The sequence below is a fragment of the uncultured Winogradskyella sp. genome (genome assembly GCF_947496485.1).
In the GTDB taxonomy this organism is placed as follows: Bacteria; Bacteroidota; Bacteroidia; order Flavobacteriales; family Flavobacteriaceae; genus Winogradskyella.
The window spans coordinates 1-57,671 of the sequence record NZ_CANMCZ010000002.1 but is presented as its reverse complement, the minus strand read 5'-3'; the positions used below and the strand labels follow the sequence as shown (position 1 = coordinate 57,671).

Genomic DNA, 57,671 nt, shown 5'->3' with positions numbered 1-57,671 from the left:
TGCAATCTAATGAGTTTTCAGAGTTAGAAAATATAAAAATTGTTGGCGTTATGGGAATGGCAACGTTTACAGATAATATGAACCAAGTAGAAAATGAATTTCAATATCTTAAATCTTGTTATGAAAACCTCAAAGCCCTGAATTCTGACCTCATAACCATAAGCATGGGAATGAGCGGAGATTACCAACTAGCCATCGATTGCGGCAGCACTATGGTTAGGGTTGGTAGTAGCATTTTTGGTGCTAGAAATTATCACTAGTTTTATAATGTAAGCGCTCATACTTTCTTAACTTTGCCTTTCAAATTTAACTTTTAATTTTCGCATTATATACGCAATACTAGACATAGAAACTACAGGTGGTAAATACAATGAAGAAGGCATAACGGAGATTGCAATTTATCAGTTTGATGGTCATAAGGTCACAGATCAGTTTATTTCTTTAGTAAATCCTGAGCGCGAGATTCAACCTTTTGTAGTTAATCTTACTGGTATTAATTCTAACATGCTAAAAAATGCACCAAAATTTTATGAGGTTGCTAAACGTATCGTAGAGATAACAGAAGACTGCATTATTGTGGCTCACAACTCATCTTTCGATTATAGAATTCTTAAAACGGAATTTAAACGTTTAGGCTTTCCATTTAAACGCAAAACGCTATGCACTGTAGAACTTTCTAAACAGTTGATTCCAGATATGGAATCTTATAGTTTAGGCAAATTAGCGCGTGCTCTTGGTATTCCTATGAGTGATCGTCATCGTGCTAATGGAGATGCAATGGCTACGGTGAAACTTTTCAAAATGTTATTGTATAAAGATTTAGAAAAAACAATAATAAAAGATGCTGTAAAAGTGGAACAAAGATCTAGACTTGCGCCTAATCTTAAAAATATTATTGAAGAATTACCTTCAGTAACCGGAGTTTACTATATGCATAATGATAATGGTGACATCATATATATTGGAAAGAGTAACAATATTAAAAAACGAATTACGCAACACTTTACAAACAAAAGCTCTAAATCTAAAAAAATCCAAAAATTAGTAAGAACTGTCACTTACGAAAAAACAGGTAGTGAATTAGCCGCACTTTTAAAGGAAAGTGAAGAAATAAAAAAGAACAAACCTTTACTAAATCGCGCCTTAAGAGGTAGCATTTTTACATATGCGCTTTACAGCTATATAGATGAAAATGGCTATATAAATCTTAAAATAGATATAGCAGACCATGAAATATCATCAATAACCACATTTACCACTAAATCTAATGGAAAGCATTTTATGCTTAAAGCTACAGATCATTATAATCTATGCCAAAAACTAACAGGCTTATCTACCACAAAAACAAGTTGTTTTAAATATGATGTTAAAGAATGTCTTGGAGCTTGTATCACCGAAGAACCATCGGAAGTTTATAATGAGCGTGTAAACGCTCTAATAAATAAACATAGCTATGAAAATAAGAACATGCTTATTATAGATCGAGGTAGAGAAATAGAGGAAAAATCTGTTTTTTTGATAGAGAATGGCATCTTTAAAGGCATGGGGTTTTTCGATTTAAACTATCAAATACATAATAAAGATATATTACCATCTCTAATTACTCCAATGGAAAATAACAGAGATACACAACATATCATTCAGAGCTATTTGCGCCGAAACAAACGATTAAAAATTATTGAATTAAATTAACTAGTTTTACTTTTCGTACTTTTAAAACATGGGAAATAAGAATAAACGCAGTTGGAAAGCCAAACTTCATGAAATTATTTATGAGGCAGATACACCTACTGGAAAGTTATTCGATGTTGTCCTTCTGATAGCCATTCTGGCTAGTATTATTTTAGTAATGCTAGAAAGCATCAGTAGCTTTGATGCAAAATATCACACGTTTTTAAATATATCTGAATGGATTATAACTATACTATTTACTATTGAATACATTTTAAGAATCATTACTGTAAACAAGCCTTTTAAGTATATCACAAGTTTTTACGGAATTATTGATTTATTATCTACTATACCAAAATATATTTCTTTATTCTTAGGAGGCACTCAAGCGCTCATAGCGTTACGTGCACTAAGATTATTAAGAGTCTTTAGAATTTTAAAATTAGCTCGTTATTTGGGGGCTTCTAACCAATTAACAAGTGCTATAAAGGCAAGTAGAGCGAAAATTGCTGTTTTCCTATTTGCTGTGGTCATAGCAGCAACAATATTCGGAACCATTATGTACTTGGTTGAAGGTGAAGAAAATGGGTTTACAAATATTCCTAAAAGCGTGTATTGGTGCATTGTAACTCTAACCACTGTTGGTTTTGGAGATATCGCACCACAAACTCCACTTGGACAGTTTATCGCAACCTTAATAATGATTTTAGGTTACGGTATAATTGCTGTACCAACTGGTATTGTTTCTGCCGAATACACAAAAGCATCAGATACTAAAAACAAACTCTCTGACGAAGAACACGAGCAGTTAAAAACGGTTGTACTAAACACACAATGCTGTGTTAATTGTTTGGCTGAAAAGCATCAAGACAATGCAGAATTCTGTCACAAATGTGGTTGTAAATTACATCATGACTAAAACTCTCATATCTATTGTTGGACCAACGGCTATTGGTAAAACTGCTTTGAGTATAAAGTTAGCTCAACATTTTAATACCGAAATTATCTCAGCTGATTCTCGTCAGTTTTATAAAGAAATGAATATTGGTACTGCTGCACCTTCCCTAGAAGAGCTTAATACTGCAAAACATCATTTTATTCAGCATAAATCTATAAAAGATGATTATTCAGTAGGTGATTTTGAACGTGAAGCTATTTCTAAAATAGAAGAAATTCATCAAGAACATTCAACGGCAATTATGGTTGGTGGTTCTGGTCTATATGTAAAGGCAATTACAAAAGGTTTAGATTATTTTCCAGAAGTAGACAGTAGCATAAGAGAAGGACTTAACAATGAACTAAAAACTAATGGATTAAATGATTTACAAGAACAGCTAAAACTCTTAGACCCAATAGCCTATAAAACGATAGCCATTGATAATCCGCAACGCGTAATTAGAGCACTAGAAATTTGTATTGGCACTCATAAACCTTATTCGTCTTTTTTAACCAATCCTGAAAAAATACGGAATTTTAAAACTATTTCTATAGGGCTAGATGCTGAACGTTCGATTATTTACGACAGAATTAATCAGCGTGTAGATATTATGATTGCTAATGGATTACTTGAAGAAGCCAAAGCTTTAGTTCCCTTTAAACATCTCAATGCTTTAAACACTGTTGGCTACAAAGAATTGTTTAACTATTTCGAAGGAAATTCTACCTTAGAAGTCGCTATTTCAGAAATAAAGAAGAATACCAGGCGCTTTGCAAAACGACAACTCACTTGGTTTAGAAAAGATAAATCAATTAAGTGGTTTGATTTTGAAACTGAAGTTGCAAATATTATTAAGTTCATTGAAGAAAAAATATAACGCTCAGTTCTAGAAGGCACAAATATTTAATAAGTAGCCAAATTGTGTATCGACCATACTCAATATGAAAGCACCTTTTATACGATATAAAAAATCCAGCTCAATAGGCTGGATTCTTAATATAAATTTATACTTATTACTCTGATTTGTTATTTATTACTAACCTAAAGCCTTCACCATGAATATTTAAAATTTCAACATTAGGATCTGGTTTTAAATATTTACGCAATTTAGCAATGTAAACATCCATACTACGAGAGGTAAAATAGTTATCGTCTCTCCATATTTTTGTTAAAGCTAATTCTCTTGGCATTAAATCATTTTCGTGCAATGCTAATAAACGTAACAACTCATTTTCTTTTGGTGACAATTTTGATGGATCACCACCATCAAATTTTAAGAAACGAAGTTTAGAGTTAAGGTCAAAGCGCCCAATCTTAAATTCAAACTGTTTGCTATCTGCAACTGAGTCTGTTGCTTTACGTTGCATAATAGCTTTAATTTTCATTAATAGCACTTCGCTATCAAACGGTTTATTGAGATAGTCATCTGCACCTACTTTGTAGCCTTTAAGAACATCTTCTTTCATCGCTTTTGCTGTTAAAAAGATAATAGGCACATCAGTATTCTTTTCTCTTATTTCTTTTGCTAGAGTAAATCCATCCTTGTAAGGCATCATTACATCTAAAATACAAAGATCGTAATCGTCTTTTTTGAACTTCTCGAAACCTTCCATTCCATTTTTAGCATGGACAACGTCGTAATCGTTCATCATTAAATAATCTTTTAAAACAGTTCCAAAATTTGGATCGTCTTCTACCAAAAGTATTTTTTTGTTTTGTTCTTCCATAATTTGCTTTTATGATATTAACGGCAACTTTATAATAAAAGTGCTGCCTTTTCCTTTTTCACTTTCTACTGATATATAACCTTGGTGGTCATCTATTATTCGTTTTACATAGGCCAAACCTAACCCATGCCCTTTTACATTGTGCACATTACCTGTATGTTCTCTATAAAATTTCTCAAATACTCGCTTAGCTACTGCTTTTGTCATTCCGTTACCTTGGTCTACTATTTTTAGAATAATATTATTTCCAATATTTTCGGAATATATATCGATTTTTGGTGCATCATCTGAATATTTAATAGCATTATCTAATATATTTACAATCACGTTAGTAAAATGTGTTTCATTTGCCAAAACTGATGACTTGGCAGCATCTAAATGAGTTTTCACATACCCTTTTCTATCTTCTATCATTAACTCTACGTGAGTTATCGCATCTTCAACTAAATCGTGTAACTTTAAACGTTCCTTACTTATATTGAGTTCATTTTTCTCTAACTTAGAAATACGTAAAACATTTTCTACTTGAGCGTGCATACGCTTATTTTCTTCTTTTATCATCCCTAAATAACGTTTAACCTTTTCTTGGTCATTAATTATTTTTGGATTTTTTATCGAGTCTAATGCCAAATTTATAGTTGCTATTGGTGTTTTAAACTCATGTGTCATATTATTAATAAAATCGGTCTTTATCTGTGATATTTGTCTTTGCTTTATTAATTGATAAATAGCACTAGAATAAGCTATAATTATTATACCTGTAAATATTATTGATAAAAGTATCATCCATAAAATAGAAGATAATAAGTATTTTTTTCTATCAGGAAAGTCTACCCATAGGTTATAACTACCTTCGTTATTATTATCTAAAAAAATAGGTACACCATAGTTATCTTTAGATTTTTCAAAACTTTCTGTCTGTACCTTCGTTGCCAGATCATCATCATAAATAGAAAATTCGAAATCTAGATTAATACCTTCACTCTGCAGTTCTCGCCTTAACAAGGTCTTAACTTGTAAAGCGGTAACTCTTTTATATATCGGTATATCTTTTTCCTTAAGTAAAGTCTTGAAGGTCTGTTCATACAATTGCTTACTTAATTCGGATAAGGAAGAGTACTCTACCAAAGTTTTTTCAGGCTTTATACTTTTATTACCATCTATACTAGAATTATTATAAATTTCTGTAACCCTCTCATTAGTGAGATTGCTTAATGTTATACTATCTGCATCAATTTCAAAGAACAAAGAAGGCACTTTAAAACGCTCTTCTAAAATGGTGTTACGGTGTACAATGGTTTTATCATTTATATCATCTGTAGCTGTAACATAAAGCTGCTGTATTACAGTTGAGTCTGGTTCTTTACCTTGCGCAATTAATGGCTGAATCTTTATATAGTAGTTCCTTAATTCTCTATCCTCTATGTCTTTAGAAACAAAAGTTAAAGCATGTTTTACACTTCGTGTAAAATTCTTTTCCTCATTCTCTAAGCTATTATTAATAAAAAATGATTGAACAAAGATGATACCAATGAGCGACAAACTCATTAACACAACTAATAAGACGAATAGCTTTTTACCCATCGGTCAAATTTAACATTTTAACATTTAGTATAAATTAGGTTTAACCATACATTAACAAAAGAATTGTTAATTCTTACAGCCAGTTAGTTGAAGTAATTGCTGATGAATTGAAATAGCTTGTTCTTTAGCAGAATTCAAATCATTGTTTGTGATTACAAAATCGGACTTTTCTATCTTATCAGCATCAGACAATTGATTACCTATAATAGATTGTATTTTTTCTCTTGTAGTATCATCTCTTTTCATAACACGCTTTATTCTTAAATCCTCATCGGCAACGACAGTAATGATGTAATCGTATTGATGTTCGAGATTGTTTTCAAAAATAATAGCAACTTCCTTTATGATATAAGGTGCGTTTTGCTTTTTTAACCAACGTTCAAAATGTGATGCAACTTTTGGGTGAACGATAGCATTCATTTTAGAGAGTAAGTCTTTATCATTGAATATTTTTGAAGCTAAATAAGGTCTATTCAATTTGTCCCCTTTGTAAGCAGATTTACCAAACAATTGTATGAGTTTTTTTTTAATGATCTTTGAGCGATTCATTAAAGCTTTTGCTTCATCATCGGCAATATAAACAGGTATTCCTAGCGATTCAAAACATTTTAAAATAGTTGTTTTACCACTTCCTATACCACCTGTAAGTCCTACTACTACCATTTATAATTTTATAAAATCTATACGCTTTTGTTTTATACTAATCCGCTTTACAGACTCTGGTTTCTTTGTAATTACTGGCATAAAATATGTTTGATTATCATCTATATTTGCATAATTACACTCTACCATAAAGTCTTTAGTTGTTATAGAATTATATTTATCTAAATCCACATAATAAGCGATAGTCACTGTTTTTGGAAAGTAGTTGATATCAACGTTATTTGGTTTATTTGTAATTATAATTGGTATTTCGATAGTTCCTTCAGTAAATTTAGTTACCTCACCGCTTATATTAACTGTTTTTGGAAAAATTTCAATATTGTCATACTCAGATATATTTAGTCCTATCTCCTCACTAATATCTTTCTTTACATTTTTCAGTTCTAAATTTTCAGTTTCTAAAGTTTCTATTTTATCAATTTCTGAAGAAGGTCCAACAACTTTCACGCTATCTACACTTAAATTAAGATCCTCTTTTACATCATAGCCTAACGCATATTCAATAGAATGTATCAAGCTAATAGGAACAACCTTTGAAGCACTTTTAGAATAAGATATTAACAGTGTATCTGGTTTTAATGAAATTACTTTATACGATTTTCCTAATTGTCCTTCTATAAGATATTGATGCTTTTGTACATCGAAAATAAACTGATTAGGTCTAGATATCACATCTGTTTTTCCGTCTAAGACAATATCCGTAGAACCTTTAAACATAAATGGAATTAGAGAAAAACCTTTAGCTTCAATGTATGCATTAATGGTATTTACCGAATCTCCTTGTAATACAATCTCATCTTGAATATTAACCACATTAACTTTCAATTTTATAGTTTGCTTGTAGTCATTTGACAATTTAGAGAAAATTAAAAATATAAATGCTATTACAACAAAAAGTGAAAATCGCTTTACATTCTTCTTTTTTAGAAAACCAGATATGTTATTTTTTTTATTAGAGTTCATGCTAATTTAGAAAAAAAGTTGAGGAAATGTTTCCTCAGGATTCTTACCTAATACCACTAAATTGAAAGTTGACTTTAAAAACCCGTAACCATAGCCAAAAAACTGGATGATAATAGCCAATAAAGCCTGAAAAGCAACTAAAAAATTCTTATTTGATATAAATGCTAAAACAAAGGCTAGAGCAAAATAGAAAAGATACAAATAAATCGGTAGTGTAAGATTGAATACCAACAAAATAATAGATGTTATTAAACCTAAACTAAATATAGTAGGAAACCAATATACTAAACTCTTAGAGCTAGGATGCCATTGATTTAGAATCGGTCTTACCATACCAAATTTATAAACTTGTTTGTAGAATTTGAACCAAGACACACGACGCTTATGATATACATAAGCATTTTCAATAAACGTAGTTTTATAACCTAATTTATGAAGTCGTAATGATAAGTCAGGATCTTCACCAGGATGAATTTTCCCAAAACCTCCAGAAGCTATAAATGCTTTTTTAGACAAACCCATATTAAAACTTCGAGGTTGAAAATCTTCAACTTGTTGTTTGCCTCCCCTAATACCACCTGTCGTAATAAATGAAGTCATAGCAAAGTTAATAGCTTTCTGTAAATTAGTAAATGAGCTGTGCGCAGCATCTGGTCCTCCAAAACATTCGTAGTATGAATTTTTTAAAAACGTTTTTACTTCAGCTAAATAATTTGGTGGTAGTATAACATCTGAATCTAAAATGATAAAATAATTTCCTTTTGCTTTATTCATCCCATAATTTCTTGAATCACCTGGGCCAGAATTAGGTTTATAATAGTAAGAAATGTCTAACTTATCTCTAAAGAAATCTACGACATTTTTAGAAGTATTATCAGATCCATCTTCAACAATAACTATTTCGTAAATCTCTTTGTCTTCAAATTTTGAAAAACTCTCTAACAGTTCTTCAATCTCATCTGGTCTATTATAAACTGGAATAATAAAAGAAAAAATAATACCCTCCATAAGGTACAAAGGTAAATAAACAAAAAGCAAAAGCCACCATATAGGTGGCTTTTGAATTTATTATTAGTTAATAATTTACTGCTTAATAACTCTCACTGTTTTAGTAACATTAGCAATAGTTACTTTAACAAAGTAAGCACCAGCTTGCAAATTAGACATATCTAATTCACTATCAACTGCATTAGGAACAGCTCTCAATACTTCTTGACCTAGCACATTAAATACAGTAACATTCTCAATAGTATTTTGAGCATTTAGTGTTAATGTATTTTCAACTGGGTTAGGATAATATGTAAATGCTGATTCGTTCTCTAAATCAGTAGTACTTAATACTTGATTAGTAGAAACATCCAAACAGAAAGTACCAGCGTTAGCATTATAACCAGCAACTTGTACATAATATGTTTCGCCAACTGTTACCGCTAAATCAGTGATTAAAGAATTCCAAGAAAAACCATTTGATAATATAGTCGTTCCTTCATCTTGGCTACATCCTAGTTCAACTAAACTACCTGAAGTACCTGAATAAACTGCTATTTCAGAATCAAGTAAAGTACCACCTGTAAAGTCTGTAGAAACGTCCACAGTCGCTGTACCACTAGGAACCGTAAACGTAAACCAAACATCATCATCTGCAACTCCTCCATTGAAACATGAACCAGCTCCTTCGCCAGAGTCACTTGTGTATAAATTAGTACCATTAGTATTCGTACCGTCACAGAAACCTTCATCTACAGTAATTGCGATTGCAGCAGCTATGTCATCATTTGCTGGTGGGCAGTCTAATACAAAAGGTCCTAATACGACATCACAGTCAGTGTTAGATTCATGAGCTATTGTTATAGACCAGCTTGTTTGTGGCACTGGTACATTTGTTATTGTAAATATTCCAGTAGCAGAAACAGCACCACCTGTACCAGCAGGATTACCCATATCATCTTCTGCAGAAATAGTTAAAGTTCCTGAATCACCTAAATCATCAATTGATATAGATACATCTACAGTCGTAGGACAATTTGTAAAATCAATTGGATCTGCAGGAATAGTAACAGTTGCGCCAGTACATAAATTTTCTGTTATATCTAATGTGTAAGTTGTACTCTGTGGTGCAGGCCATGTTGAGATGACAATATAATAGGTTGTTCCACTTAGTACATCAACATCAAGTGCGTAATCCGCAGTACTACTGCCATTACCCATTCCTGCAACACATTCTGTCCCAATATTTGCACAATCTGTATAAACAAACATACCTGACCATGCACCACCTAATGCGGACAAAGCAATATTAATTGATGTATCTGCTGTAGCTGTGTAAGCATAAACTACATCATCACCATTTAAATAGTTACTTGTTGTACCACAACCAGTAGCGCCAGCAGAACCCGAATAATCATCTCCGTAGTTAGCGGTATCATCAGATGTATTATAAGGCAAAGCACCAACAGTAATTGCAGCTTCACAAGTTGCCCCAGAAATAGGTTGTGTCCAAGACAGAGTAGCATATACACTATCTGACCCTCCACAATTTGATTGAATGTAAATATCATAAGTCTCGCCTTCAGTTAAACCTGACAAACTAAGAGAAGGAGTAGTCATTACAGTTCCAGAAGTACCTCCACCACCTTGTGCGTATGGTGATACACCATATTCATAAGTCCAATCGGTTTCAGTATCGCCTGGTGTCCAAGAAATATCAACGTCAGTAATTGACGTAGTTGCAGCCATTAAACCTGTAGGTTCAGCACAAGAAGGAATTTCTCTTACTCTAAATTTACCAACATGAAAATCGTAATCTTCTGAATCATCAATTGCGCCATCAGTTGCTAAAACTGCAAATTGTACATTACCTGTAATCGCAGTTAAATCTTCTACATATTCTATTCCACCTACTGGTGGTTCATTTGCAGCATTCCAAGTTGTAACATTCGTCCAAGTTGTTCCGCCATCAGTGCTCATTAATAATTGTACTTCATCATCACTACCCATTGAGTCTGGTGTTGTTCCTCCATTCCAATTTGTTACTGCTACGTTGATTTCTAATTGATATGGTCCACCAGTTGACAAATCAAAAGTTGGTGATAATAACCACTCACTATCATTATTAAAATAAAGGTTTATAGCATTACTACTACCTAAAGCATAAGATGTTCCATCTCTCCAATCAGAAGATCCTAAATCCATAGGGCCAGAAGTTGCATCTCCAGAACCAGCTTCGTCCCAACAAGAATCTGGCACATTCACTGACATATCTGCAACGTATTCTGGTGTTATTACTGAACATAATGTTCTAAAAGCAAAAGGACCAGCCCAAGCTGATGTTCCGCTTGCACCACAATCTGCCTGTACATAAAATTCATAAGCATTATCTGATGTTAAGCCAGTAGCCATATATGGGTTTGCAACTCCTGTAGCTGTTGGATTACCCGTTTGAGTTCCCATAGCTGTAATATCTACCAATTCAATATTCCATAAAGTAGAACTACCATTTTCTGTCCAACCCAAATCAGCTGAGTCAGTAAGAATGTTAGTTGCTGTTAGCATTGAAGGATCAAAACAAGAAGGTGCCTCGTCAAATGTTACATCATCAATTGCAATATCATCATAGAAAGATCCTGAATCTGCAACTAAGAATCTTGCTTGTGCGTCACCTGTAAACGTTAAACCACTTAAGTCAATAACTTTTAACTCCCATCCTGCAGTATTTGTATTATAAGTTCCCATAACATTCCATGCTGCACCATCCCAAACTTCTACAGTCAAAGTAGCATTAGGATTAGCGCCTTCATTATTACTTACTTCGTAAAATGATAATGCTGGTGTTGTTAAACCTGTAACATCAACAAAAGGAGATATTAAAGACGCATTTGTAGCAGTTGGGTCAGAATCATCTAACCATGCAAAAAATCCATCTGAAGCAGTATTACCTGTTAATGTCCCTGCATCACCAATATGTTCTGCGCCTGTATCAGTAAATTCCCAAACGTCATCTCCTCCTAAGGTCCAACAGCTTGGTAGTGCACCTGCACTTTCAAAATCTTCTGTATATGGTGCAGTAAATGTAGTACATGCAGTAGTAAATGTAAGAGGTCCTATCCAAGCACTTTGAGAAGTGCCACAATCTGATTGTATATAAAAATCATAAGCTGTGTTTTCTGTAAGTCCCATAGCTGGATAAGGATTTGTAGCTGAAGTTGCAGTAGCAACGCCAGTTGGCACAAAACCAGCTGTACCCAATTCTATATTCCATGATGATGCACCTGCATTCTCCGTCCAACCTAAGTCAGCACTAGTAGTTGTTATTGCGGAAACAGTTAAGTCACTAGGATCTGCACATAATATTTCAGTAATATCTAAGGTATATGCAACAGAATTAGGTGCAGCCCAAGTAGAAATAACAATAAAATATGTTGTTCCATTTACTACAGAAACATCAATACTTCGGTCTGTGGAAGCAGAATTACCTGCAAAACCAACACAGTTAGCACCAACATCTGTTGGACAACTATCTAATACGTGAATTCCAGAATATGTTGCTGATAAACCAGATAAATCCAATTTAATATTCATATCAGCAGAAGGTGTGTAAGTATAAACTACATCGTTTCCACTTAAATAAAAACTAGAACAAGAACTATCTCCATTACCGTATTCATTTGAATAATTTGCTGTATCATCTGAAGTATTATAAGGTAAAGACATTACAACAATAGGATTAGCACAATTATCGCCAGGATTTGCTACTGGAGCAGTAACAGTTAATACACCTGAAATATTAGTTGTACCATCCCAAGTACCACCATTACTACCATCAGCTAAAATACCGCCATATCCAAAAGGTCCACCATTTAATCTGAAACGACTAGCATAATAGTATGTCGCTTCTGCTAAACCAATATTTTGCATAGCTACAGCGTATTCATCATTGTTTCCAACTTCTGTATTAAATGTAGCAACTTCCCAAGTCCAACCAGCACCAGAAGGATCTGTATCAGTACTGCTGTAACCAATCCACGCTTCTATACCAGGAGATTGCCCTGCAGTAACATCTGTTAAGCCAGCTTCATAAGCTTGAGCATAAACAAATTGATCTGCCATTTCATTTTCAGCAAAGGTTAATGTAGGAGGCCATTGTAAATTCAAATAGTCTAAAGTATCTGTTGGAGCTGCATCTACCGAAAATTCATCTACAGCGAGATAAAATCTGTCAGTATCTGTAGCGACAATAGCTACATAAATAGCACTCCCATCGTATGCAGATAAATCATAAGAATAAAGTGTATAATTACCAGCTGAAGCATTAGTAGCAGCTGTTTCACTTGCTATTAAATCTGTGAAATCAGCCGCAGCTGTACCAGTGGTTGATACTCTTACTTCAAATGTTTCGGTAAAAGTTGTACCATCAATACCTGCATAAAAATTCACACGATCACTCGTACCAATTGTAGCCGTAAACTGAGGTGATATTAAATAGTCTTGATGAGCTGCTGATTCCCAATGAATTCTAGCATGTCCAGCACCAGCTTGAGGGTAATTAGTTACGTACTCCCAAGTGTAAGTACCGCCATCTTCATTTAACACTGTCCATGTCGCTGGAATTTCCGTATCGAAACTCTCAGTGAATTGCGCATTAGAATGCCAACAAAAAGCAAGCATTACTAATAACGCTAAAGTAATTTTTTTCATAAAATGGATTATTAAGTTAGTAATGCTTTAAAAATATGTTAATTATTTACTAATATTTAGGGAATTATGAGCAAATCGTTGAAATCCTTAAAATCTCGGTAAAGAACAAATCATCTAAACTATTTCTGACATAGTAAATTGAGAAAATAAGCAGCAATTAATTATGAGAGAATTCACGAATAAACTCGACTAAAGAATCATGAATTTAAGAGTTCTAAATTGATTAGAATTAAATTTTAATTTGCAGAAATAGATGCCAGATGGTAAATAACTTAAATCGAGTTTTAATCGTTTTTTCAACACAGGGTTTTTAGTAATATGCTTACCAAGATTATTAAAAAGAACATAATTTTCTATTATATCTGAAGTCTCAATTTCAATAAAATCATTTACAGGATTTTGATATTTTAAAGTAATATTTTCTTCAAAGTTATTTACAGATAAAGTACTGCCTTCAACGAGAGTAATTGACTGATTAGAATCAACATTATACATTATGTCTTCAGTACCACTAAGCCAAGTTACCTTTATGTAATCTATATTGATGTTTTCACCAACGCCAAATGTTTGTACCAATGAATTTTGACTTAAGTAACCTTCACCACACATTATGTAACGAAATTGAGAATTATCATTAATAGAAATCTCAATTTTTGAGCCAATCGCATCACGATTAGAAAGTGTTCCGACTAATTTTAACTTGATATAATTATTGTTAGTTATCGTTAAATTATTCCAAACTAATGGCGCGTGATTGTTGTTATTTACAATAACATCAACCAAGCCATCATTGTTTGTATCTCCGATTGCGGTAGAATAACTACTAATGCTATTATCAAAACCAGCAGTTTCAGAGTTTTGAAAAATTTCAAACCCCAAATTTTCATAAAAGCCATATGAAGGAAATCCACCACTACCATCATAAGAGCAACTTACATATAAATCAAGATCTCCATCATTTTCAGAATCAAAGAAACTGGCTCCCCAAGACCAACTATTTAGTTGTGCTCCTGAACTTTCAGAAATGTTAGTAAACGTTTCATCTCCATTGTTTTTTAATAATACAGTACTTCCAATTGTAGTTGCCTCATTATTAGGTGTATTGGTCATAAATATATCCAAATAACCATCAGAATTAAAATCATCTATAGTTACAGACATAGCATCTATAATAAAATCTGTTCCTGATGATTCACTAATATCTGCGAATGTTCCATCTCCGTTATTTTTATATAAACGATTTTGATATATTTTATCATTAGCAATATATAAATCTTGCCAACCATCATTATTAAAATCAAAAAAACCAGAACAAAATGTAAGCGCCACTTCATTTGTTAAGCCTACCATATCAGTAACTTCAGTGAAAGTCCCATCGCAATTACTCTGATAGAGATAATTGGTAATTGTAGTGCCATCTTTATAGTTAGACAGGTAAACATCCAAGCATCCATCATTATTTATATCTCCCCAAGAAGCACCAAAAGTATACATGTTTTCTGTCACAAAACCTGCAGAAATAGTTACATCCACGAGAGAATTATCACTAAGCCTTTCAAAAAGTCTATTACCATCAGTCTGGCTTGTTACAAATAAATCTTTATCACCGTCGTTATCAAAATCTACCCAATTAATTGCTTTGTTTTGAAAATTTAAATCTATTGGCAGAAGTGATTCTTGAACAAAAAAACCATCGTAATTTTTATAGAATTGTATGGACTGACCATCACCAGTACCAAGTGTTATATCATCCCAACCATCTCCGTCATAATCTACAAAACTAATACCACCTCCCATACTAACAACCCCTGTACCTTGGGTTATCCCAACAATGTTTGATTGATTGGCAAAAGAAACCTGAGCATTTAGTGAAACTAAAGATGATAATAGTAAAATGACTATGAAGTGCTTCATGCAGTAGTATTGTCCAAGCAATATAAAAAAAAGCCATTATACATCTGGTATAATGGCTTTAAAATGAATTTATATCCGATTATTGATTGTCGACAAATGTCTCCATAACAGCGTCACTTACACCCATATTACTGAATCCACCATCGTTATACAAATTTTGTAACGTGACACGTTTTGTTAAATCACTGAATAAAGTCACTGTATAGTTTGCACAGTCCATTGCTGTTGCATTACCTAATGGCGACATTTTCTCTGCATATGCAATAAAGCCATCAAAACCTTTTACGCCACTACCAGCTGTTGTTGGCGTTGGAGATTGTGAAATAGTATTTACACGTACTTTTTTATCTCTTCCAAAGAAGTAGCCAAAACTACGCGCAATACTCTCTAAAAAAGCTTTGTTATCAGCCATATCATTATAATCAGGAAATACGCGTTGTGCAGCCATATAAGTTAAAGCTACAATACTTCCCCATTCATTCATAGCATCAGCTTTGTAAAGTGTTTGCATTGTTTTATGAAATGACATTGCAGAAACATCAGTTCCTTTTTGAGTCCATGCGTAATTTTGGTCTGTATAATGCTTTCCTTTTCTTACGTTTATTGACATCCCAATTGAGTGTAATACAAAGTCTAATTTACCACCTAGGATTTCCATTGCTTGCTCCACCAAATTTTGAAGATCTTCTTCAGAAGTCGCATCAGCTGGAATAATTTGAGAACCTGTTTTCTCGGCTAATTCATTTATTTGCCCCATTCTCATAGCAACTGGAGCATTTGTTAAGACAAATGTCCCTCCTTCTTCATGAACACGCTCTGCAGTTTTCCAAGCAATAGAGTTTTCATCTAAAGCACCAAATATGATTCCTTTTTTTCCTTTTAGTAAATTGTACATGTTGTAAGTCTTTTTTTGTCAGTTGTTATATTAATCAAAAATAGTATTAAAATTTATAATATAATGAGGAGGTTACTGAGTTTAAGGAAACAGTTGATCAATTCAATAATTGCTTGGCATGTGCCATTGCAGAATCTGTAATATCTATGCCTCCTAACATTTGTGCAATTTCAACAATACGCTCTTCCTCATTTAGTTTTTTGAGTTGTGTATGTGTTATGTCATCAACATCAGTTTTAAAAACTTTAAAATGCGAATTTCCTTTCGCGGCAATTTGAGGTAAATGAGTAATGGTAAATACCTGCATTTTACTACTCATCTGTTTCATTATATCACCCATCTTATTAGAAATCTCACCAGAAACTCCTGTGTCTATTTCATCAAACATAATAGATGGTAACTGAATATATTCTGCCAAAATAGATTTTATAGCCAACATTATACGAGACAATTCTCCACCTGATGCTGATTTTTTAAGCGGATTAAAGTTCGACCCTTTGTTTGCCATAAATAAAAACTGCAAGTCGTCTTTTCCGTTGGAAGTAAAATGATCTATCTGATTAAGTTCTATCTTAAACTTTGCATTTGGCATGCCCAAATCTGAAAGAATAGTTTCTAATTTTGAAACAAATACTGGAATAACCCTTTTTCTATTCTTATGAATTTCTAAAGCAATTTTATTTAGTTTTTCTTCCTGCTTTAAAACATTCTTTTCGGCAAGTGAAATAGTCTCATCTAAGCTTTCAGTATTATTAATTTTTAATCTTAAATCATTTTTGATTACAACCAATTCTTCAATATCTGAAACCGAATGTTTTTGAAATAAATTATTAATAACCTGAAGTTTGCTATTAACTCTATCTAATTCTTGTGGGTCTGATGATAAGTTATCTTGAAGATTATCCAGTTCAATTAATACATCATCTAATTCAATACCTACACTTAAAATACGCTCCTTAAGAGAATCATAAGCATTTCCATAATCAGCAATCTTTATTAATTCTTGTTTAACTGAATTCAGCTGATCTGTTATTCCTATATCTTCTGCACTCAGAATAGCTTTTGCACTACTTAACTTCTCTCCTATTTCTTCAACATTATTTAGTTCTTCGTAATGTGCTTCTAAATCTTCTAGATTGATGTTTTCTAAATCAATTTCGTTTAATTCTTTAGATAGAAATAGATTATAATCATACTCTTTAATGAGTTCTGACTTAGATAGTTTTAGTTCTTCTAAAGATTTTTGAATTGTTTTATATTCAACTAACTCTTTTGCAAAATCATTTAAGTTAGATTCATTTTCTGCCAATGCATCAATAACCTGAAATTGATAATCATCTTGTGTGACTTGCTGTGTTTGATGCTGCGAATGAATATCGATAAGGTAGTTACTCAATGCCGCTAAACTTTCTAAATTAACTGGTGTATCATTAATGAAAGCTCTAGATTTACCAGAAGGTAAAATTTCGCGCCTTATGATAGTTTGAACATCATAATCTAAATCCAAACTCTTAAATAAAGATTTCAAATTATAATTAGCAATATCGAACATGGCTTCTATAATACATTTTTCATCTGTATTTTTCACCTGGCTTAAATCAGCTCGCTTTCCCAATACTAAAGACAAACCACCTAATAATATAGATTTACCAGCACCAGTTTCTCCAGTAATGATAGTGAGACCACTATTAAACTGAACCTTTAGTTCGTCAATAAGTGCGTAATTTTTTATGTAAAGTGATGTAAGCAAGAAACTATAATTTGTTATTACAAAATTAAGTTATTAGGAGTTTAAAATTTGAAATACTCAGAAAAATAATTAAGATTCTTAAACTTCCAAAGCTTCTGAATAGAATAATAAAACGCGAAATAAACTAGGAAGTCTTAGTATTTAATATTTCTCCACTTTTGAGAATGTATTGGCGCTATTCTATTTAAAATATCAACTGCTTCGCTAATATTAACGCTTGGTCCACCAGAAAGGATATCAGTAATTTCATCAGCTTTAGCATCAAAAAATAAGCGCATTAAATACGAGTTTGGACGTTTTCTATGTACCTTTTGTAGTTCATCCAATGAAGAAATAATTTGTGATTTACCATCCTTTGGACTTTCACTCATAACATCCAAACCTTCTCTATGATAATTATACATTGCAGATCTTATCTCGGAAAAAGTGGGTGATGTTATATTATTTATAACTGCAAAACGCGATTGTAGTCCATCCTCTAGCTTCCAACCTTGTCCGTTGAGTTGTTGAGAATAATTTGCAATAGTTAAAGCCTGATTGAAATAATCATCGCCTCCGTTTAGTGCAAAAGAATCTGCGTCCATTCCCAAAATCATATATACATGAAATGACAATACTGAAATTAAATTAGACTCAAACTGTTGCGGATTATAAACCAAATTCTGAAATTCTAAATATTGAAAATTGAATTCTTTGTCGTTATAATTATATACTGGTGAGCTATAAGTTGAATTGAAAATTGGTCGAGACGAAGTGATTTGAAGCGATGCTGAAAACAAATCGTTATCATAGCCATTAACATTGATAACCATACTACAATTGATACGCTCTTGTAGCCCGAAAGTTTTATCTGTCCATTTAGTGCTATTGATAAACTCAGTTAATTGTCTTTCGAGGGTTTTAAAAACAACATTGTTTTCATTTCCTGTTTGTTGTGCAATAACATTTACAGTACAATTTAACTCTTGCGAAAAAATAACATGAGTACATAAAAAAGTGAATAATAGTATGAGGTTACGCATCTAATTGTTTTAATACTTGTTGCATTAAATCCACTGCCACTTCGGCTTTAGATTTAAGTTGATTTTCAATAACTTCGTTCGAAGACGTTATAAATGTAACTTTATTTGTGGATACTCCAAAACCTGCTCCTTTGTCTTGCAAAGAATTAAGTACTATTAAATCTAAGTTTTTAGATTTTAGTTTACCTTTTGCGTGTTCTAATTCATTATTGGTCTCGAGCGCAAAACCTACCAAAAATTGATTGGTTTTAATCTCGCCTAATGACTTTAAAATATCCTTTGTCTTCTCTAACTCTATACTAAACGTTGAATCCTTCTTTTTTATTTTCTGATTGGACACATGCTTTGGTTTGTAATCTGCTACTGCAGCAGAAAGTATGGCTATATCTGAAGATTTGAAATGCTTATGTACTTCATTATACATATCTTCTGCACTAACCACATGTTTTACTTGTACAAAGTTATTATTGGCTTTTTGATGTGTTGGACCAGTCACTAAAATTACCTCAGCACCTAAATTGGCTGCGGCATTAGCAATTTCAAAACCCATTTTGCCACTAGAATGATTTCCTATAAAGCGCACAGGATCTAATGCTTCGTAGGTTGGACCAGCTGTTATTAAAATATGCTTCCCTTTTAATGGCAACTGTTCTAAAATATCATTTTCAATGAAAGTTATAATATCTTCTGGTTCAGCCATACGACCTTCACCAACTAAACCACTAGCAAGTTCTCCTGTTCCCGCAGGAATCAATTTGTTTCCATAAGATGTCAACTTATTGAATGATGTTTTGGTCGATTCGTGCTTGTACATATCCAAATCCATTGCAGGAGCAAAATATACAAGACATTTTGCAGAGAGATAAGTTGCTAAAAGTATATTGTCACAAACACCATTAGCCATTTTTGCCATTGTGTTAGCTGTAGCCGGTGCAATAACAAATATATCTGCCCAGAGTCCTAAATCAACATGATTGTTCCAAACTTGGTTGTCATCCTCTTCATCTACAAAAGAAGAATAAACCGGGTTTTTAGATAAGGTGGAAAGCGTAAGTGGAGTTATAAAATCTTTAGAAGCAGGCGTCATAACAACTTTTACGTTAGCGCCTGCTTTAATGAATAATCTGACTAAACTAGCAGATTTATATGCGGCAATACCAGCAGTAATGCCCAATAAAATATTTTTGTCCTTTAGAATAGACATCTAAGGCTTTTGAATTATTCCTGAGTATCCTCAGTATTTCTGTGATAAATCTTATCATCTAACCACTCTTTAACTGCTAAAGCGTGTGGTTTTGGTAACTTTTCATAAAACTTAGATACTTCGATTTGTTCTTTGTTTTCAAAGATTTCCTCGAGACTATCGTTGTAAGTAGCAAACTCTTCAAGCTTGTCAATTAATTCACGTCTTATATCTGTATTAATTTGTTCTGCACGTTTTGCAATTACAGAAATAGCTTCATAGATATTATCAGTTGGAGCGTCAATTTCGTTTCTGTTGTAAGTTATAGAACTCACTGGTGCGTCTGTCTTTTTTAAATCCATTGTTATAATGATTAACTTTTTGTAGTAAACGTATTTAGTTGTTGTTGTAAATCTTCATTCATTGTTGTGGCATCTTCCAAAAATTCTGAATTCGGATATGATCTTTTTAATGTGTTGTAATAACCAATCGCCTCATTTAAACGTTGCTCTTTCAAAGAATCTATACTATTTACAGCAAGGTTATAAGCGGCATCAAATCTATAAAACATAGCTTTACTCCTTAATGATGCACCAGGAAATTCTAACAGAAAATTATTAAATGATTTAACCGATGCTTTGTAATCCTTGATTAAGTTGTATTGCCTTGCTATTTCATAGGCTTTTTTCTCTAATTTAAAATCTAGCTCTTTTACTAAAGTATTGGCTTCAGCTAAATACTCAGAATTGGGATGAGCATTTACAAATAATTGTAATTTTTCAATCGCTTCCACCGTTTCTTTTTGTTCTTTTGAATACACCGGAGAGTTATAATAATAGCCTTTTGCTGCTAAGAAAGCAGCCTCTTCTGCTTTTTCACTTGCCGGATATAAGCTTATAAACTTATCAAAATGATAACTTGCTATGTAATAATCCTTTAAATTATAAGAACACATTGCATGCATATAAGTTAACTTTTCGGCTTGCGGTTTGCCTCTATATTTTGGAAGAATCTGATCTAGCAATCTATACGATTTACTATACTTTTCAGCTTCAAAAAGCTCAGTAGCTATAGTAAATTTCTCAGCAATATCTTCAGATCGTAACGTTTTCTGAAAGTCGCTACATGAAATTAATACAATACTGATTAGTAATATGTAAAGTCCTCTCTTCATAAATTTTAAACAGAATGCAAAAGTACGCATTATTAACGGATTTTAAAAACAAATATTATTCGCTAAAATAGACGTTGTTTTGTGTGATAATAAGAGTTTATATTAAGTTTAACTTTTACCTAAGGTTTTTAACGCATCAGCAATTTCTTTATTGAGATAATTTGTTGCTTCAACTAATGGTAATCTTACATAAGATTTAGAAATATTTAAGGCATTTAAAACAGCTTTTACTCCTGCAGGATTGTTTTCAGAAAAAATAAGTCCTATTATTGGCATTAACTTAAAATGAATATCATAAGCCTTTTTAGCTTTACCAGCAATTCCTAGGCGAATCATCTCGGAAAATTCTTTAGGCAAAGCTTGCCCGATGACGGAAATCACTCCTGAACCACCAGCTAGCGCAACTCCTAAAGCTAAATCATCATCACCAGATAATATTAAAAAATCTTTAGGCTTAGTTCTCAATAATTCTAAATATTGATGCACATTATTACCTGCTTCTTTTACTGCTATTATATTATCAAAATCTTTTGCTAACCTTAACGTTGTTTCTGGTAACATATTAGATGATGTTCTACCAGGTACATTGTATAAAATTACAGGTTTTGGAGCGACCTCAGCTATAGCCTTAAAATGCTGATATATGCCTTCTTGAGTTGGTTTACTATAATATGGAGATACCGATAAGATACCATCTATTGCAGAAAAATCAGTTGATTTTATCTCGTTGACGACGTTAGCTGTATTATTTCCACCAATACCTAAAACAATTGGCAATCTACCTTTATTAACCTCAGTGATAAAAGAAACTAATTGCTTCTTTTCTTCTGCAGTAACCGTAACACTTTCTCCTGTAGTTCCACTTATCACTAAGTATTCCGTACCATTTGCAATGTTATGTTCAACCAAGCGCTCTAAAGCATCAAAATCGACACTTAAATCTGCATTAAAAGGTGTTATTAAAGCTACACCTGTGCCTATAAATTTGGTCATTATAATTTATTTAAAATATTTAAGTATTTCTTTAGTTCTTGCTTAAAGACATTGATTTCCTTTAAATCCACGTCAATTATTAAATCATATAAACGTTCATCACTTTTAGATATTCCAACTTTTAAATTGGCTTTAGAAGCTGCTGTAATTAGATCTAATTGTAAGACTTCTTTCTTGTAAAAACAAATCAATACATCGTAAGGTTCATTGATAAAAGTATCTAAGTCTATATTTTTAATTTTTCCATTCCACCCAAAATCTTTTGGACTGTAATGTGTATTCCATTTATTATGTTCTAATTTGTCATCTAAAGTAAATGCTATTATTTTGTGTTTGGGAGAGGTTAAATTTAATTCTTTAAAATACAATCTAAAGACTTCAAACTCATGAAATTCACTTGCATTAAGCAACACTGCAACTGTTTTCACCTTATTGTTACTAACCGAAGATTTTCGAGTAGCCAACAACTTGTTAACATATTTTTGAATTGATTTTTCTTTAAATGCTTTTAAAATCATTTATCTTTAACCTTTGTGCAAATTTAACAAAAGCACTCATATTTTATTATAAACTATATATAAGTTATTCAATGACTATTAAACATCTTTTAAAACTCAGTTTTATACTCCTAATTTTTTCTTGTAATCAAAATTTTCATCTTAATAGAATAGAAGGAAAACGTATAGATATTAATGATAGTATTGCTTCTGATCAGGCCATTGAAGATTTTATAAAACCATATAGAGAAAACGTTAATAAAAATCTAGATAGTGTTATTTCCTATGCGGTTAATACCTATACGAAAAATGATGGAGAATTAAATACAGCTATTGGAAATCTTATGGCAGATGCGGTTTACAGTGAAAGTAATCCTATTTTCAATAAGCGAACTGGAAAAAATATTGATTTTGTTTTATTGAATCATGGCGGAATCCGCTCAATAATTTCCAAAGGAAATATTACTGCAAGAACAGCTTACGAGGTAATGCCTTTTGATAACTCTGTTGTTGTGGTTGCATTAAAAGGTGAACAAGTTTTAAAAATGATGACCTATTTAGCTGAGGCCAAGCGTGCGCATCCTGTTTCTAATCAACTTCAGTTGACTTTAGACACAAGTGATAAAGTTAGTTCTGCCACTGTTGATGGTAAACAAATAGATAAAACAAAAATTTATTATATAGCATCAAATGATTACCTCTACAATGGTGGAGATAGAATGACATTTTTTCATCCTAATGACAGTTTATATGTTTTAGACTATAAAATCAGAAATGTCCTTATCGATTATTTTAAAAAGGCAGACACTTTGAACCCAAAACGCGACAATCGTTTTATTCAACTCAATAACTAATAATGAAAAGAAGACAATTTATACAACAATCTACAGCTGCAACTGCTCTAGTTGGTTTAAGTGGTTTAGGGTTACAATCATTTAGTTCTAATGCTAAGAAAATAACGATTCTGCATACTAACGACGTTCATAGCCATATAGATCCGTTTGGACCAGAAGATGGTCGAAATGCCAATAAAGGAGGTGTTGCTAGACGAGCTACATTGGTAAAATCTATTAGAAAAGAAAGCCCCAATACACTCTTACTAGATGCCGGAGACATTTTTCAAGGAACTCCATACTTTAATTATTACGGTGGAGAGCTTGAATTTAAACTTATGAGTATGCTAGACTATGATTTAGCAACCATTGGAAATCACGATTTTGATAATGGTATTGATGGACTTTATGCTCAGTTACCTCATGCCAAGTTCGAATTTGTATCTGCCAACTACGACTTTTCAAACACGGTAATGGATACGCATGTAAAGCCTTACAAAGTATTTATAAAAGATGGTATTAAAATCGGAATCTTTGGACTAGGAATACAACTTGACGGCTTGGTGGATAAAAATATGTATAAGGAAACTGTATATAACGATCCAATTGAAACTGCTCAGGATATGACTCGTATTTTGAAAGATGAGCAAAAATGTGATTTAGTTATTTGTTTATCTCATATTGGTTATTACTATAAAAAATATCCTAACAGAGTAAGTGATCTGAACTTAGCAAGAGCCACAAAAGATATTGATCTTATTATTGGTGGTCATACACATACTTTTTTACCAAAACCAACAATTGAAAAGAATAGTGTTGGTAAAAATGTATTGGTAAATCAAGTTGGAGCTTATGGTTTATATCTTGGAAAAGTTGATTTCTATTTTGAATCAGGAAAGCCTGTTAAATCAAATGGAGCCTCAATAATTGTTTAGAGATTATGTAAGTTACTCGATTTGAAACGTCTAAGATTTCAACTAACTAACTAAAACGTATGAAATCTAGTAAAATCATTTTAATACTGCGCATTGCTGTTGCTATTATTCTAATTCAAACACTTCGCTTTAAATTTACTGGTCACGAAGACAGTATTTACATTTTTGAAACTGTAGGTTTAGAACCTTATGGAAGAATTGGAATTGGTATTTTAGAACTTATCGCTGGTATCCTATTATTAATCCCAAAAACTATTTGGGCTGGTGCAATGTTAGCTACTGGATTAATGACAGGAGCAATTTTAATGCACTTAACGCAACTAGGTATTGAGGTAAAAGGTGATGGTGGTGTGTTGTTCTATACAGCAATTATTACTTTTGTTCTTAGCTGTATAATTTTATACTCCCAGCGAAAAGAAATACCTGTAATAGGCAAGCAATTAAACTTCTTCTAACTCGTCTTTATATTCTGGTATAGGACCTGTAAACTCTAATTGCGATTGCAGATAGAAGAATACAAATGCAACGACCATAAAGAAAGAGTATATAAAGCCTAGGTTATTATCTTCTAATAAAATATAGTAATAGGCTAACTGAATAATTTCAGAAAACACAATAAATATAGATGCTAATAAAAATAACATCGATTTATTATCATTTCTGTACATATAGTTAATCAATGCGACCGACAATAAGGCCATAATTACAGCATTGTAGGCATACTCTAAATTGTTTTGACTTGTAGAAAGTACGTTTTCTGTGGTTTCAGCAACAATGGCTAAACAGAAAATATCTAATACTACTAATATCAATATCGGAATAGAATGTTCTAAAAACACCTTTTTAATATCTAGTCTTCTAAGAATTCTGGAAATCAAAAAGATATAAGCTATTATATACAGAATATTTGTTATAAAATATAAATAATCTACTTGACCTTCTTCTAGTATGAGGTAGTAGGCAGCAAAGCTTAAAATCTGAGCAATCGTAAAAGTTGCTAAAAACCATAAGAAAAAACTAGACTTATTCTCAGTCCACCTAAAATATAAGACTGTGAGCAATAAAAACATCAATGAGCTTATAGCGGCTCCTTCAACTTCATAAGCAAAACTTTGAAGAACAATGAAAACGCCACCTAAAAGCAATAATATTACCTTTAAGATTCTATTTACTATCATTAATTAATCCCTTATTAATTAAAACAAATATAAAAATGTTTAGCAAATAGACGACAAAAAAATACATTTTATCGTTGTAATGTATTTAAAAGTAAGAATTTATTTCAATTATATTTAAAACTATTACCTTGCAATGATAGAAATATTTTAATTTTCAGCTTTTATCATCTGTTTTTTATTTAAGCTGGCTTTAAGAAAAGGAAAATTTTCAATTATATAACTAAGTGAATAACTACTTTTTATTAAAAACTATAAAATATTCGTAGGTAATAAATCTCAATAAAAAGTAAAAGGTAATACTAAATAGTATTGTATTAAAAACAAACAAGTGAAATACAAATTCCTGAGCATAATAGGATACAACTTCAATAAAATTAGATAGTGCAATACCAAAAGCCCCTAAAAACAAGAAAAGTGCTTTTTTATTTTTGTAGTATAAATAATGTAAAAAAGAGAATATCAATATCAAAACAATAAAGATATTGTAGCTTAGATCTACTACAAAACTTAAATCGTTAAACATTTTGTTATGATAGTTTAGTAACTCATTTAACTTAAGAAATGCAAAAATACCAATAAAAAGAGCTATTAAACTGTGCCACAAATATTTTTTGAACAAAACCGATATTTTAACGTTTGCGATTAAGTGATTGAATAAACTCACATAAGTAATCACAGATAAAATGTTTAGAAGTATAATGCTGATATCATGCTTAAAAAAATAATAGTAATGTAGAAGAAGTTCAGACAGTGTTAAACTAAACAGAAAAATTCCTAAGAATAGAGTTTCTTTTTCCCTAAACAATAAATATACTACAAATGTAAAAACTACAATTAATGTCTTAGAAATTCTTACAGTTAAATTAGCATCTACTAAACTACCAACAATACAAACTAAAACGTTTGTAAAAATCAATAGTGATAATACTAATAATCTTTTTTCTTTTAGTAAAGCATGCATATTAAAAACAATTTCATTGGGTGATATAATTTACGTTATACTAAATAGCAACCATATTTAAAAAGTCCACTTCAGAGATGATTTTAATACCTAAATTTTCAGCCTTGGTTCTTTTGCTTGGTCCCATTTTTTCACCAGCAACCAAATAACTAGTTTTAGAAGAGATGGAAGATGATACTTTTCCACCATTGTCTTCAATGAGTTTTTTAAGTTCATTACGAGAAATAGTTTCAAAGACACCAGAAACCACAATAGAAAGGCCTTTCAATTTATCCGTTTGGTTTGCTAATTTTTCCGCCGAAATTTCTAATTGAACACCAGAAGCCTTTAAACGTTCAACAATACTCTTATTTTCTTCTGACGAGAAAAACTCTACTACACTTTCTGCAATACGCTCACCTATTTCATCTACGGTAACCAAATCTAAAGCTGTAGCAAACATTAAAGCATCAATAGATTTGTAATGTTTTGCTAACTTTTTGGCAACTGTTTCACCAACGTATCTAATTCCCAAAGCAAATAAAACGCGCTCAAAAGGGATTTGTTTAGAGGCTTCAACACCATTTATTAAATTTTCAGCACTCTTTTCAGCCATTCGTTCTAATGGAATGACTTGTTCCACTGTTAATTCATATAAATCAGAATAATCTTTAATCAGGCCTTCATTCACTAAAAGCGCAACAGTTTCCCCACCTAAACCTTCTATATCCATAGCTTTTCTAGATATATAATGTTGAATTCTTCCCACCACTTGCGGTGGACATCCATTATAATTAGGACAATAATGCTTTGCTTCACCTTCGAGCCTAACGAGTTCTGTTTTACATTCAGGACATGTAGTTATATAATTAGTTGGTTTAGAGTGCTCTGGTCGTTTACTTAAATCTACTGCGATAATCTTTGGAATAATTTCACCTCCTTTTTCAACAAATACCTCGTCCCCTTCTCTTATATCTAACTTCTCAATCTGATCTGCATTATGCAATGATGCACGTTTTACAATAGTGCCAGCTAATTGTACAGGTTCTAAATTCGCTACAGGAGTTATCGCACCAGTCCGTCCGACTTGATAGGTTATCTCATTTAATCTTGTAGACACTTGCTCTGCTTTAAACTTATATGCCATTGCCCAACGTGGTGCTTTAGCAGTAAAACCTAATTCATCTTGTTGATATAAATTATTAACCTTTACAACAACTCCATCAATCTCATATGGCAAATTATGCCTTTGCTTATCCCAATATTCTGCATATTCTAAAACCTCATCAATAGAATTAACCAATTTAGCTTCTTTTGGCACTTTAAAGCCCCATTCTCGAGCTTTTTCTAAACCTTCAAATTGCGATTGAATATTTAAATTATTTCCTTTTATACTATATAACAGACATTCTAAAGGTCTTTTAGCAACCTCAGCACTATCTTGAAGTTTTAAACTTCCAGATGCTGTATTTCTTGGGTTTCTATATGGTTCTTCGTCATTTGCAATGCGTTCTTCATTCATTTTTAAGAAACCTTCAATAGGTAATATGATTTCCCCTCTAATATCAAACCGATCAGGATAATCACCTTTTAATTGTAGCGGAACTGTATTAATAGTTTTCACATTAGCTGTAACCTCATCACCTTGTACTCCGTCACCTCGAGTTACTGCTCTAATTAGTTTTCCATTTTCGTAAGTAAGATTCATGGATGCGCCATCGTACTTGAGCTCACAGGTATATTGAACATCTCCATCGACCATTTTCTTAATTCTAGTCTCCCAATCCAATAAATCTTCTTTAGAATACGAATTATCTAAAGAATACATTCTAAAATCGTGAACCGTAGTTTTGAAATTCTTGGTAATCTCGCCACCTACACGTTGTGTTGGTGAATTGACATCAAAAAACTCTGGGTTAGCGTCTTCTAAAGCTTGAAGTTCTTTTAGTTTTATATCGAACTCGTAATCACTAATGGTAGCATTATCTAAAATGTAGTAATTGTAATTGTGTTGTCTGAGTTCTTCTCTGAGTGATTGAATTTTATCTTTAATATTCATATTCAAGGTATGTATATTATTCGTTTAATATTTTTCAACTTATCTATAAAAAGATTGACACTATAACCCAAATAACCATCACCATTATTCATTTCAATTATTATCTCATTATCATTATAATAGGCTTTAGCTCTTATAAAATCTGGTTCATACAAATCTTCATAATATTTCTTATCGACCTTAACAATATCTCCGTTCATATTTAAATACAAATCTGAGATGTATTCTGAAGGTATATTATCAGCCCCAATAAGTTGATGACCATCTATAGTCATAACATTTATACTATCCTTATCATATGTAATAACAGAATCTGATTTATCAAATTTAGATTTCACAATAACTACTTCCATATTAGTTGTTAACATACTAAGTGTATCTGGTTTTATTCTATTTTCTAGAGGTTCATAATTAAAGCTTGGGAATAACATTTGATCACTTTCTAAAAAGTCAAAATTGACAATAGTATCCTTGCCTAACTCTTCTTTATAATCATAAATTGTAATATCATACAATCGCTCTTCAGTCTTTTTAGGTTTCGATTTTTCTTGAGCTTCTTCTTCATTTAAAGTCGAATCTGAAACAACCACCATCTCTTCTATAACAGATGTTGTTTTACTTGTGTTTTCACGTATACATGAAAACGAGAAGGCAATAATAAATATGTAAATCAGCTTTTTCATAGTATGAAATTCCAGCTTTAGCAAGAATTTATAAACCTTCTTTATTCAACCATTTTGGTGCTGGCAATGGTTTATAATTATACATTTTATCTAATAAGCCGTCTATTGTAGTATCTACGACAACAGCATCTAAATTTTCTTGTTTTAAAAAACCACGTGCTACCATCATTTTGCATTGCGCAATTAAAGCGTCGTAATAACCATTAGTATTTAAAATACCTATAGGCTTGGTATGCAAACCTAATTGTCCCCAAGTTGTGATTTCAAAAAACTCGTCCATAGTGCCAAAACCTCCAGGAATAATAATAAAACCATCACTTTTGTCGTACATTATTACTTTACGATCATGCATATTATCTGTTACGATTAACTCGCTAAGTTCATTATGTACAATTTCTTTAGTTTTTAAAAAATGTGGAATGACACCTATAGCTTCACCTTTATTATCTATTACAGCTTGGGCTATTTTACCCATTAAACCAATTTTAGCAGCACCATAAACTAAAGTAATGTTTTGTTTAGCAAATGTTTCTCCTAAAGATTGAGCATTGTTTATAATCTGTTCATCATTCCCTTCGCTGCTTCCACAAAATACGGATATACTCTTCATATTATTTTTTTGTTCCTTTTAGCATTCTATTACTACCATTTAAGTCCTTTAATAACTCTACATCTGTAAAATTAGCATCTAGTAATAGCTGTTTGGTTTCGTCACCAAGATACTGGTTAATTTCAAAATACAATTCACCTTTTAGCTCCAAATTATCAGCAGCAAAATCCGTAATAGTTTTATAAAACAGTAATGGGTTTTCATCTTCAACAAATAAAGCTAAATGAGGTTCATTGTCTAGTACATTAGGTTTCATTTCTCGTTTTTCGAGCTCTCTAACGTATGGTGGATTGGACACTATAATGTCAAATTTAGATTCCGTATCAAATACAGAATGACAACTCTCATTTAAAATATCTGTTTCAATAAATGTAATAATAACATTATTCCATTTCGCATTTTCTTTAGCAACTTCTATAGCTTGCTTACTCACGTCTAAAGCATAAACCTGTGTATTTGTTAGGTTTTTAGCTAAGGTAATCGCTATACAACCCGAACCTGTGCCAACATCCAAGATTTTAAGTTGAGATTCTTTGCTTCGTTCCGAATGACGTTTAATAATTAAATCAACCAATTCTTCAGTTTCAGGGCGAGGAATTAACACATTTTTATTTACTATAAATGGTAATCCATAAAATTCCGTTTCACCTAATATATATTGTATAGGTTTTTGTTGTTTTAAATCTTCTAGAACTTTAAAAAAAGTATTCGTTTCAGATTTTGAAATAGTGAATTCCGGTTGTAAAGTCAACTGAAAACGTGGCAAGTCTAAATAGTGCTCTATGCATAAAAAGAAAAAACTATCCACTTCATTTTTACCGTAAATAGCATCTAACTCAATGTGAAATATATTTTGAAGGTCTTTTAACAGCACAATTACAAATCTTTAAGCATCCATTCTGTGCATGAGTAATGACCTGTATTTCCCATAGGATTTTCCAAACCTCTAAAACCAACTTTTCTGTATAATTTCCTAGCATCTTCCATGTATGGCAATGTTTCTAAGTAACATTGCTCAAAACCAACTTGTTTTGCAAATTCCAAACATTTAGCCATCATTTTGCTTCCTAATCCTTTACCTCTTGCCTCTGGCATAAAATACATTTTTTGCAATTCACAGACATTACCCTCGTAGTTATCTAAAGGGGAAACTCCTGCTCCTCCCAATATCAAATTGCCTTTAGCAACAACGAAATAAACCTTATTTGGTTTATTGTAGGTTTCTGTCATACAATCTAAAGCTAAATCTTCATAAGCTGTACCCACTTTTGGCACACCCATTTCTATTAAAACAGAACGAATAGCTTTTGCAATTTTTGAATCATCTTCCGATTCTATTTCTCGAATAACAATAGTATCTTTACGCACTCAATTTTTAATTTTTACTGAATTTAGTTCGGTATGAAGATAAAGATAATTCCTGTTTTATGTTTAAAAGAATCTTATTCATTTGCCTATTTTTTACACTACTTTTTAACTGTTCAGTTAACGAAAAACCAGAGTTTATACGTTTAGAAAATATTAAGGTTGTAAACTCTAATATTCAATCGATTACATTAAGTGCAGATGCACTATTTATTAATCCAAATGATGTAGGTGGTACTTTAAAAACAGATGATTTAAAGGTTTTTATTAACGACACGGAAGTTGCAAAAGTTGTTTCAGACGAGTTTAATGTACCTTCAAAAAAGAATTTTACCATTCCACTTATTGTTGCTGTTGCAACAGATAGTATTATTGATAAAAAAAGTTTAGGGGGATTATTGGGAAGCTTAATTTCTCAACGACTAAAAGTACAATACAAAGGGGATATTAAATACAAAGTTTTAGGGTATTCATCTACTTACACTGTTGACGAAACTCAAGAATTAAAAATTAAACTATAAGTTGCATAAACATGAATTTTACATAAAACGCTGTTTGCAAATTGCTAAAAACGGTTTAGGGATCACAAGACCAAATCCTATGGTTGGTGCTGTTGTAGTTTATAATGATGAAATTATTGGTGAAGGATTTACAAGTAAATATGGTGGTAACCATGCCGAAGTAAATGCTATAAATTCTATAAAAGACAAATCTCTATTAAGCAAAAGTGCACTATATGTTACTTTAGAACCGTGTAGCCATTTTGGAAAAACACCTCCTTGTAGTGACTTAATCATAAAACACAAAATACCTGAACTTATAATTGGCTGCATGGACGATAATCCTGAAGTTGCTGGTAAAGGTATTGCAAAACTCAAAGCGTCTGGATGCAAAGTTATTGTTGGTGTTTTGGAAGAAGAATGTAAACTACATCACAAACGTTTTTTTACCTTTCATAATAAGAAACGTCCTTATGTCATATTGAAATGGGCAGAAACTAAAGATGGTTTTATTGCGCCTATATATAAAGATGAAAAAAAACCAGTTTGGATTACAAATTCTTATTCTCGTCAGCTGGTTCATAAGTGGCGTTCAGAAGAACAAGCTATTTTAGTTGGCACCAATACTGTTTTAGAAGACAATCCGAGTTTAACTGTTAGAGATTGGGAAGGAAACAATCCCACTCGAGTTGTAATTGATAGAACTTCAAAATTGAATCTTACTCTTAATGTTTTTAATGCTCAAGCTGAAACTTTTATTGTAAATGAACAAAACGTAGATTTTATTAAACCTATAGCAATTCAGATTACTGATTTGTTTTACCAAAACAATATAAATTCTATAATTATTGAAGGTGGATTAAAAACATTACAAACATTTATAGATGAAAACCTTTGGGACGAAGCTAGAGTTTTTACAGGAGATATTGAATTTAAAACTGGCATTAAAGCACCTAAATTAAAAGGAAAATTGATCTATGAATCTAAGATTAAAAATGATTTATTAAGAATCTATGCAAAAGATTAAAACATTAATTTTCGATTTTGGTGATGTTTTTATCAATCTAGATAAGCAAGGAGCTATGCAAAATGCTCTAAATTTATTTAATCCAGATACTTTTGAAACAGACATGCTTGAAACCAATATTAAATATGAAATTGGAAAGATTTCAACTTCAGAGTTTATTGAATTTTACGCATCAAAATTTTCAAATTTAACTGACAACGAAATTGTTGATGCTTGGAACTTTATAATAAAGGACTTTCCTAAGCATAGATTTGATTTTATTAACAATCTAGCTCAGAAAAACAGATACCAACTCATACTCTTAAGTAACACCAATGATATGCACATTGACTGTATAAAAGACTCAGTGCCATTCTATAATAATTTTAAAAATTGCTTTGATGCATTTTATTTATCTCAAGAAATTCATCTAAGAAAACCAAATACAGATATTTTTGAATTCGTTCTAGCAGAAAATAATTTAATTTCAAACGAATGCTTTTTCATTGATGACACAAAAGACAATACTGATACGGCTGAAAAATTAGGATTTCATACTTGGAATATTGATGAAACCAGAGAGGATGTTGTGGATTTATTCAAAATTAAAAAAGATCTCTTTTGATTTATTTACTGCTCAGCATCTTGTCCTCTACCGCAATTTTTGTGGTCTTTAAACTATTGAAAAAATATAACGTCAATACATTACAAGTTATTACTGTCAATTATGTTACAGCTTGCATTTGCGGTTCCCTATTATATAAAGGACAAATAAGACCTTTAGAAATTATTCAAACAAATTGGTTTATTGCAGCTTTTGGTTTAGGATTTCTTTTTATAGCTATATTCAATGTTATGGCACTTACTGCACAAAAAAATGGCCTCTCGGTAGCTTCTGTAGCCAGTAAAATGAGCTTAGTAATTCCAGTTGTTTTTGGAATATATGTTTATAACGAAAGTGTAGGATTACAAAAAATAGCAGGTATCATCTTAGCATTAATTGCAGTTTACCTCACCTCACTTAAGCAAAAAGACAAGACTGTATTAACACAATCTATTTATTTGCCAATAATTTTATTTTTTGGTTCGGGTATTATTGACACCTCAATAAATCACTTTGCGCCGGATGATAATATCCCTTTATTCTCAGCAACAATTTTCTTTATTGCAGGCACGATTGGTTTTTTCATATTAGCATATAAGTCATTGAAGCTGAAAAGTAATTTTACTTTTAAAAGCATACCGTTTGGAATACTACTAGGTATAATAAATTATTGCTCAATTCACTTTTTACTGTTAGCATTGCGTGTAGAACGCACAGAAAGTTCAACACTATTTACTATTAACAACGTCGCCATTTTGGCACTTTCAACATTAATAGGGCTACTACTATTCAAAGAACAGATCTCTAAGAAAAACTGGATTGGTATTATATTAGCATTAATTTCAATCGTATTAGTAACTTTAGCTTAGTGGAAGACGATGTATATAAAACAATAGCAAAACCTTCAGAAGGCGAACTATTTAAAGACAAAAATAGTAAATTCTATTGCTATATTTTTCCTGTTACAGACGAATACCAGATAAGAACACATCTTGAAGATTTAAAAAAGAAACATCACGCAGCCAGACACTGGTGTTATGCCTACCAAATAGGAACCGAAAAAATCAAATACAGAGCAAATGATGATGGTGAGCCAAACAATTCTGCAGGAATGCCAATTTATGGGCAAATTCAATCCTTTGAGCTTACAAATATCTTAATAGTTGTTATCAGATATTATGGAGGTGTTAAGCTTGGTGTTGGAGGTTTAATAAACGCCTACAGAACTTCAGCACAATTAGCATTAAAATCTGCAAAAATTATTGAAAGGACAATTAATAAAGATTTTCAGCTAATATTTGAGTATAAAAATATGAGCAAAGTGATGAGAATTCTTAAAGAGAATCAGATAGAAATTATAAATCAGACGTTAGAACATAATTGTTTGTTAGAAATATCTGTCAGAAAAAGTAACAGCTCCAAAACTTTTGAGCTTTTTGATTCTTTTTTTGGTGTCGAAATAGTTGAATTATAACGAATAATTTTGCAGTTTATCTAAAAGATATTTCGGACATCGTGTAGGTCTATTCTTATTCATATCAATAAATGCAAGAATTGTACTACCAGTTGCTAGTAAAACATCCGACTCATTATGTAATTCGTAGTAAAACTCAATAGACGCTGTTGGCATTTTTTTGAGTGTAGTTTTTACTTTAACAACATCATCGTAACGTGCTGAATTTTTGTAATTTATACATAATGAAATAACAGGTAACATAATGCCGTCTGCTTCCATACCGCTATAACTAAGTCCAAACTCACGTAACCACTCAGTTCTACCAACTTCAAAGTACACAGCGTAATTAGCATGGTACACAACACCCATCTGATCTGTCTCGCCATAGCGTACTCTTATAATCGTTTCGTTAAAATTCATTTACATGACTTTGTTTAATAAAAATTTTGTAATTTTCAGAAGTTTTAAACATGAGAAAAAAAATCTGAAAATTCAACATATTTTCATTTTTTTATTAAGAATTTTGTTCACATATTTGTCATGTTCAAAACAACAAGAGAATCCTAATTCTCTTTTTTTTTGCTAATCTAACTAACAATAAAATTTAACTTAACGAATGGAGATCACAGCGGAATCTGTATGGAGTAATTGTCTCGCCTTTATAAAAGATAATATCCAACCACAAGCCTATAGAACTTGGTTTGAACCCATAGATGCTGTTAAACTTTCCGGAAATGCTTTAAGCATTCAAGTTCCTAGTAAATTTTTCTATGAATGGTTAGAAGAACACTATGTAAAAATTCTTAAAGTTGCTCTAAATAAAGAGTTAGGTGAAGATGCCAAATTGGTTTACGTTATTAAAATGGAAAACACATATGGTAACAAGCAACCTTTTACAGAAAAGATTCCAAGTTCTAATCGATCTGCTGTAAAGTCTCAAGATGTAGATGTACCATTTAATAATAAAAGTCCTGAATTAAAAAACCCATTTGTAATTCCTGGAATTAGAAATGTAAAAATTGAGTCTCAATTAAATCCAAGTTATAGTTTCGAGAATTTCTTAGAAGGAGATTCTAACAGACTTGCGAGAAACGCGGGTATTGCAGTTGCTAATAAACCTGGTGGAACATCATTTAACCCACTACTTATTTTTGGAGGAGTTGGATTAGGAAAAACACATTTAGCTCATGCTATTGGTGTAGATATTAAGGATAAGTATCCTGAAAAAACGGTACTTTACATTTCTGCCGAAAAGTTTACACAGCAATATATTGATTCTGTAAAAAAGAATAATAGAAATGATTTTATTCATTTCTACCAGATTATTGACGTTCTTATTATAGATGACGTTCAATTCTTATCTGGTAAAACAGGCACACAAGATGTGTTCTTCCATATATTCAATCACTTACATCAAAACGGCAAGCAAGTTATTTTAACTAGTGACAAGGCTCCTGTAGATATGCAGGATATTGAACAGCGCTTACTGTCGCGCTTTAAATGGGGACTTTCCGCCGAATTACAAACACCAGATTTTGAAACTAGAGTTTCAATATTAAAGAATAAACTTTATAGAGATGGTGTGGAAATGCCTGAAGAAATTGTAGAATATGTTGCAAAACATATCAAAACAAACGTAAGAGAGCTTGAAGGTGCTATAATTTCCTTAATTGCACAATCGTCATTTAACAAAAAAGAAATCACTATAAACTTAGCTAAAGATATAGTTGAGAAATTTGTTAAAAATACGAAGCGCGAAGTCTCTATCGATTACATCCAAAAAGTAGTTTCAGATTATTTTCAGATGGATGTCAATACACTTCAGTCAAAAACACGTAAACGCCACATTGTACAGGCACGTCAATTAGCCATGTTCTTTGCGAAAAAATACACCAAAGCATCTTTAGCAAGTATTGGTTCTCAAATTGGTCAACGCGATCATGCTACTGTACTTCACGCATGTAAAACTGTGAATAATTTATCTTCGACTGACAAACAATTCAGAAAATATGTTGAAGATTTATCTAAAAAATTAGCACTTTAATTCATTGGCATTATGACACGTATTTTAATGGTGTGTCTTGGTAATATTTGCCGTTCGCCATTAGCTCATGGTATTTTACAATCAAAACTTTCTGAAAATCATTTTTATGTCGATTCTGCTGGGACTGCTGCATACCACCTTGGCAACGCGCCAGATAGACGCTCTATTTTAGTTGCAAAAAGTAATAATATAGACATTAGTACACAAAGTGCAAGACAGTTTAAGGTCTCAGATTTTGATACCTTTGATTACATCTATGCTATGGATCAATCTAATTATAACAATATTGTCAGCTTAGCAAGAAATAGTGCAGATATTGGGAAGGTGAAACTATTTCTAGAAGCCAATGACTCTATTTCAAATAAAAATGTTCCTGATCCCTATTATGGAAATATTGAAGATTTCGAAACTGTTTACGCAATGATCAATGATACATGCGACATTTTGGTCAATTCGCTAAATGACTAAACCCTCTATAGCTTCGTAGATTATAACTCTTTTTCGTAAATTAGTCCTTTAACCTACAGCTTTTTATTATGAAATCTATAATAACTTCATTCTTTTTTATTTTTTTTGCTACAATCCATTCCTTTGCACAGAACTTAGATTTAGAACTCTTTGCTACAAATCTAGACAGACCAGTTAGCATTAAACACGCTGGAGATGATAAACTTTATATTGTAGAACAAGATGGGTTTATAAGAATTATCAATAATGACGGAACAGTAAATACTAATCCATTTTTAGATATTAATGGCATAGTGATTGACCTAACTAGCAGTGGCGATGAACGTGGCTTATTAGGCTTAGCCTTTCACCCAAATTTTAGTACAAACGGTTATCTATATGTTAATTATATCGCTAATAATGGTGATACTGTAATCTCAAGGTTTTCTAGAAATGATACAAACCCATTACTAGCAGATTCAGATTCAGAGTTCATTATTTTAACCTACTCGCAACCTTACGGTAATCACAATGGTGGTGATATGGCATTTGGAGCTGACGGTTTCTTATATATTTCTTCTGGAGATGGAGGTTCTGGTGGAGATCCACAAAATTATGCGCAAAACACATTGAGCTTACTTGGTAAAATTCTAAGAATTGATGTCAACTCAACAACACCTGCACACAACTATAGTATACCAGACACTAATCCATTTCTTGGCAATCCTAATTTTAGAGGTGAAATTTGGGCTTATGGCTTAAGAAACCCTTGGAAATTTTCATTTGATCGTTTAAATAATGATATGTGGATTGCTGACGTAGGGCAAGGCGATTATGAAGAAATTAATTTAGCGACCACTAACGAGGCTTTAACTGGCTTAAATTATGGTTGGAGATGCTACGAAAGTAATACTCCATTTAATACATTTGATTGTGAACCACCAAGTGCTTACACCTTTCCAATAGCTGATTATAACCATTTTAATGATGGTGCATTTAAATGCTCCATTACTGGTGGTTATAGATACAGAGGCACTGACTATCCTGGTTTTAACGGTCGGTATTTTTTTGCAGATATATGTAGTGAGGAAATTGGGTATTTAGTCTATGACGATACTAATATGATTTGGAATATGACCTTTGAACAGTTTTCAGGTCAGTGGGTTGCGTTTGGTGAAGATGTTGATGGTGAAATTTATATTTCCGATCTATCATCAGGAAATATTTATAAGCTAATTGACACAACTTTAAATGTTGATGATAGTTTACTAACTTCCATTTCAATTTATCCTAATCCTACAAAAGATATTTTAAATATTAATTTTGGTTCAAATAATAACATCGATATATCAACTGAAATATCTATTTATGATTTACAAGGTAAAAGGGTAAAAACAATTCTAAAGAATACCGAAACTATTCAAAAACTGAATACTTCTGATCTCGCCAATGGTATTTATATTTTACAAATTGATTTGAAAAACGGAGAAGAAAGCACACATAAACTGGTTATATATTAATGAGCAGCAGTAAAGGGAAATTATATCTCATACCTACACGATTAGGTGACAACCCACCACTAGAAGTTTTACCTATTTCAATTAAAAAAATAATTGAAGATTTAGACCATTACATTGTTGAAAACGAAAAAACAGCACGGCGATTTATCAAACGAGTTTCTGCTAGTAAATCACAACCAAGCTTAAAACTTCAAGTCTTAAATAAATATACCACAGAAGCTGAACGTAACACTTACCTCAATGTATGTCTAGAAGGTATTTCAATAGGCCTACTATCTGAGGCTGGCTGTCCTGCTATCGCAGATCCTGGTGCTGACATAGTAAGTTTAGCACATCAAATGGATATAAAAGTTGTACCATTAGTAGGGCCTTCTTCAATTATATTGGCATTAATGGGATCTGGTATGAATGGTCAAAGTTTTACTTTTAATGGCTATTTACCTATTGATAAAAGTGAAAGAAAATCTAAATTAAAAGCTCTAGAGCGTTTATCATTTGAACACAACCAAGCCCAGATTTTTATAGAGACTCCGTATAGAAATATGAAAATGCTCGATGATTTAATTGCAACATTACATCCTAATACAAGAGTTTGTATTGCTTGTGATTTAACTTTACCCACAGAATTTATCAAAACAAAACCTGCTAAAGACTGGAAACATAATAAAGAAGATCTACATAAAAGACCTGCAATCTTTATTATTCAAAAAGATTAAGGAGAAACCCTTGCTTTTTTATTTGGTGTAACAATAGATGTATCGTAACCAGAAAACTTTTTCATGTAGTGCTTTACAGTAGACCCGTAAGCATCAGAACTATTATTCCCACCTCGACTACGTAAAAACTTCTTGACACTTCCAGGGCCAGCTAAATGAGCAGCGGCTAAAATACCAGATTCAGTTACTGTAACACCGCCTATCTGCTTTCCTACATAGCGTTTTATATCTTTTCTAAGTATCCACTTATTTCGTTCTACATTAGCGAAGAATGCCTTCTCTTGCAGTTCTGGATCATATAAAAACTGATTAGGGCTATAGATTCCTATAAGTTTTAATGTCTCTGTGCCAAATTGATATTTCCCTAAATATCCCAAAGTATTCACCGTAAAATAATTACCTCTAGATTCTTTAAAAGCTAAAGCCTCTTTAAAGCCTTCAAAAGATTTTCCCAAATGTGGTGTAAAAATATTCTGTTTGGCATTATCCGCTTCGGAAGTCTTTGCCAAATCTTTAGAAATATTATAATCTAGTTGTAATCCATCTGTAGAATAAACCTCAGGATCGAGTGTTGAATCTGGATATAATGCCATTGCAATTAAAAAGCAAATTACGAATGGTAAAACGACATTTTTAATTCTGTTTATGTTCATTACAGCTAACCTTTATAGCAAAAAATTTCCCCCAAAATCACCTTGCTAAATTCGCCTGCAAAGATACGACATATTTCTAAATATTGAAAGTCAGCCGATTAAGTGTTATAAAAAGTTGTTAAAAGTAGAAATAGTGCAGTTTTACACGACCTTTGTTATTGAGTTCTAATGTTGGAAATGGCACCTTAATAACGTTGAAAACGTCGAAAATAATTTTTAGGACGTTAGAATTTGTTTTTATTCGACTTAAATCTACATCTAAACTTAAGTAATATTGACGCGTTCTATTTTGATTTAAAAATAACGTATCATTGGCATCACCTGTAAGCATTCCATCTGCTCCATATCCAAAAGCCAAGTTTAACCAATTGGGAATACTTTTAGTTTTTAAAAATGAATTAATGTTGGCACTCAACCAATACGTCTGTCCATTATAATCTTTTAAAAACTCTTCAGAAAAACCATTTCCCAATCTATCTGGTCTTTGTTGAGCAAATTCCGTTCTACTGAATGAATATTTTAAAAGAATACGCTGTTCTTTCCACAATAATTCTTGACCAACATACAAACCAGTTCCTGTAACATTGGCTACCATATCTGTCCAAGAAAATCCCCATTCATCTGAAAAACCATCCATAACTTCAACAGCTGTTAAAAAACCAAGCCCTAAAGTAGAACCATAAAGTAGTTGATCTTTTTTTCGTACTCCTGCCCAATTAAAAGTGTTTGCCCCTAGTCTACCTAATTGATAAGATGAAAAAACATGTCCCATTTTATCCATTTGCAGCCATTCACCACTATCGTTTATGGTTTTAAAATTAGAACGTGAATAATCAGCATACCACAGCTGATTGAGACCGAAAAGTGTTGCCGTTGCTAATGCAGTTTCTGTAATTACAACTGCGTTTCTTCGTGGACTATTTAAAGAATCACTAGGTTTTAAAAATGTATCTATTTTAGATTGCGATAATAGAGAATGACTTACAGCTAAGAAAAGTATGATATAGCAGTAAAACCCCTTCACACTTTATCTTTTTATACCTTGAGAGGATAAGTATTTTTGATATTCTCTCGCATTGTTATTATGCTGACCCAAAGTTTTTGCAAATTTATGATAACCTATACGCTTTGCATCTGCCGCAAAATAGAGATAATTGTGTTTCTCAGGGTTAAGGACTGCCTTTATAGCGGACAAATCTGGCATGGCAATAAGGCCAGGTGGCAATCCTGTATTCTTGTAAGTATTATAAGGAGAATCTATTACTTTGTGAACATTCAATACGCGTCTAATAACCGTATTTTGATATTTTGGCAATTGATAAGCCGCAAATTTTAAAGTAGGATCTGCCTGCAGAGCCATACCAATTCTTAATCGATTTAAATATACTCCTGCAACTCTTGGCTGCTCGTCTGCTTGTTTGGATTCCTCGTGCACAATTGATGCTAAGGTTATAACTTCATTTGGAGTTAAATTCAGTTCTTTTGCTTTTGCTTTTCTGGCATCAGTCCAAAAACGGTTGTATTCTAACAACATTTTATCTCTGAACCCTTCAGGCGAGGTATTCCAGAAGAACTCATAACTATTTGGTAAGTACATTCCTAAGGCTGTAGCTTTTGAAAATTCATTTTCAGTTAAAAATGATTCCTCTGTCATAGCATTATAAAGCGATAAACTATCAGCTTCAATTTGGGTACTTATTCTTCCTGCTAAATCTGCCAAGCTATTCTGATTATTAAAAGCAATTTTAATAGGAAGGTTTTTACTTCGAATAGAGTTGATAATATCATTATTATTCATACCCTTAGAAATAGCAAAACGACCAGCTTTAATATTTGTGGTGTATTTTTTCTGATTAGCTAGAGCATCAAAAGCATCAATGTCATCTAACAAAGGTTCTAATTGTTCTCTTACTTGAGGATAAGTCGCATCAGTTGGTACATATATATATGCAATGTCGTTATTAAAAGCAGTATTTGACTTAAACATGGCACCATAGATATAATATGCAATTACTGCAAAAATCACTAGTCCGATTAGAGCAATTGCCCAAAGGATTTTTTTAATGTACATAAAATTTATTCGTTAATACGTTGTAATATATATTCGTTTGAAAACTGCTTGCCGTCATAGCTCCAGTCATTTTTTAGTCCTATTATTTTAAAGCCATTGCCCTCAAAAAGTTTTAAACTTGCTAAGTTACTTTCAGAAATATTAGCATAAACCTGATGCAAATGCAAGGATTTAAAACAGTAATTTACTAAAAGTTCTAAAGCTTCTTTTCCTGAGCCTTTAAATCTATCTGATTCATTTTGAATTAAAATACCAATACCTGCACGCTTATTTTTTACATCAAATTCAAAAACATCAATAAGACCAATAGTTTTATCGTTCTTGTCGCAAATTGCAAGTCGTAATTGCTTGGCTTCAAAAATATCTTGCTGGGCGTTTTCAAGATACTGCTTTATTAAGAATCTTGAGTATGGTGTTTGTGTGTCACTCAATTCCCAAAGCGATGTGTCATTTTCAATGGCATAGACAAAATCCAAATCTTCAGGCTCTAAAGCCCTTAAATAGATATGTTTGCCTTTAAGTGTTACCATTCTATTTCACCTTTAAAAACTTGTTCAGCTGGTCCTACTAACCAAATATCTTTATAGCCTTTATCGTCACTCTTAAAAGTGACTTTAAGTTGTCCGCCAGGCGTTTTTAAACTTACTTCATTATGGTTAGTTTTTCCACTTGCATGCATCGCTAAAGCTACAGCTGTAACACCAGTTCCACAAGATAAAGTTTCATCCTCTACTCCACGCTCGTAGGTTCTAACAGCGAAATTATCATCGGATAATTGTTCAACGAAATTCACATTACTACCAGCCTCATTATATGGTTCTCCGTATCTAATTTTAAAGCCATTAGTTTTAACATTATAATCTTTTAAATTAGAAACTAATTCTACATGATGAGGAGACCCTGTATCTAAAAACAAATGATTGCGGTGAGTTTCAATTAAAGACACATCTTGCATCTGAAGATGGACAATATCATTTTCAATTCTACCCTCATGAAGTCCATCTATAGCCATAAATTCGGTTCTATCATTTATGACACCTAAAAATTTCGCAAAAGCGGTTATACATCGCCCTCCATTACCACACATACTACTTTCATTTCCATCTGCATTATAATAAACCATTTTAAAATCCGAAATTTTGTCATTTTCTAATAGTATAAACCCGTCAGCTCCAATGCCAAAACGTCTGTCACATAATTCTGCAATACGTTTGGTATTATTTTTGCCTATTGTTTGTAAACGATTATCAACAATAATAAAATCGTTTCCTGTGCCTTGGTATTTATAAAATGTCATCATCATAAGTTGCAACAAATATAAGAATATTAGCTTGTAAATTGAGGTGTTAAAAGGCAGTTAAAGTTGACGTTAAATAGTCGTTAAAATAAAAATGAAATTCAATAAATATCTAAATTTATACGTTAAATAGTTAAACTTAAATCTAAAAGTAATTATGAAGAAGATCCTAACTTTATTTTTTGTTTCGGCATTAGGTGGTGTACTGGCTTTAGGTGGCTACAAACTTTTTATCGAAGAAAGTCCTGAAAAACTTGCTGTAGAACAAGTATCTGATCTACCAATTTACGTACCAACAGCTGCAAATTCTACTATAAATAGTACAACTACAATTGCTCCGAATTTTATTGAAGCTGCAGAAAAGACAATTGATGCTGTTGTCCACGTAAAAAATACATCTATAGTAAGTGCACCAATGAGTATGAGAGATTTGTTTTATGGACGTAACTCTCAACGTGCGCAGGTGGGCACAGGTAGTGGAGTTATTATTTCTCCAATGGGTTATATAGTCACTAATAATCATGTCATTAAAAATGCTAACGAAATCAGTATTACCTTAAACAATAATAAATCTTACATAGCTGAACTTATTGGCACAGACGAAGGAACAGATATTGCTTTACTAAAGATTGAGACTGAAGAAGAACTACCATTTATGGCATTTGGAGATTCTGACAATGCGAAAATTGGAGAATGGGTTTTGGCTGTCGGTAATCCATTTAATTTAAATTCTACTGTTACCGCAGGAATTATAAGCGCAAAATCAAGAGATCTTAGCGGTAGAAATCTGCAATCCTTTATTCAAACAGATGCGGCTGTAAACCCAGGAAACTCAGGTGGAGCTTTGGTAAATACTAATGGGGATTTAATTGGTATTAATACTGCCATCTCATCACAAACAGGTTCTTATATTGGTTATTCATTTGCAGTACCAAGTAATATTGCTCGCAAGATTGTAAATGATATTATGGAGTATGGAAATGTACAAAACGGTATTCTTGGTGTTGTTGGTGCAGCACTTAATAGCAGAGCTGCTGAAGAATTAGGCACCAATACTGCCGAAGGTTTTTACGTTAGCGCAGTGACTGAAGATACAGGAGCAGAAAAAGCAGGAATAAAATCTGGTGACATCATTAAGAAAATTGATGGTGTAGAAATAAATAAGTTCTCGGATTTAACGGGTTATTTAAAAACCAAGAGTCCAGATGATATTGTCAATGTCACTTTATTAAGAGATGGGGATGAAGAAGTACTTCCTGTTACCTTATTGAAACCATCTACTTATGTTGTAGAATCAGTAGGTTTTGTTAAAAAAGCCTCAGAAAAGGAATTAGAAAAGTATGATACTGAATATGGTTTAAAAATTACTAAGCTTGATGAAAATTTTAAATCTAGCTGGAATAGAAGTGGCGTAGAAGAAGGTAGTATAGTTACTAAAATTAATGGAAAGAAGCTCTATGACGTTGAAGATGCTTTAAATGCATTCAAATCTCGTAATCTAAATGAGGTACTTGTAATTGAAATTATAAACAAAGAAGGAGAAAAAGTAGCCTATCAAATTAGATAAAAAACAAAAAATACATTTAAATAACCCTTCAAAGTATTATTCTTTGAAGGGTTTTTATTTTCGATTAAATGCGCTACGAAAACGTTTGAAATATACTACTTTTGCCGAAATCTAAATCAACTAAACCAAAACAAATGGGTTTTAACGACACTTACGAAAAAGAGTTAGCGTTTCAAGCAGATCGTCGCAGAGCTACGGTCGAATTTATCAAAATTGTAAGCGATTTATGGTACGATAAGTCCATTGAGCTTGTATTATTTAGAAATCAATTAATTGATAGAAATGTGAGCGAAATTTTAAACCTGCACGAGTATGCAGGTGAATTTGTTCAAAAACCAATTTCTATTTTTGATTCTGTAGAGATTGCTCAAGCCATTAACGCACTAAATTTACCACCTGCAAAACTAGATATTGGTAAGCTTACTTATGAATTTCATTTAGAAGATCAAAAATATAGCAACGCAACTGCTTTTGTAGCTTCAAAATTAGGAAAAGCTAATAATGGCAAAAGCATAGAGCCAAAAGATGTTGTACTCTACGGATTTGGTAGAATTGGTAGATTAGTAGCACGTGAGTTAATGACACGAACCGGCAAAGGCAACCAACTAAGATTAAGAGCTATTGTAACAAGAGGTACAATTGATCAAACCGTTTTAGAAAAACGTGCCTCATTATTAAGAAATGATTCCGTGCATGGTGATTTCTCAGGTATGGTTAGTACTGATTTAAAAAATAAAGCATTAATCATTAATGGTACTACAGTAAGTATCATCTCGGCAAATAAACCAGAAGAGATTGATTATACTAAATATGGTATTAATAATGCTTTAATAATTGATAACACAGGTGCTTTTAGAGATAAAGAAGCTTTGAGCAGACATCTAAAAGCTAAAGGTGTTGCCAAAGTGTTATTAACAGCGCCTGGAAAAGGGATTCCGAATATTGTACATGGAGTAAATCATTTAGAACACAACCCAGATAAAGTAGATATTTTTTCTGCAGCGTCTTGTACAACGAATGCAATAACTCCTATTTTGAAAGCCGTTGAAGATTCTTTTGGAATTAAAACTGGGCATTTAGAAACTATACATGCTTATACTAATGACCAAAACTTAGTTGATAATTTTCATAAAAAATATAGACGGGGTCGTGCAGCTGGTTTAAATATGGTCATTACCGAAACTGGAGCAGGACAAGCTGTAAGTAAGGCTTTACCATCTTTAGAAGGTAAACTAACGTCTAATGCTATTAGAGTTCCTGTACCAAATGGTTCTTTAGCTATTCTAAGTTTAGAATTAAAAAATGGTACTTCAGTTGAAAGTATGAATACCATTATGAAAAAATATGCTCTAGAAGGAGATTTGGTAGAGCAAATTAAATATGAAATGAGTGACGAATTAGTATCTAGTGATATTGTTGGTAGCTCAGCACCATCAATATATGATAGTAAAGCTACAATCGTAAGACCAGATGGTAAAAATGCAATACTATATATATGGTATGATAACGAATATGGTTATAGTCACCAGGTTATTCGTTTAGCAAAGTATATTTCTAAGGTAAGACGCTATGCTTATTATTAGAATAAATGAAAAAGAAAATGTAAAAAAATCTTGCCGATGGGCAAGATTTTTTTGTTTTTAACCACCTCATACCACTGTAAATGAAATGATTAAAGATTGCAATACATTTAAATTCTATCAATTTTCATTTAAGGGACATCTAAAATAAAAATTATGTCGTATATAATTTAGCCTCTCTAAATTGAAAGGCTATTTGTTTGGTAATTATTTATGATATCCTCATAAAATTATTATCTTGGCAACTAATTAATCTAACAAAACCAAAATTACTTCTAAGATGAAATTCTTAACCAAAGTCTCTCTAATTCTTTTAGTTACATTTAGTTTACAGTCTGTAAAAGCGCAAACCGCGGACGAAGAAAAAGAGAAATTATCCCTCAATAGTGGAACCATCGATAATCAGTTTGAATACGTTATTCAAAAATCTGGGCGTTACCAAGAATATAAGGTTGTAAAAAGAACATGGTTATATGCATTAAAAGCACATACCATAGATACTTTAAAAGCATTTCATAAAGATTTGGCAGATACCAGAGCTGTAGTAGCAAAACAAGAAGAGGAAATTGCGAGTCTAAAATCTAGTCTATCGAATACAGAATCAACATTAACTGCTACAAATGAAGAAAAAGATAATATTTCCTTATTTGGTATACAAATGAGTAAAGCCAGTTACAAAGTTTTAATGTGGAGTATTGCTGCAGGTTTATCAGCGCTTTTGTTATTCTTTATTTATAAATTTAAAGGAAGTAACTCAGCAACTCGCGAGGCAAAACATAAGTTAGATGAATTAGAGACAGAATTTGAAGACCACAGACGTACAGCTTTAGAGCGTGAGCAAAAAGTAAGACGTCAGTTGCAAGACGAATTAAACAAACAGAAATCATAGTATTTCTTTTTATAAAAACTTAAATCCGTAATTTTAATTGCGGATTTTTTTATGAAAATTATTAAAGCACATATAGACCATTTAGAAGATTTAGTACCATTGTTTGATGGTTATAGGCAGTTCTATAAACAAGACTCAGATAAAGAAGGAGCAAAACACTTCTTGCTAGAGCGATTTAAGAATAAGGATGCCATAATTTTTATAGCTTATGATAATGATAAAGCCATTGGCTTTACGCAACTCTATCCTCTACTCTCTTCGGTTTCTATGCAACCGATGTATTTATTAAATGATTTATTTGTAAATACAAATTACAGAGGACAAGGGATTGGAGAGGCATTAATAGATAAAGCCAAACAACTCTGTATTAAAGAAAACAATAAGGGTTTAGCCATACAAACAGCTTTCGATAATCCTGCGCAGCAGTTGTACGAAAAACTGGGATTTAAAAAGGATACTGACTTGCATTTTTTTTGGACAGTTGAATAAAAGCCTGATACTTATTACAACTTAATTTTGTAAAAAATTTCTCCTAACTTCGTTTAACGTCTGATATAAATCATTGAAATAGACTCATATCAATAAAGTTAAATGAACTTCAAAATACACTTTTCTTAAATTATCACAATTAAACATATCTTTGCATTCTATTAAAAATTGCTATGCGCATAGATATTATAACCGTATTACCAGAACTTTTAAAAAGTCCGTTTGAAGCCTCTATTTTAAAACGTGCAATAGAAGCGGGTTTAGTAGAAATCCACTTTCATAATTTAAGAGAATACACAACTGGTAGCTACAAAGCTGTTGACGATACACAATTTGGTGGCGGAGCTGGTATGGTAATGTTAATAGAACCGATAGATAAATGTATTTCTAAACTTCAAGAAGAGCGGAGTTACGACGAAATCATTTACATGACACCAGACGGAGAGCAACTTAACCAAGGAATTGCCAACCATATTTCATTAAAAGAAAACATTATTATTCTTTGCGGACATTATAAAGGAGTCGATCAGCGTGTACGTGATAAATTTATAACAAAAGAAATCTCAATAGGAGATTATGTCTTGTCTGGTGGAGAATTAGGAGCTGCAGTGTTATGCGATGCAATAATAAGATTGATACCAGGAGTTTTAGGAAATGAGACTTCTGCTTTAACCGATTCATTTCAAGATAATTTATTAGCACCACCGATTTATACAAGACCACGTGAGTATAAAGGTATGAAAGTGCCAGAAGTGTTATTTAGCGGTAATTTTGCAGAAATAGAAAAATGGCGCGAAGATCAGGCTTATAAAAGAACACAAGAGCGAAGACCAGACCTTCTAAATGATGAATAAATCAGTAGTACTGTACAATGGTAAAAGCATAGAAAACTTTTCATAATTAGCTTTTCAATTATAACTTTTTAACTATATTTGCACCCAATTTTGGATTAACCTCTGGCGAGAATCGTGAATGTTGATTTAAAACAACCATTATAAATAAAACAAAATGAATTCTTTAGTAAAATTTGTACAAGACGAATTTGTAACCCGTAAAGATTTTCCGGAATTTAGTGCTGGTGATACCATCACTGTATATTACGAAATTAGAGAAGGTGAAAAAGTACGTACGCAGTTCTTTAGAGGCGTAGTATTACAACGCAAAGGAACAGGAACTTCAGAAACTTTTACAATCCGTAAAATGTCTGGAACAATTGGTGTAGAGCGTATCTTCCCGGTTAACTTACCAGCTTTACAGAAAATAGAAGTGAACAAACGTGGTAGTGTTCGTAGAGCACGTATTTTCTACTTTAGAGGTCTTACTGGTAAAAAAGCAAGAATTAAAGAAGTTAGAAGATAATTTAACTTATATAATACTTTTAGGAGCCTTCAGAAATGAAGGCTCTTTTAGTTTATTAACTTTTGTTAATAACTCTAGTTTATAAGATGTTGATATATAAATTGTTAAAATATTGTCATATTCACAAATACCATATATATTTACAGAACAATTAACAACAAACCTAGTTTGGTTTTAAAAGCAATTTTAAATTTATGTGATATTGTTGCTTAAAGATTAGTTCTTTAACGTATTGAGGTTGTTTTTTGAGGTTACTAAGCAGCTTGTGTATGCAAGTGTTTGTGAAGTAATCATGAAGCTTTAGTAATGTAGTATACTTTGTAGGTTGCATTGATAAAGTGGAAAGCTTGGAAAAAGTAGTGGAATCGAAAGTGAACACAAAAAGGAAGAGCAATGTTTTGGAACTTATTAGTTGCGCAAGTGAATGATAAAAGAAAAAACATCAAGAAAAATAAACCTAAGAAACAAAGTAATATCAGGTCAATACATTTTGAAAGATATGAAACGTTTCGTTTTGAAGCAGCAACGCTTGAACTGAAAAAGATGGTGACGAAAGTCATACAGCTGATTTAGTGAAAACTAAATAAGTCGTAGTAGTACTGTTTCTAATAAAAGCCATGTTAGCACAGATTTATCTGTAGTGATATGGCTTTTTGCTTTTATATAATCTTCGTATTCTTGTAATATGAATCTTCCTTTAATTGACAATCAAAATTTTGATAGTAATGATTATACCATAAATAAGCTATTTAAAGCAGAATATACAGGTTGTACTTTTTCAAACTGTAATTTTGACAATTCAGACATTTCTAATATATCCTTTTTAGAATGTGAATTTATAGGATGTAATTTTAGTAATGTGAATCTTATGCACACCACTTTTAATGATGTAATATTTAAGGACTGTAAGTTAGTCGGCATTATATTTCAAAATTGCAATGATTTTTTACTAGACTTTAGTTTTATTGATTGTATTTTAAACCTATCTTCTTTCTATCAATTAAAAATCAGCAACACAAAATTTTTAAATTGCAAAATGCATAGCGTAGATTTTACTGAAACCGAAGCAAAACAAACTTCTTTCGACAATTGTGATTTAAAAGGTTCTATTTTCGATAATACCAATCTAGAGTCTGCAAATTTTTATTCCGCTTATAATTTATCAATCAATCCCTCTATTAATAAAATTAAAAATGCCTCATTCTCAAAAGAAAATTGCTTCGGACTGCTAAATTCATTCCATATTAGAATAAAATAATATTCTAATTTTACAAAGTTTTTATTAATAATATCACAAAATAATTAATAGTTTACTGTTAATCTAACACTAAGAAAACGTTATCGTTTTTGTATATTTGCACAGCTAAATTTTAAGCAAAATTTCATTCAATATATTTACAATAACTATGACCAAAACAGCAAAGATTGTTTATACAAAAACTGATGAAGCTCCGGCTTTAGCAACACGTTCATTTTTACCAATTGTTAAAGCATTTACGAAGTCTTCAGGTATTACCATAGAAACAAAAGATATTTCATTAGCAGCCAGAATTTTAGCGGCCTTTCCAGATTTCTTAAATGATAATCAAAAGGTAGCTGATGCCTTGGCTGAGTTAGGTGAATTAGCTAAAAAACCAGAGGCCAACATTATAAAATTACCTAATATCAGTGCATCAATTCCACAACTAACTGATGCCATAGAAGAATTACAAGCTAAAGGATATGAACTTCCTGATTATCCTGAAGAACCAAAAACTGATGCCGAAAAAGAAATAAAGTCGCGTTATGATAAGATAAAAGGTAGTGCCGTAAATCCGGTTTTAAGAGAAGGTAATTCAGATAGACGTGCTCCTAAAGCTGTAAAGAATTACGCCAAGAAAAACCCACATAGTATGGGAGCTTGGTCATCAGATTCTAAAACGCATGTAGCAACAATGTCTAAAGGAGATTTTGCACATAACGAAAAATCTGTAACCCTTAATGATGCAACTACAGTAAAAATTGTACATACTGATACCAAAGGAAACACAACAAATCTAAAAGAAGGTTTAGATTTATTGAAAGGCGAAATTATAGATGCTACTGTAATGAGTAAAAAAGCTTTACTTGAATTTTTAGAGCATGAAGTGCAAGATGCTTTAGATAAAAGTGTATTGTTTTCATTACATATGAAAGCAACGATGATGAAAGTTTCTGATCCAATTATCTTCGGCCATGCGGTTCGTGTTTTCTTCAAAGATTTATTTGAAAAACATGGTAATACATTTGATAAAATTGGTGTTGATGTAAACAATGGTTTTGGAAATTTACTTGAAAAATTAAGTGAGCTTCCAGAAGATAAACGCGACGAAATTAGAGATGACATTCGTTTTGCTTTAGATCACAGTGCAGATTTGGCGATGGTAAACTCAGACAGAGGCATAACAAATCTTCATGTACCAAGCGATGTAATTATTGATGCATCTATGCCAGCAATGATTAGAACGTCCGGCCAGATGTGGAATGCTGAAGGAAAACAACAAGATACAAAAGCTGTTATTCCAGATAGTAGTTACGCTGGTGTTTATATAGCTACAATAGATTTTTGTAAAAAACATGGTGCTTTCGACCCAACAACAATGGGAACCGTTCCTAATGTAGGACTCATGGCTCAAAAAGCTGAAGAATACGGTTCTCACGATAAGACATTCGAAGTCGCATCTAAAGGAAAAATTGAAGTCATTGATGCTTCCGGAAATGTACTTACAAATCATAAAGTAGAAGAAGGCGACATATGGAGAATGTGCCAAGTTAAAGATGCTCCTATTCAAGATTGGGTAAAATTAGCAGTAACAAGAGCTAGAGCCTCTCAAACACCTGCAGTTTTCTGGTTAGATAAGAAAAGAGCGCATGATGCAGAGCTGATTAAAAAAGTAAATACTTATCTCAAAAACCATGATACTGAAGAACTAGACATTAGAATATTATCGCCTATTGATGCTACTAACTTTACATTGAAACGTATTAAAGATGGTGAGGACACAATTTCAGTAACAGGAAATGTTTTAAGGGATTATTTAACGGATCTGTTTCCAATACTAGAAGTTGGCACGAGTGCAAAAATGTTATCTATCGTTCCTTTGATGAATGGTGGTGGTTTATTTGAAACTGGAGCTGGCGGATCTGCACCAAAGCATGTTCAACAATTTGTGGAAGAAAATCATTTGCGTTGGGATTCTTTAGGTGAATTTTTAGCATTAGCCGTTTCATTAGAGCATTTTGCTGTAGCCAATAATAATGAGAAAGCAAGAGTTTTAGGTGAAGCTTTAGATGACGCGTCAGATAAATTATTAGAAAATAAAAAAGGCCCTTCAAGAAAAGTCAATGAATTAGACAACAGAGGAAGTCATTTTTACTTAGCACTATATTGGGCAGAAGCGTTAGCTAACCAAAACAATGATGCAGAACTAAAATCAGAATTCACAACTATTTATAAGGCATTATCATCTAACCAAGATGCTATTATAAAAGAACTCATAGATTGCCAAGGTGCACCAGTTAATATTGAAGGGTATTATCTTCCAAATGAGAGTATTGTTAATAGCGCTATGAGACCTAGTGAAGAACTCAATAAAATTTTGAATAACTAGTAATGTTAGATTAATGTTATGTTAAAAGCTTCTTTCGAGAGGCTTTTTTTATTCTTTTGAATTAATTTTAGCTAAAAAAGTAACCTTTCTATGTTCAAATCGTCCTCTAATCAAAAGCAATTAAAAACCAATCATAAACTATGATAATATATATTAAAAGAATTCTACTCTTTCTTTTATTATGTCCCATATTTCTTCAAGCCCAAGAAAAATTTACACTCAGCGGAACCATAACAGATAGTCAAAGTAATGAAACATTAATTGGTGTTAATATTATTATGCCAGAGATTCAGTCTGGTACAGTAACAAATGAATATGGCTTCTACTCTATTACCCTACCATCAGGCATTTATAAAATTCAAATTAGCTATTTAGGCTATAAAACGATTTCAGAAACTATTGAATTGAATTCTGATATCTCAAAGAATTTTAAGCTCACTGAAGCTTTTGAAAGTTTGGATGAAGTTGTAATTACTGAAGATGTTGAAAAACTCAATATCAAAAAACCACAAATGAGTGTTAATGCCTTATCCATTAAAACGATAAAAAATATGCCTGTAGTTTTAGGTGAAGTAGATGTTATAAAATCAATCATTCTACTTCCTGGAGTTACCAATGCAGGTGAAGGATCCTCTGGTTTTAATGTAAGAGGCGGTGCAGCAGATCAAAACCTTATTCTGCTAGATGAAGCCACTATCTTCAACTCGTCTCATTTATTTGGTTTCTTTTCTGTGTTTAATCCAGATGCTATAAAAGATATCAAATTGTATAAAGGAGGTATTCCAGCAAAATATGGTGGGCGTGTATCTTCAGTATTAGATATTTATCAAAAAGAAGGAAATAGTAATGAGTTTCACATCAACGGAGGAATCGGATTAATTTCTAGTCGTATTTTAGCTGAAGGACCAATTAAAAAAGAAAAAGGATCATTTTTATTTGGAGGTCGCAGTAGTTATGCGCATTTATTTTTACCTCTTTTTGATTTGGATAATGTGGCCTACTTTTATGATTTAAACACTAAACTGAGTTATAAATTAAATGATAATAACAGTGTTTTCCTTTCTGGTTATTTTGGAAGAGATGTGTTTTCAATAAGTGAAAGTTTTAAAAATACTTATGGAAATACTGTAGTTAATTTAAGATGGAATCATTTATTCTCAGATAAATTGTTTTCTAATTTATCACTTATATATTCAGACTACTTTTATGGTTTAGAATTAGACTTTGTTGGTTTTGAATGGGATTCTGGTATCCGAAATTTCAATCTCAAATATGATTTTAAACATTATTTAAGTAATAATTTTCAACTTAATTATGGTATAAATAATATCTATTATAAATTTAATCCCGGTGAAATAAGACCAAATAGAGAAGACTCAGGTATTATTCGCGAAAAGTTATTTGATAAATATGCCAACGAATTTGGAATATATGTTGATGCTGAGCACACCATCTCAGACAAATTAAGCATTCAATACGGATTAAGGCTAAGTAACTTTATAAGATTTGGTCAAGATGGGTTAAACATATATCAAGAGGACAATCCGCTTCTATTTAATGAAGAACTTCAAATTTATGAGGCTGCTGAACCTATCGAAACACAAAATCTCAGCAGAAGCGAAACCATTAAAACTTTTACTAATTTAGAGCCTAGAGTTGCTTTAGCTTATGCTTTCAATGATAATACTTCAATAAAGGCAAGTTATAATAGAATGACTCAATACTTACATTTATTATCAAATACCAATTCACCTACACCATTAGATGTATGGACACCAAGTGGTAAATATATTAGGCCTCAACTACTTAATCAATATGCCTTAGGGTATTTTAAAAGTATTAACGATAATAAGTATTCTTTTGAGACCGAGGTTTTTTATAAAGACATCAAAAATCGTATAGATTATATTGACGGCGCAGATTTAATAGCCAACAATGCTATAGAACAAGATATTCTTAATGGTGAAGCACGTGCCTATGGTCTAGAGATATTACTTCGCAAAAACGAAGGTAATTTCAAAGGCTGGTTAGCCTATACTTTATCTAAATCTGAGCAACGAACGCCAGGAAGAACAGCTATTGAAACAGGAATTAATAATGGGGATTGGTATAAATCACCTTACGATAAAACACATGACATTTCGTTTAACGGAAGTTATGAACTAAATGAAAAATGGAAATTCGGAACAAATCTCATATTTCAAACTGGGAGACCTACAAATTATCCCAATGGACAATTTGAATTTCAAGGTTTAGTAGTTCCTATTTATGATGGCTCTCGAAATGCTGAACGATTACCAGCTTATCATCGCTTAGACATTTCCGCAACTTTAACACCAAGAAAAAATAAAAACAGAAAATTACAAGGAGAATGGGTTTTTAGTATCTATAATCTCTATAATAGAAGAAATGCAGCTTCAATAATTTTTGGGCAGAATGATGAAACCTTTGTAAACGAAGCAATTAGAACATCAATCTTCGGGATTGTTCCTGGGGTAACCTATAATTTTAAATTTTAGACAAATGAAAAAACTTATCTATATAATGCTTGCCTCTACACTATTATTTTTAAGTTGTGAAGATGTTGTAGATGTAGACGTACCAGAAGGTGAACCGAGATTAACTGTTGATGCATCTTTTGAAATCTACCTCAATGAAAGTCCTGTAACAATTGAAGGATACCTTAGACTAACATTATCTGCACCATTTTTTGATGATACAATTCCTCCTGTTACCGACGCAACGGTTTTTATTACCAATCTAGAAGACAACTCTGTCATCAATTTTGAAGCATCAGATGATAATCCAGGCTTTTATGATCCAGTAGCAGATGCTGTGGTAAATCCTGAGTTCAATACACAATATGAATTGACAGTCATATATGATAATGAAACATATAAAGCAAAAACAGAACTTTTTGCATCTGTCCCTATTAATTCAGTAGAACAAGGTGACGGTACACTCTTCGAAGGTGATGAGACAGAAATCATAGTATCTTTCGCAGATGATGGTACAAGAAATGATTTTTATCTTTTTGATTTCGATTTCAATCTCTTAGAAGTGAGTGAAGATCGTTTTTATCAAGGTGAAGCTTTTAATTTTTCTTATTTCTATGAAAATATGTTCAGTGGGCAAGAAGTAACTATTAAAATTCTAGGAATAGGTGAACGTTATTTCAATTATGCAGGTCTATTAATTGAGCAAAGTCGTCAAGGTGATGCTGGTCCTTTTCAAACACCACCAGCATTATTAAGAGGTAATATAATAAATACGACTAATCCCGATAACTATGCTTTAGGATACTTTAATTTATCTGAAGCAAATCGTATTCAGTTTACTATTGAAGAATAATATCAGTGTCCAAATTAACTAGTTACTCTATATAAAGTACAAAAATGAAGTATCTTTGAACTATGTCATTTACTAAAACTACAGAGCAGGATTCAAATTATAATAATCTTGAAGAAATGTCAATTTCTGACATTATCACAAATATTAATAATGAAGATAAAACGGTTCCCTTCGCTGTTGAAAAAGCCTTGCCTCAAATTGAAAAACTTATAAAAGAAGTAGTTCAAAAACTAAAACAAGGAGGTCGATTATTCTACATAGGAGCAGGAACTAGTGGTAGACTAGGAGTTTTAGACGCATCAGAATGTCCACCTACTTTTGGAGTTTCACACGATTTAGTTATTGGCTTAATTGCTGGCGGTGATAAAGCCATTAGAAAAGCAGTTGAATTTGCAGAGGATTCAAAATCACAAGGCTGGAAAGATTTACAAAAACACAATATATCTAATAAAGACTTTGTTATTGGCATAGCTGCTTCTGGCACGACACCTTATGTCATTAGTGCATTAGAAACTTGTAATAAAAACAATATAAAAACAGGTTGTATAACCTGCAATCAAAATAGTCCTTTATCTAAAGTATCTCAATATCCAATCGAAATTGTTGTGGGTCCAGAATTTGTAACTGGTAGCTCAAGAATGAAAGCTGGTACCTCTCAAAAATTGGTTTTAAATATGGTTACTACCACTACTATGATTCAACTTGGAAAAGTTGAAGGAAATAAGATGGTAGATATGCAATTAAGTAATAACAAACTTGTCGATAGAGGACAACAAATGCTAATGAAAAGGTTAAATATTAACAGAGAGGAAGCTGAAATTTTACTTAATAAATATCAAAGTGTTAGAGATGCTATTAATCATTATAATAATGGAAACTGATAGAACTGATAAAGAAATATTGAGAAAAGGCTTAAGACAAATGGGTATCTGTTTATTACTAATGTTTACAGGTCCTATTTTACTTTATGTATCTTTCTCAAATAAGGAAAAAACATTATATATCCCATTAATTATTGTATCAATAATATTATGTTTTTTAGCTATATTCTTTTTATTTAAAGGCATAAATACCATACTTGATAGTATGTTTAATAAAAAGTAGAATACGCTTTTTATAGCATAATTAAAATACTTCACAATTATCAAACAAAAAATCCCAACTACAATAAGTAATTGGGATTCAAAAAAGGCGGCGACCTACTCTTCCACAGTAAGCAGTAC

55 protein-coding genes (1 of these 55 running past the window's edge) are annotated in these 57,671 nt (G+C 32.1%); 28 read left to right on the top strand and 27 right to left on the bottom strand.

What is annotated here, in order from left to right; all coding sequences use genetic code 11:
- From Q0822_RS08090 to miaA, 4 genes are all read left to right on the top strand, one after another.
- Nucleotides 1-260 carry the 3' portion of a YggS family pyridoxal phosphate-dependent enzyme gene (locus tag Q0822_RS08090; RefSeq protein ID WP_299122390.1) on the top strand. The gene continues 400 nt to the left of window position 1, outside the view, so the window shows 260 of its 660 coding nt (coding positions 401-660); its start codon lies off the left edge, out of view; its stop codon occupies nt 258-260.
- A 67-nt stretch (nt 261-327) separates the two neighbouring features.
- Nucleotides 328-1,692 carry an exonuclease domain-containing protein gene (locus tag Q0822_RS08085; RefSeq protein ID WP_299123179.1) on the top strand — a complete coding sequence of 455 codons (1,365 nt, stop codon included), beginning with the start codon at nt 328-330 and terminating at the stop codon, nt 1,690-1,692.
- 28 nt (nt 1,693-1,720) lie between these two features.
- Nucleotides 1,721-2,590 (top strand): ion transporter, encoded by an 870-nt coding sequence (locus tag Q0822_RS08080; RefSeq protein WP_299122389.1) that lies wholly within the window; start codon nt 1,721-1,723, stop codon nt 2,588-2,590.
- Entirely contained in the window at nt 2,583-3,485 is a 903-nt protein-coding gene (gene miaA, locus Q0822_RS08075; protein WP_299123177.1) for a tRNA (adenosine(37)-N6)-dimethylallyltransferase MiaA, read from the top strand. The genes Q0822_RS08080 and miaA overlap by 8 nt, the downstream gene beginning before the upstream one ends.
- Nucleotides 3,486-3,621: 136 nt before the next feature.
- Here miaA and Q0822_RS08070 read toward each other — a convergent pair whose 3' ends face one another.
- The 15 genes from Q0822_RS08070 to Q0822_RS08000 form a co-directional block, all read right to left on the bottom strand.
- A complete protein-coding gene (locus Q0822_RS08070) occupies nt 3,622-4,335 on the bottom strand; it encodes a response regulator transcription factor (RefSeq protein ID WP_299122388.1) in 714 nt (237 codons plus the stop codon).
- Nucleotides 4,336-4,344: 9 nt separating this feature from the next.
- On the bottom strand, nt 4,345-5,919 hold the full coding sequence (locus Q0822_RS08065; RefSeq protein WP_299122386.1) for a HAMP domain-containing sensor histidine kinase: 1,575 nt from the start codon (nt 5,917-5,919) through the stop codon (nt 4,345-4,347).
- Between the two features lie 66 nt (nt 5,920-5,985).
- The gene (coaE, locus tag Q0822_RS08060) at nt 5,986-6,582 is read right to left on the bottom strand and encodes a dephospho-CoA kinase (protein ID WP_299122384.1); all 597 of its coding nucleotides are present in this window, start codon (nt 6,580-6,582) and stop codon (nt 5,986-5,988) included.
- The gene (locus Q0822_RS08055; protein WP_299122382.1) at nt 6,583-7,545 is read right to left on the bottom strand and encodes a YbbR-like domain-containing protein; all 963 of its coding nucleotides are present in this window, start codon (nt 7,543-7,545) and stop codon (nt 6,583-6,585) included. It lies immediately after the preceding gene.
- 6 nt (nt 7,546-7,551) lie between these two features.
- Nucleotides 7,552-8,553 carry a glycosyltransferase gene (locus Q0822_RS08050; RefSeq protein ID WP_299122380.1) on the bottom strand — a complete coding sequence of 334 codons (1,002 nt, stop codon included), beginning with the start codon at nt 8,551-8,553 and terminating at the stop codon, nt 7,552-7,554.
- A 75-nt stretch (nt 8,554-8,628) separates the two neighbouring features.
- A complete protein-coding gene (locus Q0822_RS08045) occupies nt 8,629-13,239 on the bottom strand; it encodes a choice-of-anchor J domain-containing protein (RefSeq protein WP_299122378.1) in 4,611 nt (1,536 codons plus the stop codon).
- Between the two features lie 189 nt (nt 13,240-13,428).
- Entirely contained in the window at nt 13,429-15,153 is a 1,725-nt protein-coding gene (locus tag Q0822_RS08040) for an FG-GAP-like repeat-containing protein (RefSeq protein WP_299122376.1), read from the bottom strand.
- 79 nt (nt 15,154-15,232) lie between these two features.
- Complete coding sequence (locus Q0822_RS08035) at nt 15,233-16,048, bottom strand: SDR family oxidoreductase (RefSeq protein WP_299122375.1); 816 nt, start codon at nt 16,046-16,048, stop codon at nt 15,233-15,235.
- A 97-nt stretch (nt 16,049-16,145) separates the two neighbouring features.
- Complete coding sequence (gene recN / locus Q0822_RS08030) at nt 16,146-17,798, bottom strand: DNA repair protein RecN (RefSeq protein WP_299122373.1); 1,653 nt, start codon at nt 17,796-17,798, stop codon at nt 16,146-16,148.
- Nucleotides 17,799-17,932: 134 nt separating this feature from the next.
- Entirely contained in the window at nt 17,933-18,820 is an 888-nt protein-coding gene (locus Q0822_RS08025) for a DUF4835 family protein (protein ID WP_299122371.1), read from the bottom strand.
- Nucleotides 18,813-20,024 (bottom strand): bifunctional phosphopantothenoylcysteine decarboxylase/phosphopantothenate--cysteine ligase CoaBC, encoded by a 1,212-nt coding sequence (gene coaBC, locus Q0822_RS08020; protein WP_299122370.1) that lies wholly within the window; start codon nt 20,022-20,024, stop codon nt 18,813-18,815. Before coaBC ends, Q0822_RS08025 begins: the two co-directional genes overlap by 8 nt.
- 14 nt (nt 20,025-20,038) lie before the next feature.
- On the bottom strand, nt 20,039-20,365 hold the full coding sequence (locus Q0822_RS08015; protein ID WP_186847127.1) for a DNA-directed RNA polymerase subunit omega: 327 nt from the start codon (nt 20,363-20,365) through the stop codon (nt 20,039-20,041).
- Nucleotides 20,366-20,376: 11 nt separating this feature from the next.
- Nucleotides 20,377-21,177 carry an outer membrane protein assembly factor BamD gene (gene bamD, locus Q0822_RS08010; RefSeq protein ID WP_299122368.1) on the bottom strand — a complete coding sequence of 267 codons (801 nt, stop codon included), beginning with the start codon at nt 21,175-21,177 and terminating at the stop codon, nt 20,377-20,379.
- 108 nt (nt 21,178-21,285) lie between these two features.
- The gene (gene dapA / locus Q0822_RS08005; RefSeq protein WP_299122367.1) at nt 21,286-22,170 is read right to left on the bottom strand and encodes a 4-hydroxy-tetrahydrodipicolinate synthase; all 885 of its coding nucleotides are present in this window, start codon (nt 22,168-22,170) and stop codon (nt 21,286-21,288) included.
- Nucleotides 22,170-22,688, bottom strand: a complete 519-nt coding sequence (locus tag Q0822_RS08000; RefSeq protein WP_299122366.1) for a hypothetical protein — start codon at nt 22,686-22,688, stop codon at nt 22,170-22,172. The genes dapA and Q0822_RS08000 overlap by 1 nt, the downstream gene beginning before the upstream one ends.
- A 71-nt stretch (nt 22,689-22,759) precedes the next feature.
- On the opposite strand from Q0822_RS08000, the gene Q0822_RS07995 reads away from it, so the two are divergent.
- From Q0822_RS07995 to Q0822_RS07985, 3 genes are read left to right on the top strand one after another with little or no spacing between them, the layout of a single operon-like run.
- Nucleotides 22,760-23,521: a 5'-nucleotidase C-terminal domain-containing protein gene (locus Q0822_RS07995; RefSeq protein WP_299122364.1), complete on the top strand. Its 762-nt coding sequence runs from the start codon at nt 22,760-22,762 to the stop codon at nt 23,519-23,521.
- A gap of 2 nt (nt 23,522-23,523) precedes the next feature.
- Nucleotides 23,524-24,435 carry a metallophosphatase gene (locus Q0822_RS07990; protein WP_299122362.1) on the top strand — a complete coding sequence of 304 codons (912 nt, stop codon included), beginning with the start codon at nt 23,524-23,526 and terminating at the stop codon, nt 24,433-24,435.
- Nucleotides 24,436-24,494: 59 nt separating this feature from the next.
- Nucleotides 24,495-24,890: a DoxX family protein gene (locus Q0822_RS07985; RefSeq protein WP_299122360.1), complete on the top strand. Its 396-nt coding sequence runs from the start codon at nt 24,495-24,497 to the stop codon at nt 24,888-24,890.
- On the opposite strand, the gene Q0822_RS07980 is transcribed toward Q0822_RS07985, so the two are convergent.
- The 6 genes from Q0822_RS07980 to Q0822_RS07955 all read right to left on the bottom strand — a co-directional run bounded on the left by Q0822_RS07980 (nt 24,876) and on the right by Q0822_RS07955 (nt 31,273).
- Complete coding sequence (locus Q0822_RS07980; protein WP_299122358.1) at nt 24,876-25,613, bottom strand: hypothetical protein; 738 nt, start codon at nt 25,611-25,613, stop codon at nt 24,876-24,878. The genes Q0822_RS07985 and Q0822_RS07980 overlap by 15 nt on opposite strands.
- Nucleotides 25,614-26,614: 1,001 nt before the next feature.
- Nucleotides 26,615-28,612, bottom strand: a complete 1,998-nt coding sequence (ligA, locus tag Q0822_RS07975) for an NAD-dependent DNA ligase LigA (RefSeq protein ID WP_299122356.1) — start codon at nt 28,610-28,612, stop codon at nt 26,615-26,617.
- A 2-nt stretch (nt 28,613-28,614) separates the two neighbouring features.
- The gene (locus Q0822_RS07970) at nt 28,615-29,295 is read right to left on the bottom strand and encodes a hypothetical protein (protein ID WP_299122354.1); all 681 of its coding nucleotides are present in this window, start codon (nt 29,293-29,295) and stop codon (nt 28,615-28,617) included.
- Nucleotides 29,296-29,323: 28 nt separating this feature from the next.
- A complete protein-coding gene (locus Q0822_RS07965; RefSeq protein ID WP_299122352.1) occupies nt 29,324-29,905 on the bottom strand; it encodes a TIGR00730 family Rossman fold protein in 582 nt (193 codons plus the stop codon).
- A gap of 1 nt (nt 29,906) precedes the next feature.
- Nucleotides 29,907-30,779, bottom strand: coding sequence for a peptide chain release factor N(5)-glutamine methyltransferase (gene prmC / locus Q0822_RS07960; RefSeq protein WP_299122350.1), 873 nt, complete (start codon nt 30,777-30,779; stop codon nt 29,907-29,909).
- A gap of 2 nt (nt 30,780-30,781) precedes the next feature.
- Nucleotides 30,782-31,273: a GNAT family N-acetyltransferase gene (locus Q0822_RS07955; protein ID WP_299122348.1), complete on the bottom strand. Its 492-nt coding sequence runs from the start codon at nt 31,271-31,273 to the stop codon at nt 30,782-30,784.
- Between the two features lie 59 nt (nt 31,274-31,332).
- On the opposite strand from Q0822_RS07955, the gene Q0822_RS07950 reads away from it, so the two are divergent.
- Genes Q0822_RS07950 through Q0822_RS07930 form a run of 5 tightly spaced genes read left to right on the top strand, consistent with a single transcriptional unit; the run spans nt 31,333 to nt 34,854 of the window.
- Nucleotides 31,333-31,791, top strand: coding sequence for an LEA type 2 family protein (locus tag Q0822_RS07950; RefSeq protein WP_299122346.1), 459 nt, complete (start codon nt 31,333-31,335; stop codon nt 31,789-31,791).
- Between the two features lies 1 nt (nt 31,792).
- A complete protein-coding gene (ribD, locus tag Q0822_RS07945; RefSeq protein ID WP_299122344.1) occupies nt 31,793-32,797 on the top strand; it encodes a bifunctional diaminohydroxyphosphoribosylaminopyrimidine deaminase/5-amino-6-(5-phosphoribosylamino)uracil reductase RibD in 1,005 nt (334 codons plus the stop codon).
- Entirely contained in the window at nt 32,784-33,401 is a 618-nt protein-coding gene (locus Q0822_RS07940; RefSeq protein WP_299122342.1) for an HAD-IA family hydrolase, read from the top strand. The genes ribD and Q0822_RS07940 overlap by 14 nt, the downstream gene beginning before the upstream one ends.
- Before the next feature lie 56 nt (nt 33,402-33,457).
- On the top strand, nt 33,458-34,249 hold the full coding sequence (locus tag Q0822_RS07935) for an EamA family transporter (RefSeq protein WP_299122341.1): 792 nt from the start codon (nt 33,458-33,460) through the stop codon (nt 34,247-34,249).
- Nucleotides 34,249-34,854 (top strand): YigZ family protein, encoded by a 606-nt coding sequence (locus Q0822_RS07930; protein WP_299122339.1) that lies wholly within the window; start codon nt 34,249-34,251, stop codon nt 34,852-34,854. The genes Q0822_RS07935 and Q0822_RS07930 overlap by 1 nt, the downstream gene beginning before the upstream one ends.
- On the opposite strand, the gene Q0822_RS07925 is transcribed toward Q0822_RS07930, so the two are convergent.
- A complete protein-coding gene (locus tag Q0822_RS07925; protein ID WP_299122337.1) occupies nt 34,849-35,256 on the bottom strand; it encodes a thioesterase family protein in 408 nt (135 codons plus the stop codon). The genes Q0822_RS07930 and Q0822_RS07925 overlap by 6 nt on opposite strands.
- 196 nt (nt 35,257-35,452) lie before the next feature.
- On the opposite strand from Q0822_RS07925, the gene dnaA reads away from it, so the two are divergent.
- The 4 genes from dnaA to Q0822_RS07905 all read left to right on the top strand — a co-directional run bounded on the left by dnaA (nt 35,453) and on the right by Q0822_RS07905 (nt 39,563).
- Nucleotides 35,453-36,880 (top strand): chromosomal replication initiator protein DnaA, encoded by a 1,428-nt coding sequence (gene dnaA, locus Q0822_RS07920; RefSeq protein WP_299122334.1) that lies wholly within the window; start codon nt 35,453-35,455, stop codon nt 36,878-36,880.
- Between the two features lie 12 nt (nt 36,881-36,892).
- Nucleotides 36,893-37,348, top strand: a complete 456-nt coding sequence (locus tag Q0822_RS07915; RefSeq protein WP_299122332.1) for a low molecular weight protein-tyrosine-phosphatase — start codon at nt 36,893-36,895, stop codon at nt 37,346-37,348.
- Nucleotides 37,349-37,416: 68 nt separating this feature from the next.
- Nucleotides 37,417-38,847, top strand: a complete 1,431-nt coding sequence (locus Q0822_RS07910) for a PQQ-dependent sugar dehydrogenase (RefSeq protein ID WP_299122330.1) — start codon at nt 37,417-37,419, stop codon at nt 38,845-38,847.
- A complete protein-coding gene (locus tag Q0822_RS07905; protein WP_299122328.1) occupies nt 38,847-39,563 on the top strand; it encodes an SAM-dependent methyltransferase in 717 nt (238 codons plus the stop codon). The genes Q0822_RS07910 and Q0822_RS07905 overlap by 1 nt, the downstream gene beginning before the upstream one ends.
- Here the strand turns inward: Q0822_RS07905 and Q0822_RS07900 are convergent.
- The 5 genes from Q0822_RS07900 to dapF all read right to left on the bottom strand — a co-directional run bounded on the left by Q0822_RS07900 (nt 39,560) and on the right by dapF (nt 43,590).
- Nucleotides 39,560-40,216 carry a peptidoglycan-binding protein LysM gene (locus tag Q0822_RS07900; RefSeq protein WP_299122326.1) on the bottom strand — a complete coding sequence of 219 codons (657 nt, stop codon included), beginning with the start codon at nt 40,214-40,216 and terminating at the stop codon, nt 39,560-39,562. The two genes, Q0822_RS07905 and Q0822_RS07900, sit on opposite strands and share 4 nt — an antisense overlap.
- A 118-nt stretch (nt 40,217-40,334) precedes the next feature.
- Nucleotides 40,335-41,240, bottom strand: a complete 906-nt coding sequence (locus Q0822_RS07895) for a DUF2279 domain-containing protein (protein ID WP_299122324.1) — start codon at nt 41,238-41,240, stop codon at nt 40,335-40,337.
- Between the two features lie 3 nt (nt 41,241-41,243).
- Nucleotides 41,244-42,287 (bottom strand): endolytic transglycosylase MltG, encoded by a 1,044-nt coding sequence (gene mltG / locus Q0822_RS07890; RefSeq protein WP_299122322.1) that lies wholly within the window; start codon nt 42,285-42,287, stop codon nt 41,244-41,246.
- A 5-nt stretch (nt 42,288-42,292) separates the two neighbouring features.
- Nucleotides 42,293-42,817 carry a GNAT family N-acetyltransferase gene (locus tag Q0822_RS07885; RefSeq protein WP_299122321.1) on the bottom strand — a complete coding sequence of 175 codons (525 nt, stop codon included), beginning with the start codon at nt 42,815-42,817 and terminating at the stop codon, nt 42,293-42,295.
- Nucleotides 42,811-43,590 (bottom strand): diaminopimelate epimerase, encoded by a 780-nt coding sequence (dapF, locus tag Q0822_RS07880; RefSeq protein WP_299122319.1) that lies wholly within the window; start codon nt 43,588-43,590, stop codon nt 42,811-42,813. The genes Q0822_RS07885 and dapF overlap by 7 nt, the downstream gene beginning before the upstream one ends.
- Nucleotides 43,591-43,741: 151 nt before the next feature.
- Between dapF and Q0822_RS07875 the strand changes: the two genes are divergently transcribed.
- From Q0822_RS07875 to Q0822_RS07820, 12 genes are all read left to right on the top strand, one after another.
- Complete coding sequence (locus Q0822_RS07875) at nt 43,742-45,151, top strand: trypsin-like peptidase domain-containing protein (RefSeq protein ID WP_299122317.1); 1,410 nt, start codon at nt 43,742-43,744, stop codon at nt 45,149-45,151.
- 134 nt (nt 45,152-45,285) lie between these two features.
- The gene (locus tag Q0822_RS07870; RefSeq protein WP_299122315.1) at nt 45,286-46,734 is read left to right on the top strand and encodes a glyceraldehyde-3-phosphate dehydrogenase; all 1,449 of its coding nucleotides are present in this window, start codon (nt 45,286-45,288) and stop codon (nt 46,732-46,734) included.
- A gap of 277 nt (nt 46,735-47,011) precedes the next feature.
- Nucleotides 47,012-47,620, top strand: coding sequence for a tRNA (guanine-N1)-methyltransferase (locus Q0822_RS07865; protein WP_299122313.1), 609 nt, complete (start codon nt 47,012-47,014; stop codon nt 47,618-47,620).
- 51 nt (nt 47,621-47,671) lie between these two features.
- Entirely contained in the window at nt 47,672-48,109 is a 438-nt protein-coding gene (locus Q0822_RS07860; protein WP_299122311.1) for a GNAT family N-acetyltransferase, read from the top strand.
- 173 nt (nt 48,110-48,282) lie between these two features.
- Nucleotides 48,283-48,963 carry a tRNA (guanosine(37)-N1)-methyltransferase TrmD gene (gene trmD / locus Q0822_RS07855; RefSeq protein WP_299122309.1) on the top strand — a complete coding sequence of 227 codons (681 nt, stop codon included), beginning with the start codon at nt 48,283-48,285 and terminating at the stop codon, nt 48,961-48,963.
- Between the two features lie 154 nt (nt 48,964-49,117).
- Nucleotides 49,118-49,468, top strand: a complete 351-nt coding sequence (gene rplS, locus Q0822_RS07850; protein WP_299122307.1) for a 50S ribosomal protein L19 — start codon at nt 49,118-49,120, stop codon at nt 49,466-49,468.
- Nucleotides 49,469-50,153: 685 nt separating this feature from the next.
- Nucleotides 50,154-50,726: a pentapeptide repeat-containing protein gene (locus tag Q0822_RS07845; protein WP_299122305.1), complete on the top strand. Its 573-nt coding sequence runs from the start codon at nt 50,154-50,156 to the stop codon at nt 50,724-50,726.
- Nucleotides 50,727-50,874: 148 nt separating this feature from the next.
- Nucleotides 50,875-53,097: an NADP-dependent isocitrate dehydrogenase gene (locus Q0822_RS07840; protein WP_299122303.1), complete on the top strand. Its 2,223-nt coding sequence runs from the start codon at nt 50,875-50,877 to the stop codon at nt 53,095-53,097.
- 140 nt (nt 53,098-53,237) lie between these two features.
- Nucleotides 53,238-55,616 (top strand): TonB-dependent receptor, encoded by a 2,379-nt coding sequence (locus Q0822_RS07835; RefSeq protein WP_299122301.1) that lies wholly within the window; start codon nt 53,238-53,240, stop codon nt 55,614-55,616.
- A 4-nt stretch (nt 55,617-55,620) separates the two neighbouring features.
- The gene (locus Q0822_RS07830) at nt 55,621-56,448 is read left to right on the top strand and encodes a DUF4249 domain-containing protein (RefSeq protein ID WP_299122300.1); all 828 of its coding nucleotides are present in this window, start codon (nt 55,621-55,623) and stop codon (nt 56,446-56,448) included.
- Nucleotides 56,449-56,510: 62 nt separating this feature from the next.
- Nucleotides 56,511-57,329 carry an N-acetylmuramic acid 6-phosphate etherase gene (gene murQ / locus Q0822_RS07825; RefSeq protein ID WP_299122299.1) on the top strand — a complete coding sequence of 273 codons (819 nt, stop codon included), beginning with the start codon at nt 56,511-56,513 and terminating at the stop codon, nt 57,327-57,329.
- A complete protein-coding gene (locus tag Q0822_RS07820; protein WP_366125102.1) occupies nt 57,298-57,552 on the top strand; it encodes a DUF6095 family protein in 255 nt (84 codons plus the stop codon). The genes murQ and Q0822_RS07820 overlap by 32 nt, the downstream gene beginning before the upstream one ends.
- The last annotated feature ends 119 nt before the right edge of the window (nt 57,553-57,671 follow it).

What these genes read in the sequence shown, in the direction of transcription:
- Q0822_RS08080 (WP_299122389.1), top strand. Translation starts at nt 1,721, where the DNA reads ATGGGAAATAAGAATAAACGCAGTTGGAAAGCCAAACTTCATGAAATT.
- miaA (WP_299123177.1), top strand. Translation starts at nt 2,583, where the DNA reads ATGACTAAAACTCTCATATCTATTGTTGGACCAACGGCTATTGGTAAA.
- Q0822_RS08070 (WP_299122388.1), bottom strand. Translation starts at nt 4,335, where the DNA reads ATGGAAGAACAAAACAAAAAAATACTTTTGGTAGAAGACGATCCAAAT.
- Q0822_RS08065 (WP_299122386.1), bottom strand. Translation starts at nt 5,919, where the DNA reads ATGGGTAAAAAGCTATTCGTCTTATTAGTTGTGTTAATGAGTTTGTCG.
- coaE (WP_299122384.1), bottom strand. Translation starts at nt 6,582, where the DNA reads ATGGTAGTAGTAGGACTTACAGGTGGTATAGGAAGTGGTAAAACAACT.
- Q0822_RS08055 (WP_299122382.1), bottom strand. Translation starts at nt 7,545, where the DNA reads ATGAACTCTAATAAAAAAAATAACATATCTGGTTTTCTAAAAAAGAAG.
- Q0822_RS08050 (WP_299122380.1), bottom strand. Translation starts at nt 8,553, where the DNA reads ATGGAGGGTATTATTTTTTCTTTTATTATTCCAGTTTATAATAGACCA.
- Q0822_RS08045 (WP_299122378.1), bottom strand. Translation starts at nt 13,239, where the DNA reads ATGAAAAAAATTACTTTAGCGTTATTAGTAATGCTTGCTTTTTGTTGG.
- Q0822_RS08040 (WP_299122376.1), bottom strand. Translation starts at nt 15,153, where the DNA reads ATGAAGCACTTCATAGTCATTTTACTATTATCATCTTTAGTTTCACTA.
- Q0822_RS08035 (WP_299122375.1), bottom strand. Translation starts at nt 16,048, where the DNA reads ATGTACAATTTACTAAAAGGAAAAAAAGGAATCATATTTGGTGCTTTA.
- Q0822_RS08025 (WP_299122371.1), bottom strand. Translation starts at nt 18,820, where the DNA reads ATGCGTAACCTCATACTATTATTCACTTTTTTATGTACTCATGTTATT.
- coaBC (WP_299122370.1), bottom strand. Translation starts at nt 20,024, where the DNA reads ATGTCTATTCTAAAGGACAAAAATATTTTATTGGGCATTACTGCTGGT.
- Q0822_RS08015 (WP_186847127.1), bottom strand. Translation starts at nt 20,365, where the DNA reads ATGGATTTAAAAAAGACAGACGCACCAGTGAGTTCTATAACTTACAAC.
- bamD (WP_299122368.1), bottom strand. Translation starts at nt 21,177, where the DNA reads ATGAAGAGAGGACTTTACATATTACTAATCAGTATTGTATTAATTTCA.
- dapA (WP_299122367.1), bottom strand. Translation starts at nt 22,170, where the DNA reads ATGACCAAATTTATAGGCACAGGTGTAGCTTTAATAACACCTTTTAAT.
- Q0822_RS08000 (WP_299122366.1), bottom strand. Translation starts at nt 22,688, where the DNA reads ATGATTTTAAAAGCATTTAAAGAAAAATCAATTCAAAAATATGTTAAC.
- Q0822_RS07995 (WP_299122364.1), top strand. Translation starts at nt 22,760, where the DNA reads ATGACTATTAAACATCTTTTAAAACTCAGTTTTATACTCCTAATTTTT.
- Q0822_RS07990 (WP_299122362.1), top strand. Translation starts at nt 23,524, where the DNA reads ATGAAAAGAAGACAATTTATACAACAATCTACAGCTGCAACTGCTCTA.
- Q0822_RS07985 (WP_299122360.1), top strand. Translation starts at nt 24,495, where the DNA reads ATGAAATCTAGTAAAATCATTTTAATACTGCGCATTGCTGTTGCTATT.
- Q0822_RS07980 (WP_299122358.1), bottom strand. Translation starts at nt 25,613, where the DNA reads ATGATAGTAAATAGAATCTTAAAGGTAATATTATTGCTTTTAGGTGGC.
- ligA (WP_299122356.1), bottom strand. Translation starts at nt 28,612, where the DNA reads ATGAATATTAAAGATAAAATTCAATCACTCAGAGAAGAACTCAGACAA.
- Q0822_RS07970 (WP_299122354.1), bottom strand. Translation starts at nt 29,295, where the DNA reads ATGAAAAAGCTGATTTACATATTTATTATTGCCTTCTCGTTTTCATGT.
- Q0822_RS07965 (WP_299122352.1), bottom strand. Translation starts at nt 29,905, where the DNA reads ATGAAGAGTATATCCGTATTTTGTGGAAGCAGCGAAGGGAATGATGAA.
- Q0822_RS07950 (WP_299122346.1), top strand. Translation starts at nt 31,333, where the DNA reads ATGTTTAAAAGAATCTTATTCATTTGCCTATTTTTTACACTACTTTTT.
- Q0822_RS07940 (WP_299122342.1), top strand. Translation starts at nt 32,784, where the DNA reads ATGCAAAAGATTAAAACATTAATTTTCGATTTTGGTGATGTTTTTATC.
- Q0822_RS07925 (WP_299122337.1), bottom strand. Translation starts at nt 35,256, where the DNA reads ATGAATTTTAACGAAACGATTATAAGAGTACGCTATGGCGAGACAGAT.
- dnaA (WP_299122334.1), top strand. Translation starts at nt 35,453, where the DNA reads ATGGAGATCACAGCGGAATCTGTATGGAGTAATTGTCTCGCCTTTATA.
- Q0822_RS07915 (WP_299122332.1), top strand. Translation starts at nt 36,893, where the DNA reads ATGACACGTATTTTAATGGTGTGTCTTGGTAATATTTGCCGTTCGCCA.
- Q0822_RS07910 (WP_299122330.1), top strand. Translation starts at nt 37,417, where the DNA reads ATGAAATCTATAATAACTTCATTCTTTTTTATTTTTTTTGCTACAATC.
- Q0822_RS07905 (WP_299122328.1), top strand. Translation starts at nt 38,847, where the DNA reads ATGAGCAGCAGTAAAGGGAAATTATATCTCATACCTACACGATTAGGT.
- Q0822_RS07900 (WP_299122326.1), bottom strand. Translation starts at nt 40,216, where the DNA reads ATGAACATAAACAGAATTAAAAATGTCGTTTTACCATTCGTAATTTGC.
- mltG (WP_299122322.1), bottom strand. Translation starts at nt 42,287, where the DNA reads ATGTACATTAAAAAAATCCTTTGGGCAATTGCTCTAATCGGACTAGTG.
- Q0822_RS07885 (WP_299122321.1), bottom strand. Translation starts at nt 42,817, where the DNA reads ATGGTAACACTTAAAGGCAAACATATCTATTTAAGGGCTTTAGAGCCT.
- dapF (WP_299122319.1), bottom strand. Translation starts at nt 43,590, where the DNA reads ATGATGATGACATTTTATAAATACCAAGGCACAGGAAACGATTTTATT.
- Q0822_RS07875 (WP_299122317.1), top strand. Translation starts at nt 43,742, where the DNA reads ATGAAGAAGATCCTAACTTTATTTTTTGTTTCGGCATTAGGTGGTGTA.
- Q0822_RS07870 (WP_299122315.1), top strand. Translation starts at nt 45,286, where the DNA reads ATGGGTTTTAACGACACTTACGAAAAAGAGTTAGCGTTTCAAGCAGAT.
- Q0822_RS07865 (WP_299122313.1), top strand. Translation starts at nt 47,012, where the DNA reads ATGAAATTCTTAACCAAAGTCTCTCTAATTCTTTTAGTTACATTTAGT.
- Q0822_RS07860 (WP_299122311.1), top strand. Translation starts at nt 47,672, where the DNA reads ATGAAAATTATTAAAGCACATATAGACCATTTAGAAGATTTAGTACCA.
- trmD (WP_299122309.1), top strand. Translation starts at nt 48,283, where the DNA reads ATGCGCATAGATATTATAACCGTATTACCAGAACTTTTAAAAAGTCCG.
- rplS (WP_299122307.1), top strand. Translation starts at nt 49,118, where the DNA reads ATGAATTCTTTAGTAAAATTTGTACAAGACGAATTTGTAACCCGTAAA.
- Q0822_RS07845 (WP_299122305.1), top strand. Translation starts at nt 50,154, where the DNA reads ATGAATCTTCCTTTAATTGACAATCAAAATTTTGATAGTAATGATTAT.
- Q0822_RS07840 (WP_299122303.1), top strand. Translation starts at nt 50,875, where the DNA reads ATGACCAAAACAGCAAAGATTGTTTATACAAAAACTGATGAAGCTCCG.
- Q0822_RS07835 (WP_299122301.1), top strand. Translation starts at nt 53,238, where the DNA reads ATGATAATATATATTAAAAGAATTCTACTCTTTCTTTTATTATGTCCC.
- Q0822_RS07830 (WP_299122300.1), top strand. Translation starts at nt 55,621, where the DNA reads ATGAAAAAACTTATCTATATAATGCTTGCCTCTACACTATTATTTTTA.
- murQ (WP_299122299.1), top strand. Translation starts at nt 56,511, where the DNA reads ATGTCATTTACTAAAACTACAGAGCAGGATTCAAATTATAATAATCTT.
- Q0822_RS07820 (WP_366125102.1), top strand. Translation starts at nt 57,298, where the DNA reads ATGCTATTAATCATTATAATAATGGAAACTGATAGAACTGATAAAGAA.